Below are 46,024 nucleotides of genomic sequence, written 5' to 3'. Positions count from 1 at the left end.
GAGACGGGGCAACGACTGACGGAAAGCTGTATACGGGAGAACCGTACGTGCAGTTTGACGAGGGGTCCCAGCTGAAAGGCTGGTCCTACTCTATTACCCGGTTTTATTAAAAAAATATTTGCAGGAAAAACTTAGTTATTGCAGAAATTATTTTTAATGGGAGGTGTTATTTTGTCATATCCAAGATTAGATATATATTTAAATCGAATCAAAGAAAATTACTTAAAAATGAAAAAAATCTGTGCAGAAAAAAATATAAAATTGACAGCTGTTATCAAAGCTTTTTCTGGAGATGAAAATATCTTTAGATCACTATTAAATATAGATATTGACAGTATAGCGGATTCTCGGCTGCAGAATATAAAAAAATTTAGAGAACTCGGCTACAGTAAGGAAGCTGTGCTGCTTAGAATTCCCATGCTGTCAGAAATTGATCGGCTGGTAGAATATGTAGATCATACACTAATCAGTGAAATAGTAATCTGCCGCTATCTGTCAGAAAAAGCATTAAGAAAAGGAAAAAAAATTGGAGTTATAGTTATGATAGATCTCGGTGACAGAAGAGAAGGAATAATGCCAGATGAATTAATTGATTTTCTAAAAGAAATAAATAAACTTGAAGGTGTTTACATAGAAGGACTAGGAACAAATTTAGGCTGTTTTGCTGGAATTTTACCTGATGTGACAAACACTAAAAAATTAATTGACTTAAAAAATAAAGCAGAAAAAGAACTTAATATCAAAATCAGCAGGTTATCTGCAGGTAATACTGCCACAACTAAATTATTTGGAGAGAAAAATTTAGTTGCAGAAATAAATAATCTCCGTATTGGAGAGGGGATTTTAATTGGTACAGATATAACAAATCAGCGCACACTCAAATCTATGCACCACTACAATTTTAGACTTAAAGCTGAGATTATAGAGCTAAAAAACAAACCCTCACTTCCTGAAGGAAGCACAGGTAGAGATTTTTCTGGCAGAAAAAAGAGATTTACTGATAGAGGTCTGCGTATGAGGGCAATTGCGGCCGCAGGTAAACAGGATATAGATTATACAGGGCTATATCCTGAAATTGAAGGAATTGAGGTGCTGGGAGCAAGCAGTGATCATCTTATACTGGATTTAACAAATGCAGAAAAAGAAATTAAAATTGGAGATATAGTTTCCTTTAAGATGAACTACAGTGCTGTTCTGCAGGCAATGACTTCAAAATATGTGGAAAAAAATTATATTGAAGGGTGAATAAGTTGGATTTTTATTTGATTTTAGCTTTTCTATTGAGCGGAATATTTATCGGTTTTAAGTCCGGTGACGATAATTTTATAGTAAAAATTTCAGATAAAATTAGTAATTTTGGACTTATTGTACTTTTGATCGCTATGGGAACCAATCTGGGCAGCAAGGATGAAATTTTTCGTCAGCTCGGCAGAATAGGTTTACAGTCATTTATTTTTGCAGCTGCCAGTATAGGATTTAGCCTCATATTTTTAATATTTTTTAGTAAAAAATTAAATTTTGAAAGTTTTTTGCTGAGTGGAAAAGAAGAAACTATTGAAGAAAATAATGACAGCAGCATGACTCTAATAATATTTTTTTCAGTCATTTTAGGAATTCTGGCAGGATATTTTTGGCTGTCGGAAGCTTTTTATGTTTTGATAGAACCTGTCACAAATTATTCTCTGGCTGTTCTTCTTTTTGGAGTGGGAATTGACATTGGAGCCAGCAGGGAAGTTATTAATGATTTAAAATTAATGGGATGGCAGATTCTTTTGATACCTGTTATTATTGCTGTGGGCAGTCTTGTTGGATCTGTACTGACAGGTCTGCTGATGGGTTATCCAGGTAATCAGGCAGCAGCAGTGGGAGCAGGTTTTGGCTGGTACAGCCTGTCAGGTGTACTGCTTTCGGAATTACACAGTGCACAGCTTGGCTCTGTTGCATTTCTGTCCAATGTATTTAGGGAGCTGCTTACTGTTTTAATTCTTCCTTTTGTGGCAAAATATTTTGGGAGAATGGCAACAATTGCTCCTGGTGGGGCCACAACTATGGATGTAACTTTACCACTTGTAAAGCAGTCTGGAGGAGAAGCAGTTGTCATACCGGCTTTTATAAGTGGAGTAGTGCTTACAGCACTAGTACCGCTGCTTGTGCCCTTTCTGATAACTATATGAATCTTTCCCTTTGACTGCATATTTAAAGATAAATTTTTTATAAAGACTTTCCCCATTTTTGCAGCTCTAAAAATAATTTTGGGGAAATTCTATTTTTTTATAGTAAAAAATCAGCACTAGAAGGAGGATAATAATGAATGATAAAAGAAGAAAAAATATGGAGGAATTAAATAAAACTTTAAAATCACTGATAGGGGCTGAAGGTGACTGGCTTGCTAATCTGGCCAATAGTTCAGCACTGCTGTTTCAATTTCTGGATAATATAAACTGGGCTGGCTATTATATCTGGAAAAATGGTGAGCTTGTTTTGGGACCTTTTCAGGGTAAACCTGCCTGTGTGCGTATAAGAGCAGGTAGTGGGGTCTGTGGTACTGCCTATCAGAAAAAAGAAAGTATTGTCGTTGAAAATGTTCATAAATTTTCTGGTCATATTGCCTGTGATGCTGCCTCTCAGTCAGAAATTGTTATACCTGTAATAGTTGCAGGAGAGGTTATAGCTATTCTTGATATAGATAGTCCTATAACAGGACGCTTTAATGAAATAGATAGAGAATATCTTGAGAAATTTGTTGAAATTTTGATAGATGAGACTGATTTTTTGCCTTTAACAGCAAAAAGTTAAATAAAAAGGTTAATTCTTCTGCCGATATTTTGTATGCTGACAGAAAGGATTAACCTTTTAATTATTTGTTCTGATATTTTTATCTAAAACAGCCAAGAAAACCCCCTCTAAATTTTTTTTTTGCTTTAGGTGGAGAGGTCACACTGTAAAGAAAAAACTTTAAATATTAAAATATCTAAAATAGCCGGTAAAATTTCATTTAAGCTTGCTGGATGTGCTGCAGTGATTTACCTGTTTTTTAGAGTAATACAGCTGCTTTGTTCCACAATCCTGTCCTGTCCATAAACAGATATTTTTAAAGGCTTTCCTTTTTCAAGTTCAAATTTTATTTTTTCTTTTCCAATATGAACCTTAATCCTTCGATTTCTAAATATAATTTTAAAATTGAAAGAATGCCATTTTTCCGGCAGAAAAGGTCTAAAATACAACTTATTATTTTTTACTTCAAAACCTGCAAATCCCTTTACAATTGACATCCAGGTGCCGGCCATACTGGTTATGTGCAGGCCTTCATCAGTATCATAATTGTAGTTGTCGAGATCCAGCCTGGAAGTTCTGAGGTATAGCTGATAAGCCTTTTCCTGATTTCCTATTTCTGAAGCTATGATAGAATATATACAGGGAGAAAGGGAAGACTCGTGAACTGTTCTTGGTTCATAAAATTCAAAATGCCGTTTTATACTGTCATTATCAAATTCTTCTTTAAAATAATATATGCCCTGCAGAACATCTGCCTGTTTAATATAAGGTGAGCGGAGAATTCTATCCCAGGACCAGTTTTTATATAAAGGGATATCTTCATCTTTCAGTTCTTCTCTGGTTTTCTGTTCTTTATCCAGATATCCATCCTGCTGTGAATAAATATTGTAATCTTCAAGATAGGGATAATACATTTTATTTACAATATCCCGCCAGTGATTAAACTCATCTTCTGTAAGATCAAGTTTATCTATCCATTCACTGTATTTTTTAGGAAATTCTTTTTTTATAAAATCTTTTGCTTGAAGAGTATATTTTAAGGTCCAGACAGCTATCTTGTTTGTATACCAGTTATTATTTATATTATTTTCATATTCATTTGGACCGGTTACGCCAAGAATCATATATTTATCTTTTCTGGGATTATATGTTACCCTATCTTCCCAGAATTTTGATATCTCTGCCAGAACTGGAAACCCAAAATCTTTTAAATATTTTTTGTCACCTGTATAATCTATGTAATCTTTTACAGCATGTGCAACAGCTCCATTACGGTGAATTTCTTCAAATGTAATCTCCCATTCATTGTGGCATTCCTCTCCAGTAATAGTTACCATTGGATAAAGTGCTCCCTTAAGGCCCAGCTTATCAGCATTTTCTACAGCTTTATCCAGATGGTGATAGCGGTAAAGGAGGAGATTTCTACCAACACTGCTGCTGTGGGTTGCAAGGTAGAAAGGCAGACAGTATGCTTCTGTATCCCAGTAGGTTAATCCACCATATTTTTCTCCGGTAAACCCTTTTGGACCAATGTTTAGGCGGGGATCATGACCTGTATAAGTTTGATTTAACTGAAAAATATTAAATCTAATACCCTGCTGTGCTTCTGGATCTCCTTCAATTTTGATATCACTTTCCTGCCAGATTTCAGACCAGCCTTTTTTATGTTCTGCAAAAAGATCAGCATAACCTTTTTGAGCAGCTTCTGCCGCTAATTTTACTGCTTTTTCTCTAACTCTGTTTTTATTGTAATCACGGCTTGTACAGACGGCAATATATTTATTTAATATTATTTCTTCACCTCTGTCAGCAGTTAGATTGATTTTATTTCCTGTAAAATTTTTCTTTTCAATATTTTCAGAAGAATTTATTTCTGAATTAATTTCCCAGTTCATAGCAGTAGAAACAAGAAAAAATGATTTTTTTGTTTCCATACTCAAATAAGCGGACTTTTTTCTGCTTTTTTGTTCAATATTATTCCAGAATAAATCTCCATAATTGGCATCTTCATTTTTTACATTACCATCTAAATATGGTGTCAGCTGAATATTTATTTTTTTATCAAGAGGTTTAATTTGATATGAAACAGCAGCAAGCTCTTTTTCTATTTGATGCAGAAATCTTTTTTCCCTTATCTTTACTCTACTGCTGCCAGGCAGTATTAATGTGAATTCTCTTTTTAAAAATGCATCCTTCATATTTAGAGTTCTGCTAAAATCTATAAAATTACATTTGTTTAAATCAACCTGAAGATTATTTATTTGTACATTTATTCCAATAAAATTAGCGGCATTGGCTATTTTAGCAAAATATTCAGGATATCCATTTTTCCACCATCCGACAACAGTTTTGTCCGGATAATAGACACCTGCAATATATGTTCCCTGCAGGCTGTCACCACTGTATTTTTCTGCAAAATTCCCACGAATTCCCATATGACCGTTGGCAAGACTCATAATACTTTCAGATGTTCGATTATATTTTTTATCAAAGCCTTCCTCAATTATATTCCATTTATCAACTTTAAAATATTTTTTCAATTATATTCACCTACCTTTATAATAAAAGTATATCAGATTATTGCTGTAATGATAATATTTAAAGATATTTATTTTAATTTCCAATTAATTACCACTTCTTTAAGAAGAATTTTTACATTTAAATATAGTATTCATACAAAAGACCAGGTATTATCAGCCAATTTAAAAATTTGACATAACAGCTCTGACAATGCTATAATTCTATTATAAGTAATAACTATTATTAATAAACTATAAAAGGAGGTAATTTTTATGGTAAACAATGATATGACAGCCCAGAATCTCCGCTCCGCTTTTGGGGGAGAAAGTATGGCCTATCAGCGCTATAAAGTCTGGGGTAAAAAAGCTGCAGAAGAAGGTTTTGAAAATGTAGCACTTTTATTTGATGCAATTGCCTATGCAGAAGAAGTTCATGCAGGCAATCACTTTAAAGCACATGATAATATTGAAGGAGATTTTCTTGTTGCATCTGGTGGAGGATTTGGTCTAGGTACAACTTCAGAAAATCTTGAAGGTGCTATTGCAGGAGAAGAATTTGAAGTAGAACAGATGTATCCTACATACAGCCTTGTGGCAAAAGAGCAGGGGGAAAACGCGGCTGTTCGTTCTTTCCATTATTCATTGGAAGCAGAGCAAATTCACAGCAGACTCTTTAGAGATGCTAAAGAATCAGTAGATAATGGAGAAGATATTGATATTGAATATGTTTCTATCTGTGAAGTCTGCGGACATACAGTTGTAGATGGCACACCTGAAAAGTGTCCTATCTGTGGTGAACCGGCAGAAAAATTCCGAAAATTCACTAAGTAAATAAATTTTATAATTGATGTATTTTAACAATGTTTAAATTATGGAAAATATTTATCTTTTCCATAATTAAATATAATCTAAAAGGAGGAATTTAAAAGATGGGTTATTATGATCTTAAAAAGCTGGAAAACACTGGTGAAGACAAGACTGCACTTGAGAAAAAACATGTTCCTTATATTCAGTGTCCTGATGAAGTAAAAAAAGGTGAATATTTTGAGGTGAAAGTAACTTTTGGTAAGGAAATTACTCATCCAATGGGACCAGATCACTATATTCAGTATTTTGATCTATATGCTGATTATGTAAGCCTGGCCAGAGTGGATTTTACTCCTGATATGAAAGCAGAAGCTACATTAAATCTTAAATTAGAAGAATCATGTGATTTAAATGTATATGCATTCTGCAATCTGCACGGCCATTGGGAAGGTTCAAAAGCAATTAAAGTTGTAGAATAAATTATTTTAATAAAATATGAATATTTAACTGCCGCCCTTTTTAGGGCGGTTTTTTGTTAATAAAAAATTAAAATTTCTATTTACATATGAAATTAAATCTGCTATAATTTATCTAAATAATAATTTAATAGATTAAATAAATATTTAAATATACGGAGGTGCTGGCAATAGAAAAATTAACAGAGCGCGAAAAAGATGTTCTGGAATTGATAAAAGATGATGCTACTATAAGCAGAGAAAAAATAGCAGATAAACTGTCTATTTCTGAATCAGCTGTAGGCACTTATATTTATCACTTAAGTACAAAAGGATATATTTTGGGTAGAGGATATATAACTGCTCCAGAAAAAAAAATTGTGGTTGTTGGTGGTGCTAATCTTGATATAAAAGGATATAGCCCTAATTATATTAAAGGAAGTTCAAGTCCGGGCTGGATAAAAGAAAGCCCAGGTGGGGTGGGGAGGAATATAGCAGAAGATCTTGCTTTTTTAGGACAGGAAGTAGTCCTGCTGACAGTAGTCGGCAGTGATCATTTTGGCAAGAAAATAAAGGAAGAAACCGAATATGCTGGAGTAGATGTTTCTCATATTAAAACTATTCCCTCTCTAGAATATAAAACAGGGGTATATCTTGCTCACCTTAATCAGGATGGAGATTTGATTGGGGCGGTAAATGATATGAGAATTTTAGATATGATAGATAAAAACTATTTAAATGAAAAAAGAAAAATCATTGAAACTTCATCAATACTGATATTTGATACAAATCTGAGTCAGAGTTCTATAAAAAATTTGCTCAGTCTTTGTTCCGGAGGAAAAATGATAAAAATAGCTGATACAGTTTCAGTGGAAAAAGCACTCAAATTACAGAGCAGCATAAAAACACTTGATTATTTGCGAGGTAATTTGGATGAAATTGAAATCCTTCTGAATATTGTAAAGATAGAAGATTCAGAAAAAGCAAAAAAAATGAGTATTAATCAGAGAATGAAGCGAATTGTAAAGTATTATTCTAAAAATAAAGATCTGCCAGAGATGATTATAAGTACTGGTAAAAACGGAGCCTATCATTTAAGTAGAAATAAAGATAAAATCAGTTTAAAACATTTTAAAGCTGCAGAAATAAAAAGTGAAGAAATTGTTGAGACAACAGGAGCCGGAGATGCACTTACAGCTGGATTTGCAGCCGGGCTAATGAATAAATATCCTGTGGATAAAGCGGTAGAACTGGGAATTAAGGCTTCAGCTTTTACAGTAAAAACTGAGCTGACATGCAGTCCAGATCTGGCGAAATTAAAATAAATAATACAGTTCTATAATCAGATTAAATCTGATAGATATTAATATATTCAAACAGCAGATTAAATTTGATAGCAAACTATTAATATTTTTAAAAAAGCTATTAGATTTGACGTAATGTAATTACAAAATGGAGGTAAGAGAATGAAAAACTTAAAAAAATATCTGGAAATCAAAGATGATGTAAAAGAAGCTATGAGACATGGAAAAGCTGTAGTAGCACTGGAATCAACTATAATAGCTCATGGTATGCCCTACCCGCAAAATATAGAAACTGCCCTGGAAATAGAAGATATAATATGGGAAAATGGTGCTGTACCTGCAACAATAGGAATAATTAACGGCAAAATAAAAGTTGGCTTAACTAAAGAAGAGATTAAATTTTTAGGTGAATCCGATAAAGTAGTAAAAGTAAGCCGCCGTGATCTTCCAGTAGTTCTGGCAGAAAAAAAACATGGGGCTACCACAGTTGCTGGAACAATGATTGCAGCTGATCTGGCTGGTATCAAAATTTTTGTTACAGGAGGAATTGGTGGAGTCCACCGAGGAGCAGAGAAAAGTTTTGATATTTCTGCTGATTTAGAAGAGCTTAAGAAAACATCTGTAGCTGTTATTGCAGCAGGTGCTAAGTCTATTTTGGATCTTGGACTAACTTTGGAAAAGCTGGAAACTTTTGGAGTGCCGGTGCTGGGATATCAAACTGAAGAATTGCCTGCCTTTTACAGCCGCAGCAGTGGTTTTAAATGTGATTATATGGTAAAAAATCCTGAACATACTGCAGATATTCTCATGGCAAAATGGGATCTGGGCCTGGAAGGTGGAGTGCTTATTGCCAATCCGGTACCAAAAGAGGACGAAATTAAATACGAAGTGATTAACGATAAAATAGAGCAGGCATTAGCTGAAGCCGAGGAAAAAGAAATCAGCGGTAAAAAGCTGACTCCGTTTTTACTTGATAGAATAAAAGAAATTACAGATGGGAAAAGTTTGGAAACAAATATATCTCTGGTAAAAAATAATGCGGCAGTTGGAGCAAAAATCGCCTCTGCTTTTGCTGCTGTATTACAGGTTGAGTAAAATGTTGCAAAAAAAACTTTGAGAATATATACTTGTGTTAGGATTAAATATAAGGAGGCTGATAAAAATGACTGAAGAAATGACTGAAAACCGGATGGAAGATATGAGAATTAAACTGGATATAAACAATATGTTTTCAGACCAGGTAGGGAAAGAAGGCTTCAGCCGAGAGGAAATTGATGCCTATAGAGATAAAGCACTTAAAGCTCGAGAAAATATTCTTAAAGCAAAAGAAGAAGGGAAAATGGGTTTTATGGAACTTCCCTATAATCAAAAAGAAATTATTAAAGAATTAAAAGAAACTGCAGAAAAATTAAAAGATAGGTTCGAAAATTTTGTTGTGCTTGGAATCGGTGGATCTGCCCTGGGTAATACTGCACTGCAGACAGCCATAAATGACAGCCAGTACAACCTTTTTTCTGAAGTCAGGAATGGTTATCCAAGATTATTTATATCAGATAATGTAGATCCATCCGGTATTAGTTCTCTTTTAGAAAAATTGAATCCAGAAAAAACATTATTCAATGTAATATCTAAATCGGGAAGCACTGCAGAAACAATGAGTCAGTTTCTTTTGGCCAGAAAAATCGTTGCTGAAGCAGTTGGTGAAGATCGGGTGGGCGAATATTTTATTGCCACTACCAGCAGAGATTCCGGTTATTTAATAGAGATTGCTACCAGAGAAGGAATGAAACAATTTTATATTCCGGATAATGTTGGAGGAAGATTTTCTGTTTTAACACCAGTTGGGCTTCTTTCAGCAGCATTTACCGGAGTGGATCTAGAAAAATTATTAGCGGGAGCAGCTTATATGGATAAAATTATAAATGAGCGGGATTTTTGGGATAATCCTGTACTGCTGAATTCTGTGCTGCATTATCTAGCATTTAAACGCGGTAAAGTTATGTCAGTAATGATGCCATATTCTGATAAATTGAGAGATTTTGCAGACTGGTATAGGCAGCTCTGGGCAGAATCACTTGGTAAAGAAAATGATAGAAAAGGAAATAAAATAAATGTAGGTCCAACTCCAATAAAAGCATTAGGTGCTACAGATCAGCACTCACAGGTGCAGCTATATATGGAAGGCCCTTATGATAAAATAATTACATTTCTGGAAGTAGAGAATTTTAGTGAAGATATTGAAATACCAGCAGCATATGAGGATCTTCAGGGCCTAGGATATCTTGGCGGACACAGTTTTGCAGAACTTATCACAGCCGAGAAAAAGGCCACTGAACTGGCACTTACAAAGCGAAACAGGCTTAACCAGACAGTTAAAGTGCCTGAAGTTAATGAATTTACTTTAGGACAGCTTTTCTATTTTTATGAATATCAAACAGCTGTTACAGGAGAATTATTTAACATAAATGCTTTTAATCAGCCGGGAGTAGAGCTGGGGAAAAATTATACTTATGGAATTTTTGGTAGAAAAGGATATGAAGAAATGAGAAAAGAATTTAACCAGTCTCCGGCACATGATGAAAATCTAATTTTGTAATAGAGTTTAATTAAACTCTAAATTAAACTGTTTGAGTATACAGACAGCTGAGATGAATGATAAAATATCTATAAAAGATGAAAATGATAGATGGAAGATAAGGCAGCCTGGCTGTGTTAGCTGCTGAAAATCATCCCTGGAAGGAGTAAAATATATTGAATATTGATTATCAAATTGTGGAAAAAAATATAGTTAATTGGCTGAAAAGAAAGGTAAAAGAGGCGGGAGCAGATGGTGCAGTTGTAGGTTTAAGTGGTGGTATAGATTCTGCTGTAACTGCAGTACTGCTTCAAAAAGCTTTTGGAGATAATGTTCTTGGAATTGTTATTCCTTGTCACAGCAGCCAGCAGGATATAGAAGATGCTCACCGTCTGACATCAAAATTTTCTATTAAATATATTGAAACAGATCTTTCTAATGTATTTGACCAGTTTTATGCCGAGCTGAATGAATCAGGTATTAAAGGTGGTGAGCTTGCAGCTGCCAATATAAAACCCAGATTGAGGATGACAGCACTTTATTATTATGCTTCATCTTTAAACTATTTGGTGGTGGGAACAGACAACAGAAGTGAACTAAAAATAGGATATTTTACCAAATATGGAGATGGAGGTATTGACCTTGCTCCACTGGGGATGCTGGTTAAAACAGAGGTTAGAGAACTTGCAGAACATCTCGGGATTCCTAAAAATATTATTGAGAAAAAACCGTCTGCAGGTCTATGGCAGGGCCAGACAGATGAAGAAGAAATGGGTTTTAGTTATGAACAGCTGGATCATTATATTCTTACCGGTGAGGCTGAAGATAAAATAAAAGAAAAAATAGAAAAACTAGCGAAAAAAAATGCACATAAGCTCAAACCAGTTCCTGTACCGGTCAGAGAGGAGATTATCAGATGAGTGAAGAGGAAAATCTGCTGATTATTTCTGATGACAAAAAAATAAACTCTAGAGATATTTCATTGATTTCTCTTCCTTCAGGACAGGTTCTTGTTATAGCCTGTGATTCTTCTGGAGGTATAGGTCCACTTAAGAATGATCATATCAATGTACCTGGAGAAATTGTGGGAAGATTTTTGGCAAGAGTTCCCCTTATGGAAATAATGTCGATTGGAGCAGAGCCGATTGGACTTATTGACACACTTTCTATAGCTTATGAACCTGTTGGTCGTACAATCCTTGCAGGAATAAAAGAAGAACTCAGAGAAGCTGATTTAGAAAATGATATTTTTTTAAATGGCAGTACAGAAGAAAACATTCCCACCTCGCAAACAGGGGCCGGTCTTACTGTAATAGGTATAACTTCTAAAAATAAAATTAGAAGTGGTAATGCAAAACCGGGAGATTTAGTTGTAGCAGTAGGTCTGCCCAGAGTCGGAAATGAAGTAATGGAATCACTGGACATTATTGCAGATATAAAATCACTGCGGAGAATCAATTCCTGTACAGGAGTACATGAGGTTATAGCGGCTGGTTCAAAAGGAATAAATTATGAGAGTAGAGTATTGGCAGAGATGTCGGAACTTAAACTCAGGCAGTCTGGTTCATGTCAGATTCCCCTTGATAAAAGCTGTGGACCGGCAACTGTTCTGCTGGTAGCAGTAGCCGCACCATCAGTAGATTTATTAAAAAAGATTACATCTAAACCGATTAATATAATCGGGAGGCTGGAAAAAGATGAGTAAAAAAATATTTGCCATTTTCCTCGTCATGTTTGTAATAATATTTACTGCAGAAGCTTATACTGCTGACAAAACTGGTTTTCCAGTACAGTATGAAGATGAACTGGGGCATAAGATAATTTTGGAAAAAGAACCGGAAAGGATTATCTCACTGGCCCCAAGTATAACCGAGTTAATATATTTTTTAGGTCTGGAAGATAAACTTGTTGGTGTAACAACATATGCTAATTATCCTCCAGAAGCAGCGGAAAAAGAAAAAATCGGATCAGTTACTGAAGTGAATATAGAAAAGATTATTACATTAGAACCTGATTTAATTATTGCTGATTCTATTAATAAAAGTGAGGCTCTAAAGAGATTAAACAATCTGGGCCTTGCAGCAGTTGGGTTTAATCCACTTGATATTGAAGAAACTATTGATATGATAAAAACAATAGGTTGGCTTACAGGAAGTTCTAAAAAAGCAGAACAGATTGCAGAAAAAATGAATTTCAGGCTAAAAAAAATAGAATCATTAATTGCTGAAAAGCTTCAGAACACTAAAAGACCTGATGTTTTTTATGAAATATGGTCTGATCCCCTCTACACAGCTGGAGATAATACATTTATAAATAGTGTAATAGAGACAGCAGGTGGAAATAATATTGGAAAAAATGCAGAAGGTGCCTGGCCGAGATTTGGAATTGAGAGCCTGATACTGGCTGACCCAGATGTTTATATTTCCAGTCCCCACAGTGCAGCTGGAGGTATTACTATTAAGGATATACTTAACCGACCATTATTTAGTGAGCTTAAAGCTGTCAAAAAAGAGAGAGTTTATCTGGTTGACCAGGATAAGATAAGCAGACCTTCACCAAGAATAATAGATGGATTAAAAGAAATTGCTGCAGCTATTTTTCCAGAACTTAAAGACAAATTGGAGGGAATCTGATGTCGGTTATTTTAGTAACTGGTGGAGCAAGAAGCGGCAAAAGCAGCTTTGGTGAATTAATCGCCAAAAAATTGGGCGGAGATAGAGTAATATATATTGCCAGTGGTGTAGCTGTAGATCAGGAGATGAAAGAAAGAATTGCTGCACACAAAAAATCCAGACCGGATGGATGGAAAACTGTTGAAGCACCAATTAATATCTGCAGTGAACTGAAAAAAATTTCTAAAGGGTCTGTTGTTCTTTTTGACTGCCTGACTACCTATTTGAGCAATCTTCTTATTAGAGAAGAGGATAAAGAGTACAGAGAAATAGAAAAGATTCTATTAAAAGAAGTAAGAGATATTTTAAAAACTGCAGAAGAAAGAAAACTTGAATTTATTATCATTCAAAATGAAATAGGACAGGGTGTTGTGCCTCCTCATAAACTGGGAAGATACTTCCGTGATATATCTGGAAGAGCAGCCAGAATTTGTGCTTCTGCTGCTGAAAGGGTTTTTACCATGACAGCCGGTCTTCCGAGAGAGATAAAGGGAGAAGGCCTGGAAATAATAAAACTTTTTTCTGATAATGAGGAGGTAGATGTTCTTTGAAAAAGATCCTGAATGATTTTTTGACAGCGCTAACTTTTTTAAGCAGAGTACCGGTTAAGGTTAATGAATTTACAGAACTTTCTACTGTTTATTTTCCACCGGTTGGATTTCTACTGGGTATAATTATCTCTATTTTTGGGTTTGTTTTTAATAATTTTTTCCCACCTGAAATAGCATCTTTTCTGCTTATTATATTTTATATTTATTTAACAGGTGGGGTTCATCTTGATGGTACAGCTGATTTTTTTGATGGTTTTTTTGCAGGAAGGGATAGAAAAAAGACAGTTAAAATTATGCATGACTCTAATACAGGGGTATTTGCTGTTATAGGGCTAATATTAATTATTTATTTAAAATATCTCCTGTTTTCTGAACTGTACACAGCCGATAATCTTATTTTTTTTCTGATTTTTCCTGTGCTGAGCAGATTCATACTGGCTGTTATTACTGCTAAAAGTGAAGTTGCAGAGGGAAGTGTAATGGCAGAAAAGCTGCACAGCAGTGCGAAAGAAAGAGATGTTTTTACTGCAGGACTTTTTACAATTTTTATTTTATTAATTCTGCTGGTAGTTTTTGGATTTAATTATATGATACCGATTTTAACAGCATTTGTAACAGCTATTTTAACAGCTTTTTTTGTAGCCAGCCGGGCTTCAAAAAAGATAGGTGGTCTAACGGGGGATGTTTATGGTACAATAGTTGAAGTGAGCGAAATTGTTATATTATTAGTTTTTGTCATTTTTTAAATCCAATTAGTTATGATTTTGTCTGTGTTAATTTTATGTAATTATATGGGAGGAAATAATGGAAACAGAAATCCTTTTGATACGTCACGGAGAAACAGAATGGAACAGAAAACATATATTTCAGGGGAAAAAAGATATTGAACTAAACAGTACAGGCATCAAACAGGCCTGTAAATTATCTAAATATCTATCTAAAAAAAAATATAAATTTTTATACAGCAGTGACTTAAAAAGAGCGCTTAAAACTGCAGAAATCATAGGTAAAGAAGTAAATCTTAAACCTATAGAAAACAGCGAAATCAGAGAAATGGATTTTGGAGAATGGGAAGGATCAAATTTTTCTGCAATAAGTAAACATGATGCAGAATCACTAAAAAAATGGAGGCAGGACCCGCTTAATAATGCTCCTACTGGTGGAGAAACTCTGCGCGAATTCAGCAGCAGAATAAGCGAATTTTTTGATATATTAATAGAAAAACATCAGAAGGAAAAAATTATTGTTGTCACACATGGAGGAGTTATTAAAGTATGGCTTTCAGAACTATTTAATATGCCTGTAGATAAATTCTGGCAGATTGAAGTTCAGAATACATCTATGAGTAAAGTAAAAATTTATGATGGAGACCCAATATTTAGTCTTTTAAATGCAGTACCACATTTGGAATTGGAAGGAGCATAGTCTGGATATTTAAGAAAGGATTGGCCTATTTATTATATCGTATTATATCAGACTATATAACACAGATGCAGAAGATTAGATATCCAAATAATATTGGTTCTATGCCTAGAGCTGATATCGAATATTAAAAAAAGGATATAATCTCTTTTTGTTGAATTATTGATTTGCAGAAAAGAAATTAATGACCTTTTGAAATAAAGATATAAGAATGATAATAAGATTAAGAGGTGATATCATGGAATTGTCAGATTTTACAATTGACGAATTTACAATTATTGATGGAGAAAAATCTATTGGAAAAGCTGCACTGCTTCTTTCAATAGTTAATGATGAGTTTGATGATAAAATCATTAAGGCATTTAAAGATGAAGGTTATAAAGCAGTAATTACTAGAGCGGGAGGAAAAGGAGAAAAACTGAAAGATAAGATTCTCCGCAACTGCCTTGGAGCAGCAATAAAAGGTGATGTAATAAGTGAATCTGTACAGGATCAGCGTATTCTTACCAGATGTGTTGAAAGAGCCATGGTTGATTTTGATAATCCGCTCTCAGGTATTTCTGGAGCAGGTATAAAAATTGGTATAGTAAGTAAATCACCACATCTGGCTGTTGCACTTTATGGAAAGTTGGGAATACCAGGTCTTGATGTAGATCACGAAATATCAGGAATGGGGATTCATTATTATGGACTTAATCCGGAAAAATAATGGTTCTATAAATATACTCAAAAGAGTATTTAAGTATGTTTTACCATATAAAGGCAGGCTGGCAGGAGGAGTTTTCTCCATGATGGTTCACGCCTTTTTAACAGTTTTTTTTATAAAAGTTTTTCAGGATCTGCTGGAAACAATTATCTCAGATATTTCTGCAGGGGAAGAAGGAATTACTCAGCTAACCTTTATAGCTCTTTTTATGATTTTAATATATTTTCTCAAAGGTATAGCTTATTATGGGCAGAACTATCTGGTGTCATATGTATCACAAAAATCTATTAAAGATATGAGAGATGAACTTTATTCTCATCTTCAAAATTTGTCACTCAGTTTTTACAGCAAAAACAAAACAGGTGATATTCTTTCCAGAGTTACCAATGATGTTTCACAGCTGGAAAATTCGATGATAAATACAACTGTAGGTACAGTCGATAAAACATTTACGTTAATTGGTGGTATTGGATATTTAGTCTATCTGAATTATAGATTGACAATATTTTTGCTGCTGATTTTACCTTTAATAACTTATGTTATGACAAAATTTAATGTAAAGCTAAAGAGGGTAAGCCGCAGAGTTCAGGTTAAAATAGCAAATGTATCTGATGTTCTGCAGGAAACATTATCTGCAGTGAGAGTTGTCAAATCATTTGGAAGGGAAGAATACGAATTTGACCGCTTCAGCTCGGAAAATCAGGCTAATTTTAGAGCTAAAATGAAAAAGACTCAGTATGGAGCTATTCTTACACCACTGGTGGAATTTATAGCTGCAATTGCTTTTACAGCTATTCTGTGGTTTGGAGGCTATGAAGTTATGAAAGGTAGAATGCGGGCTTCAGAGCTTATTGCCTTTTTTACTCTTTTAATTACTATTAGTGATCCACTAAGGTCACTAACCAAATTAAGCAAAAGGCTGCAGCAGCTTTTTGCATCAGCAGAAAGAGTATTTGAAATAATGGATACAGAGAGTGTACTCAGAGAAAATGATGAAAACAAAATTGTTTTAAATAATGTAGATGGTGAAATCGTTTATGATAATGTTACATTTGCCTATAACAGAAACGAAATAGTTCTCAAAGATATTAATTTGACTGCATCTCCAGGAGAAGTAATCGCCCTTGTCGGCCACAGTGGAGCAGGAAAAACTACCATGGTAGATCTTATCCCCCGCTTTTATGATCCGGTCAAAGGACGCATGCGACTGGATGGTCATGATCTTAAGGATATTAAGATTGACAGCCTGCGCAGTTTTATCGGTATTGTACCACAGGAGACAATTCTATTCAGCGGTACTTTAAGAGACAATATTGCATATGGAGATCTTAATGCAGCCGATGAACAGATACATGAAGCGGCAAAGTCTGCCAATGCACATGATTTTATTATGAAATTTCCGGATGGATATGATACAGTGGTTGGTGAAAGAGGTGTCGGGCTTTCTGGAGGTCAAAAGCAGAGAATATCTATTGCAAGAGCTATTTTGAAGGATCCAAAAATATTAATTCTTGATGAAGCTACTTCCTCACTTGATGCAGAATCGGAAGCTTTGGTTCAGGAAGCACTGGATCACTTGATGCAGAATAGGACCACCTTTATAATTGCACATAGGCTTTCCACTATAAAAAATGCAGATAATATAGTTGTTCTGGAAAATGGAGAAATTGTTGAACAGGGCAGCCACAGAGAACTGCTGAATAAAAATGGAAAGTATGCATCATTATATCAGGGCCAGTTTATTGAGAAATAGTGAGTTAAATAGTAATAATGAGGTGAACTTTTTGCGCGAGTTAGTTAATAAGATTAGAGATAAAATAATACCTGCAGCAGCCTATTCGCTTATCTGCCTCATTAATTCCACCCTTAACATAAAGGTGGAAGGATGGGATAAAGCAGAAAAATATTTGAATAGCAGTGGTGCAGTTATTTTTTCGGCCTGGCACGGGAAAATGTGGGTACCTGTTTATTTTTTGCGCAGGAGAGGTATTTATACTCTGGCCAGCATGAGCAGAGATGGAGGCTATATGACCGGTGTTCTCAAACGATTGGGATGGAATGTCATCAGAGGCTCAAGCAGCAGAGGGGGCAGCCGTTCTCTTTTATCTCTTTTCCGCAGACTAAAAAAAGGAGAAAAAGCTGCTCTTACTCCTGATGGACCAACAGGTCCTATTCACGAAGTAAAGCCTGGCATTATTTTTCTGCAGGAAAGATCAGATGGTGTGATTATACCTATCGGAGTTGATTCTTCTCACAGGAAGAATTTTTCCAGCTGGGACAATTACATGCTTCCTTTACCTTTTTCTAAAACTGCACTGGTATTTGGAGAAGCAGTTAAATTTGATAAAAATTTAACGATTGAAGAAAAACAGCAGCTTTTAAAAGAGGAAATGCAGAAAGCAGAAAAAAGAGCTTCAGAATTATTATAACCTCTGCTTAATTGAGGAGAAATGATATGGAAGATTATCTACTGGACATAATTTATGGAAGAAAAAGGGGAGCTGCAGCTTTTTTGATAAAAATATTTCTCAAAGCAGCTTCCATTGGTTATTATATAATTGTAAAGAGCAGGCGCTTTCTTTACAAAAGTGGAATTTTAAAAAGCAAAAAGCTTAATAATAAAGTAATTAGTATTGGTAATATAACAATTGGTGGAACTGGGAAAACACCATTTACTGCTTTTCTGGTGGAAAAGTTAAAACATGATAATGATATTACAGTTATCAGCAGGGGTTATGGTGCAGAGAAAAAAATAAAAAAACCCGTACAGATAAGTAGTGGAAGAGAGCTGCTCTGTGGTCCTGAACTGTCAGGTGATGAATTATATATGCTTGCCGAAAAGATAAAAGATGTAAATTTTATCAGAGCCAGAGATAGGTATTCCGGTGGAGTAATGGCAGAAGAAAAAGGGTTTTCAGGTCTAATTGTTCTTGACGATGGATTTCAGCATTATCAGCTGGCGCGCGATTTAGATATTCTCCTGATAGATGGCAGAGACCCGTTTTCTAATAGAAAACTGCTTCCGGCAGGACTTCTGAGAGAACCTCTTTCTGAAATAAAAAGGGCAGATATAATAATAATTACACGTACAGAAAATTTGGGTGAAGATGAAGTTGACAGGATAGAAAAAAAATTGAACAGCTGTACTGATGAAAAAAAACCAGTGTTTCGGGCAGAAACAAAAAACGACAGTATTTTGATACTGGACAGCCTGCAGAAACTTTCTTTAAAGTTTTTACAGAAGCGAAAGATATTCGCCTTTTGCGGGATCGGCAGCCCGGATGCATTTAAACGATCACTTAAAGATTTAAATGCAGATATAGCAGAATTTACAGCTTTTCCTGACCACTATAGTTATAGTGAAGAGGACCTGCTGAATTTAGCAGAAAAATTTCAAAATTCAGCTGCAGAAATAATGATAACTACAGAAAAAGATTCGGTTAAAATTAAAAAATACAGAAAAATTACTGATGGACTCCCCATTTATAAGCTGGCAGTGAAGATATCTTTAAAAAGAGAGGATGAATTTATGGAGTCTGTCCAGCAGATTTTAGCTTAAATCTGTAATGTTTCTATATTTTAATTAAATTAATTAGAGGTGTAATTATGGCAGATTTAAAGGCAGCAGCAGTAATACCGGCCCGCTATGGTTCAACTCGTTTCCCCGGTAAAGCTCTTGCAGAAATTAATGGAGTTCCAATGATAGTAAGAGTGATTGAGCAGGTAAAAAAAGCTAAAAAAATAGATAGAGTTATAACAGCAACTGATGACATGCGGATTAAAGAAGCTGTAGAAGCTGCTGGAGGTGAAGCAGTGATGACATCTTCTGAACACAGATCTGGTACTGACAGAATTGCCGAGGCTGCAGAAAATCTGACAGAAGATCTGATAGTTAATGTTCAGGGAGATGAACCTTTAATAAAACCGGAAATGATTGCTTCAGCTCTAGCACCTTTTTTACAGGAAGAAGATCTGCAGATAAGTACACTTAAGATAAAAATGAATAGAGATGAAGCTGAAAATCCTGATATAGTAAAAGTTATCTGTGATAAAAATGATAATGCACTATATTTTTCGCGTTCTCCTATTCCCTATCTGCAGGCGGGAGAGGCAGATTATTTTCAGCATGTTGGATTATATGTTTACAGGCGGGATTTTCTGCTAAAATACAGCCAGATGGAAGCATCTCCACTGGAAAAAGCAGAGTCTCTTGAACAGCTGCGTGTTTTAGAAAATGGATACAGAATAAAAGTAATTGAGATAGAAGGAAAACTTATCGGTGTTGATAGAAAAGAGGATATTAAAAAAGTAGAAGCAGTGCTGAGAGATTGTGCTGAATAATTTAGCATTTTGGGGTGAGTGAAAAATAATGGAAGTTAAAAAAGTAATTCTAAATAAAGAGATAGTTTTTGGTGAAGACAGCAGTCCTTTTGTTCTTCTGGCAGGGCCGTGTGCTCTGGAAGAAAAGGAAAGGGTTTTTAGAATAGCAGAAAGAATTAAGACAATTACAGAAAAATTAGGGATACCATATGTATTTAAGGCATCTTTTGATAAAGCAAACAGATCTTCTATCAAATCATATAGAGGTCCTGGTCTGGAAAAAGGATTAAAAATACTGGAAGAGGTAAAAGAAAAATTTGATCTGGCAGTTATTTCTGACATACATCTGCCAGAACAGGCAGAAAAAGCTGCTGAAGTGCTGGATATTATACAAATACCTGCTTTTCTTTCCCGGCAGACCGATCTGCTTACAGCAGCTGGAAAAACAGGTAAAATTATTAATGTTAAAAAGGGGCAGTTTCTGGCTCCCTGGGACATAGATCAGGTTGTAAAAAAAATAGAAAGTACAGGTAATGAGAATATTATTTTGACCGAAAGAGGAGTTTCTTTCGGCTACAATAATCTGGTGGTCGATATGCGTTCACTGCCGAGGATGCGTCAGACAGGTTATCCAGTTGTTTTCGATGCTACTCACAGTGTACAGCTTCCGGGAGGAGCTGGAGATACTTCAGATGGTCAGAGAGAATATGTGCCTCATCTTATGCGGGCAGCTCTTGCTGTTGGAATAGATTCACTATTTATGGAAGTCCATGATAAGCCAGAAGAAGCTAAAAGTGATGGAGCGAATATGGTGAGGCTGAATAATTTAGAAGAACTTCTTAAAAAAGGTCTGGAAATAGATAGAACCGTTAAAAAGTGGTAATTGATAAATTAATTTGATAGTTAAATGATAATTTTCAAGGGTGGTTTGAGATGATAGAAAAGAATAATGCAAAAAAAATGGAAGAAAGTCTTAGTCAGGCTAAAAATGTTCTGCAGATAGAAGCAGAAGCCGTATTTTCATTAAAAGAAAAGGTTAATGGTCTGTTTAAAGAAGCGATGGAACTTATTATAAATTCTCCAGGCAGAGTTGTGTTTACAGGTCTGGGGAAATCCGGTCTTATTGCACAAAAGCTGGCTGCTACATTTTCCAGTACAGGAACTCCGGCTTTTTTTGTTCATGCTACCGAAGCTCTTCATGGTGATCTGGGCATGATTACAGAGGGGGATGTTGTTGCAGCAATTTCCAACAGTGGAGAAACAGATGAATTAATAAATTTAATCCCCTCTATAAGGAGAATTGGTGCCAGACTTATTGCAATTACGGGTGACCAGGAATCTACTCTGGCAGAATATGCTGATTTAATAATTGAGGCCGGTGTGCCGGCAGAAGCATGTCCGTACAATCTTGCTCCAACAGCAAGTACAACAGCGGTACTTGCACTTGGAGATGCACTTGCAATTGCACTGTCACATTTTCATGGATTTACCCCGGAAGATTTTGCTGTATTTCATCCGGGAGGTTCTCTTGGCAGAAAACTGCTGACAAAAGTAGCGGATGTAATTAAGATAAGAGAGCAGAATCCTACCGTAGGGGAAAATGCTGCTGTAAGAGAGGCACTTTTCGAAATGACTTCGAGCAGGATGGGGTCAACTTCAATAATTGATAAGAACGGTAATTTAAAAGGAATTATCACCGATGGAGATATAAGAAGACTGCTTGAAAAATCTTCTGATTTTATCGATAAACCTGTTTCAGAATATATGACCGCTGATCCAGTAACTATAGAAAAAGATAAACTTGCAGCAGAGGCTTTAAAAATAATGGAAGATAGAGAGATTAATGATCTTCCGGTCGTTGAAAACAGTAAACCTGTGGCAATGCTTAACTTTCAGGATCTGCTGCGGGCAAGAGTTTTTTAGAAAGGAATAAGATGTTGAATAGATTAACCGCTTTACTTTTTGATATATTTAAATTTATTACACAAAAGCTGCCTGTATCCAGAGCATATCTGCCCGGAAAATTTCTGGGCCAGCTTGCCTATAAATTGTCAGGCTCCAGGGGAGAAAATTCCCGACAGAACATTATGGATGCTTTTAATGCTGATAAAAATAAAGCAGATAAAATTCTGAAAAAAGTTTACAGCAATCTTGGCATGAATCTTTCGGAATTTCTGCTCCAGGAAAATATCGGAGTAGAAGATATTGATAATATTATTGAATATGAGAATATTGAATATCTGGACAAATGTCTTGATAGAGGAAAAGGTGTAATTATCTATACAGGTCACTTTGGAAACTGGGAACTTATGGGAGCTGCTTTAACTTTAAAAGGATATAAGGTAAATGCTATAGCCAGAACACAGAATAATTCTATAATGGACGAAAAAATCAATTATATCCGGGAAAATGTAGGTGTTAATATAATCCCTAAAGGTGCTTCTGTTAGAAAAGCATATAAAGCTTTAAAGCAGGGAGAAATAGTTGTTATTTTAGGTGATCAGGATGCAAGAGAAAATGGATGGAAAATGGAGTTTTTTGATAAACCCGCTTCAACATATACAGGAGCTGTACAGCTGGCAGAAAGAACAGGTGCTGCAGTTGTACCGGCATTTTTGCTTAGAGAAGGCTGGTTAAAGCACAAATTTTTATTTTATTCACCTATTTTTATTGATAGAAAAGCAGGAGAAGCTGTGCAGAGGAATATACTGCAGGATTTACTGGATATAACAGAAGAAATTATAAGGAGATATCCAGATCAGTGGATGTGGCTGCATAAGCGCTGGAAAACCTATCAATAGTTGGAGAGGATTTTATGTATTTTTTATATAATATATTTTTAAATATTATTACACTGCTTTTAATTCCATATTATGCTTATAATGGTCTCCGCAGTGGAGAAGAGCTGGGATTAAAAGAAAGGTTTGCCTTTTACAGGGATGATCTGGAACTGATTTTTCCTGCTGATAGGGTGATCTGGGTTCATGCTGCTTCAGCTGGCGAAACACTTGCAGCTAAAGAATTTACAGCAGGATTGAGAGAAAAATATCCATCTGCTCGAATTATTTTTTCCAATATGACTCCAACAGGCAGAAAAATCGCAAGAGAAAAAATTGATTCCGCTGACTGCTATATTTATATGCCTTTAGATTTGAAATGGATTGTAAAAAGGTCTGTTAAATTTTTTTCACCGGATCTGTTTGTATTAATAGAGACAGAACTCTGGCCAAATCTTATCAAAGAACTTGACAAATCAGGCTGTTCTATTATGCTTGCCAGCGGCAGGATAAGTGATGATACTTTCAATAAATATAAATATATGTCTGCTATTATGGAAGATATGCTGCACAGAATAGATATTATAAGTATGCAGAGCAGAGAAGGATATAATAAAATTATTGAACTTGGAGCTCCAGAAGACCATGTCTGCATAAATGGAAATTTAAAATATGATATAGATATTGATAATTTGAACAAAGAAAAATTAGAGAAGAAAAGGGAATTATTTAACCTCAAAAAAGACACACCGGTTTTAACTGCCGGTAGTACTCATAAGGGTGAAGAAGAAAAAATACTGGATGTTTATAAGGAATTAAAAAACGATTTCAGCAGTCTTAAGCTGTTTTTAGCCCCCAGATATGTTGAAAGAAGAGAAGAACTGCAGTCACTCTGTGGGGAATACAATTTTAATTCTGTACTGTATACAAAATTGAAAAAGGGTTTTTATGCAGAAAATAACAGAGCAGATATTGTAATTGTAGATACAATGGGAGAACTGGCAGATTTATACCACTTTGCTGATATTATTTTTGTTGGTGGAAGTTTAATTAAAAGAGGCGGCCACAATGTTATTGAGGCTGCTGCAAGATCAAAGGTGGTTCTTTTTGGCCCCAGTATGTACAATTTTAAAGAAGAAAGGGACTTTTTACTGGAAAATAATGTGGGATTTAAAGTTAAAAACAAAGAAGAGTTATATCAAAAAACATATGAACTTTTATCAAACAGAAATGAAATGGAATATATTGGTCAAAATGCCGGAGAGATTCTGGCAGAAAATAGAGGAGCAGTGGACAAACACCTTCAGCTAACTGAATTCCTTTTTAAAAAGGGAGTAGATTAAAATGGAAAATGATAATCCGGAAAAAATACTTATTACCCGCCTGAGTGCAATCGGGGATGTAATCCATGCTTTACCGGCAGCTTATGCTGTAAGGCAGAAATATTCTGATGCACAAATAGACTGGCTGGTGGAAGATAAAGCTTATCCACTTGTAACTTTAAATCCTTATATTGATAATGTTATTATTCTGCCAAGAAAAGAGTGGAAAAAGCTGCGCAGAGAAGAAGGTTATATTAAAGCTATAAAGTCTTTTGCTGCTTTTTTCAAAAAAATGCGGCAGAGAAAATATGATATATTTCTTGATTTACACGGTTTATTTAAAAGTGCATTTGCAGGTTTCTTAATAAAAGCAGATCTGCGGATTGGGCCTGCAGATGGTAGAGAACTGAGTACTTTTTTCTATCAGGCAAAAATAGATATACCGGGCAAAAAAATGCATCAGGTAGAAAGAACCCTTCATCTGGCATCAGCTGTCGGTGTGGAAACAGAAGAGATTAATTATGGTTTAGTTATTCCTGATGAGCTTAAAAATAATATTGATATAGTTTTTAATACCTATAGAATTCCAGAAAACAAAAAACTTGTAGTTATTAATCCATTTACAACCTGGGAGTCTAAAAACTGGTATCTGAACAGATATTTTGAACTGGCAGAAAAACTTATTAAAGAAGGTTATTATATTATTTTTACTGGATCAAAAAACGACAGAGAAAAAATCGAGAAATTTGATGCTATAAGTAATGATAACTATGTTAATCTTGCCGGAAAAACTTCTCTGAAAGAACTGGCAGCTGTTTATAATAGGGCTGATCTTTATATTGGTGGAGATACAGGGCCAACCCATCTTGCAGCTGCACTTGGGTTAAAGGTAATTTCTCTTATGGGGCCCACGGATCCTGATACACATGGTCCTTATGGTAAAGGTAATACAGTTATTCAGGACAACAGCCTGGAATGTATTGGCTGTTGGGAGAAAAGCTGCAGCAGAGATATGAAGTGCATGAAGCTTATTACTGTTGAACAGGTACTGCGAATTGCAAAAAAGAAATTAGATGACTGACCACTTTATTTTTAAGATATAAAGGAATGATCTTATGCATGATATAAATAGAATAATAGTTGTTGATCTGCTGTATCTTGGAGATTTAATATTTGCCTATCCTTTTTTTGAAGAACTCAGGAAAAACTATCCTGAAGCCAGGATTGATCTGGTAGCAAACAGTAAATTTGCAGAAATAGTAAGAGAAAATGACAATATAGATCATGTTTATTCTTTTAATAAAGAATGGCCTGCTGCCCGTTCTTTTTCTTTTGTCCGTAAATTAAAAAAAAATAATTATCACCTGGGCCTCAATATTCACGGAAACTGGAGAACTGCTCTACTTTTAAAATTGATTGCTCCTGATTATTCTGCCGGCTATGGTGGTAAAGGAAGAGGAGTTTTTCTTGATAAAGAACTTAAAACAGCAGATAATAAACATATGACAGAAGTTTATCTTGATTTTCTCAAAGATATAGGCTGTAATATATCAGGTCAGGAGATTGTACCTGTCATAAATTTTGCTGATAAGACTGATCAAATAGAAAAAAATCTTTATTCGAAGTTAAAAGAAAAAAACCTCAGCTTTGGTAAAGATTATATTGTTTTAAATACAGGTGGAAGCTGGCCGACCAAACAGTGGCCAGAAGAATATTTTGCTCAGCTGGCTGATATGATTATAAGTGCTGGGCGTGATGTGCTTTTTGTTGGTGGCCCGGGGGATGTAGAGAGAGTTAAAAAAATTATAGATTTAATGAAATTTAAGGCAGATAATATATGTGGCCAGACCAGCCTTTTAGAACTTGCATTTGTACTTAAGAAGTCTCAACTTTTGATAAGTGGAGATACTGGCCCGGTTCATGTTGCAGCAGCAGCAGGAACAGATACCATTACTATTTTTGGACCATCTGATGAAGTTAAATATCAGCCAAAAGGTACTGGTAAGCATTGTATAATAACTAACAATAAATTAAAATGCAGACCCTGTGGGGAACACCAGTGTCCACTCGAACACCATAAGTGTATGGTGGATATTTCACCTGAGATAATATTTAATGAGTTAAAAAACAGAGGAATGATAAAATGAACAATCTCACAGCCCTTGTTTTAACATATAATGAAGAAGATAATATTGCTGCCTGTCTTGATAGTTTAATGTGGGTGCCGAGAGTGGTTATAGTTGATTCATTAAGCAGTGATAAAACAGAGGAAATCTGTTTAAGATATAATAACGTTAAATTTTTCGAAAGACAGTTTGATGATTTTGCTTCTCAGAGGAATTATGGACTGGAACAAATTGATACAGAGTGGGTTCTGGTAGTAGATGCAGATGAAAGAATTACAAATTCTCTGCAGGAAGAGATAAAAAAAACACTTTCCAATCCAGAGGCAGAAGGATATAATATTGCCAGGAAAAATTATTTTTTAGGAAAATGGATCAAATACTGCGGCTGGTATCCTGACTACACACTGAGATTATTTAAATCAGTTTATAGATATCGCGGTCTAGTTCATGAATCACCTGAGATAAAAGGAGAAATAGGAAAACTTGATAATGACTTTATACATTATACCTACAGCAATTTAAAGGAATATGTTGATAAAATGAATCAATATACAAGCCTTGATGCGAAAAAAAAATATCAAAAGGGTAAGAAAATTGGAGTTTCATATATATTAACCAGACCCATTCTGGAGTTTATTAAGAAATTTTTTCTCAAGAAAGGATTTCTGCTTGGAGTACAGGGACTCATTTTATCTCTTCTTTCATCATATTATCAATTTTTAAAAAGCATTAAACTCTGGGAATTAAATAATATTTTTGAGGATGAAATTAAATGAAAAAGATAGTATTTCTAAACAGCTGCCCTGTGTGGGGTGGAGGAGAAAAATGGACATTTACAACTGCCAGACGTTTAAATCAGGATCCAGAGTATGATATTTATATTGCATCAGGTACTGACACAGAACTATTTAAGAGGGCAAAAAAGGCCGGTATCAAAACCGAAGCAGTAGAAATAAAGAGCGGTATATCGGTTTTAAATCCATTTAAAAGTAAAAAATTTATAGATTTTTTAAAAAATAAAAAGATAGATATAATGTTTTTAAATATGTCTCAGGACTTAAAATTTGGTGGAATAACTGGCAAAATAGCTGGACTGGACAGGATTATTTATCGACGGGGTAGTGCAATACCTATAAAAAATCGATTTTATAACAAATATCTTTTAAAAGATTGTGTTACAGATATAATAGCTAATTCTAAAGCAACAAAAGAAACTATTCTAAAAAATACTTCTCAGTGGCTCAGTGAAGATAGAATTACAGTTATTTATAATGGTATTGATCTCTCTAAGATTGATAATGCAAAAAATAATGCTATTAATCTGCATAAAGAGTTTAAAATAAGTCAGAATAAAGTTATAATAGCAAATATAGGCAGGTTGTATTATCAAAAAGGTCACGAGTTTTTATTAAAAGCAGCAGATATAATTAAAGAAAAAAGAAAAGATTTTGTTATTTTAATTATTGGTAGTGGTGAGCGAGAACAGGAGCTGAAAGAGCTAGCCCGAAAATACAATTTGTCCAATAACGTAGTTTTTACTGGTTTTAGAGATGATATTTATAATATTTTACCAGGAATTGATTTCTTATTACATACTGCCAGATGGGAAGGTTTTGGTTTTGTTATTGCAGAAGCCATGGCAGCTTCAAAACCTGTAGTTAGTACTGATGTCAGCAATATTTCTGAATTAATAACTGATGGTGAAAATGGATTTTTAGCCAAAGCAGAAGATCCAGAAGATATTGCCAGAAAAACAATCCAGATGATGGATAGTCATAGAAAAAAATTAATGGGTAGAAGAGGTCGTGAAAAAATTGAGAGTAGATTTACAAATAAAATTATGATTAAAAAAATAATATATTTTCTTGAAGAAAAATAATAGATATTATAAGAAAATATTTTTTCAAATTTTAAAAGGTGGGATTTATTTTGAATATTGTTTATGTTTTTTTTGGTGATTGGCCCTGTCAAGAAGCGGGAATAAATTTTTCCACTTTAACTAGTTATGGATTAGCTGAGTCAAATAAAAATAATATTAATCTTATTGTTTCTAAAAATAATGATAAAAATTATAATTACATCCTTAAAAATTATTTTAATTTAAATCCTTTAGATAATTTTAAAGTTGGTTTAATTGATAATAACTTTTCTATCAGTAAAAGTACATCTTTTTATATAAAAGCTTTAAAAAAAATAAAAAACATACATAAAAATAGAAAAGTAGATGCAGTTATAACAAGAACTGTCGGATTTCTACCTTATCTTTTACTTTTAAAAAAGTTTTTAAATATAAAAGTTTTTTATGAAGCTCATGACTTCTATTTAGATCTTAGTTTGGAAAGAGTAAAAAGAAAGAAGAAAAAGTTTATATTTCAAAAATGGTTTTTACCAAAATTAGATGGAATTATTTGTCATCAAAATATTTTAAAAGAATTATATAAAAAATATATACCTAACCAAAATTATTGTGTGGCTAGGACTGGTATAAGGAAGATAACTTATTCAGATGATTTATGGAATAATAAGTATATTGGTTATATAGGTTCTTTACAAAAAAGAAAAAAAATTGAAGATTTATTTTACGCTATAAAAAAAATAAAAAATAAAGAAATTAAGTTGATGATTATTGGTGGTAGGGATAAGGAAACAATAAACTATTATTTAGATTTGATAAGAGAATTAGGATTAGAAGATAAAGTCAAAATTACTGGATGGGTAGATAAAATTGAAGTAGAAAAAAATTTAAAAAAATTAAAAATAGGAATAGTTCCTCTTGCTGATACTTTCTTTAATAGGTATTTAACTTCTCCTATGAAAATATTTGATTATTTTTCTCATGGTATACCTGTTATTGCAACAGATTTACCTCCTAATAGAGAAATTATTACTGAAAAATGTGGATTGTTTTATAAGCCAGGTGATATTGATTCATTGGTAAATGCAATAAATGAATTGAATTCATCAAAAGAAATCTATGATTATTATTCAAATAATATTATTGAGAAATCGAAAGAATTATTATGGAAAAAAAGAGGAGAAATTATTACTAATTTTATTAAAAGTGTATAATTAAGTTTATGTTTACAATTATAATTAAAAACTTATTTTTATTCTAATATTAAAACAAGCTTTATTTGCTTTTTAATTAAAAGCTATGGAAAGGAACAAAAAAACAAAATGATATTATATAATAAAGACAAAGTTATTAAATTTTTAGATAAAGCAATAATTTTTAATATATATATATATGCATTAGGTTCAATGACTTCAAAAGCATTAATAAGTACAGGGATGGGTTTTTCTGTAATATTTTGGACTATAAAATTAATTATATTAAGATCGGAATATAAATTTAATAAATCAAGATTGGGATTTGCTATGTTGCTTTTTTCAATATCAATTTTATTTTCTGGAATTGATGCTTTTAGCAGAGAAATACTAAACAGTAATTTTTACTTTTCATTTTTATTTTTTGCTGTAGTGATTAACGAGCTTAAGAATAAAAAGACAATAAAAAAAATGTTTTTTACTTTATTATTTTCTTCAATTATTTCAGTTATATATGGATACTATGAATATTTTTTTGCGAATTTAAAGAGAGCAGATTCTTTCACATCATCATTAGCGCTTGGTAATTTTATGGCTGTTTATACATTTTTCTTTATAATCTATATTTTTTGGGGGAAAAATATAAAAAATTCTACAAGAGTTTTATTTTCGTTTTTTTCAATGATTTATTTTATTCTATTATTATTAACAAAAACTAGAGGAGCATGGCTTGCTTTTATTTTTGGGATAATAGTATTAGGTTTATTAAAAGATAAAAGAATAATTATTGTTTTTCTTATTTTACTTTTAACGTTTTTTATTATTTTACCAGAACAATATATAAATAGATTTAAAAGTAGCTTTAATATACAATATAATTTAAAAAACAATAGATCTAACTCAATAAGGATTGGTCTTTGGATGACTTCAATAAAGATGTTTTTAGACCATCCTATAAATGGAGTTGGTTATGATCAATATAAAAATCAATATATTAGTAATTATAAAATAGAAGGAATTAATCCATTTAGTCATGCTCATAACAACATATTACAAATAGTCGCAGAATTAGGTTTATTTGGGCTATTATCATTTGTTTATTTGATGTGGATGGTAATTAAAAATTTAATATATTATTACAAAAATACAATTGATTTAAAAAGAAAATTATTCCATTTAGGAAGCATATTAACTTTTTTAGTCTACCATATTCAAGGATTAACTCAATATAATTTTGGTGATACTGAACCACTACACTTTTTTTGGTTTATAATAGCATTAAATTTTGTTGTTTTTAATTTTGAAGATATTAATAATAATAACTTATTAGAGAAAAGTGAAAATTTAATATAAGTTGCTTAAACAAATTCTAATAATCAGAGGTATTAAACAATGAATCAAAAAAATGTTTTATTTATTAATACGGGAATAATTTGGGGTGGAGTTGAGGGCTGGCATTTTAAAACAGCAAAATCCCTAAAAAAAAGAGGATATAATGTTTTTATACTGGCAGCTAAAAACACACCATTTGAAAAAAAATGTAAAAAGGCTGAACTAAATGTTGAAACAATAAACACTATTGGAAATAGTACTTTTGTAAATTTGATTAGAGTTTATAAATTAGTTAAGTATTTAAGAAAAAACAATATAGAAGCAATGTTTTTTTGTCAGTCTTCACATTTCAAATTTGCTTCTTTATGTGGTTATCTGGCTGGTGTAAAAAAAATAATTTATAGGAGAGCTTTGGCAAAACCGATTAATAATCATCTATATAATAGGGTTGCTTTAAAAAATTTTGTAACAGATTTTATGGCAATTTCAAAAACAACATTAGCAAAAAGTGTTGAAAATTTATCAGAAGATATTTTGAAAAAAATTAAAATTCAATTAATATATAATGGTGTTAAGTTTGATAAATATGCATTTCCTGAAATAAAAACTGATTTACGAAAAGAATTTTCTATAGGCGAAGATGAAATAATTATTGCTAATATTGGAAGATTAGGAAGACAGAAAGCTCAACAGGATTTAATTAAATCTATTGAAATATTAAAAAATTACCATAATAAATTCAAAGTTTTATTTGTTGGCACTGGCAATAAAAGAAAAGAATATGAGCATTTAGTATCACAATTAGGTTTGGAAGAAGATATTATATTTACAGGATTTAGAAATGATATTCCTTCAATATTAAGTCAGGTTGATTTTGTTGCACATACTGCTATTTATGAAGGATGTCCGTGGATTGTTCTAGAAACAATGGCAGCCGGTAAACCAATTGTTTCAGTTGATATTCCAAGTGTGGAAGAATTAGTTTGTGAAGGAGTAACAGGTTATTTAGTTGAAAGAGATTATAACAAAATTGCAAATGGGATTTTAAAAATGATCAATAATAATGATAGAGATAATCTTGGATATAATGCTCAAAAAATATGTCAAAAAAATTATACTTTTAATAATATGGTTGATAAAATTGAAAGTGAATTCTTAAATTAATTATGGGGATATAAAAATGTCAAAAAATTATTCATTTATTTCATATAAAAAAGATAATATAAAATTAAAAGTTAGGGAAAACATTGATTTTAATTGGATAAATGTTTTTTTGGAGAACTTTTGCTGCAAAAAAGAGTTTGATTCAAGTCAAATACTTTATGATAAAAGAAATACAATTATAAAAATAAATGATATATTTTTGGGAAAAGAAATAACTATTAAAGAATTTCATATAAATAAAAAGTATGATGATCTTCGTTTTAGAGTTATTCCATCTAAAGCTGAAAGGTCACTAGAAATAGCGAGAGCTTTAATCAATTTAGGTTTAAAAACTCCTGCACCTATTGCAGTTATTGAAAAAAGAGGAGATTATCGCAAACTTCTTTTTAGTTATTATATCAGTGAATATATAGATTATGATTATAATATGCTTGATATTGCAAAAAATTACAATCATCCTGAAAGAAAAAAAATATTATCTTTAATGCCGCAGTTAGGAAAAGAGATTAGAAAAATGCATGATGCAGGAATTGTTCATAATGATCTGCATGCTGGCAATATACTTGTCAAAGAAAATAATGGAAAAAGTGAATTATATTATATTGATCTTAATCGTGGCAGGGTGAAGTCAAATCTTTCTGATAAGGAGCGTATTAATGATCTTAAAAGGTTGAAATTTACAGATAGAGAAAGAGAGATTTTATTTAAACACTATTCCCCTGATAGATGGAAATACTTTAAAGAAAAAGTTGCTGAAGCGAGAAGGAAGCGGAGGAAGTTTGTTGAATTAAAAAATAGAATTCGCTCAATATTTAATCAATAGTGGAGGAAAAATTATGATAAAACTAAGACAAAATTATGTTCCAGCTGTTATATTGCTTGCACTGTTAATATTTTTTGTTTATTTCTTTAATATTTGGAATTATGACCTCTGGTCTCCAGATGAACCCAGATATGCAGAGGTAGCGCGAGAAACAGCTGTAGAGGGTAACTGGGTTATCCCACATTTAAATAATAGAGTTTATTATGAAAAACCTCCAGTTTTTTATAATATTATTGCGTTAACTGGCTTGATAAATGGGGAATTTTCAGCTGCAGCAGTAAGGTTCCCGGTAATAATTACAGCTGTATTATTAATTGCTTTTTTTACATATTATACGATTACAAAAATTGATTTTTATACTGGGCTATTATCAGGGATTATATTAGCAACTACTGGGCAATTTTTCTGGCTTGCCATGCGAGTTAATCTTGACATACCTCTTGTGTTTTGCACTACAATTTCAGCACTAATATTTTTCCATCATATTGACTCTTTTTATTCATATAAATGGCGTACCTTAATAGCTTTTTTCCTTATGGGATTAGGTGCTGTTATCAAAAGCCCAATATCTTTATTACCATTACTGGTTGTTATTATTTATGCTTTTTTAAATAAAAAGACTAAAAAATTAAAAGAAATTCCATGGATTTCTGCTTTTGTAGTTATGCTCATCCCCGCAGCAGTATGGCTTTATTTAGCTTATAATAAGGCAGGATTTTCTTATATACAGATTACAGTTTTAGACCAGCTTATAGGCTATTCTACAGGTAGTCAGGGCCATCCCCAGCCATTTTACTATTATTTGTTAAATTTCCCGGTACTAGCCCTTCCCTGGTCAATATTTTTAATTCCTGCCATTTATTATTATAATAAATTTAAAATAAAAGTTCCTAATTTAGTTAGATTTTCCATGCTGTGGTTTGTTATGGTTTTCATAATTTTTTCCTTAGTTGGCAGCAAAAGAGGAGTTTATTTATTACAGCTTTATCCAGCCTTTTCAATAATTATAGCCTGGTTTTTCAAATTACATTTTGATGGAACCATTAGAAAAAAATATTCTCTTGTAATTCCAGTCCTTATTTTGGGGATATTATTTGCTGTACTGGGGGGTTATATATTTTTTAATGGAGAAATGCTTATACAGGAAGAGCTGGATTTTAATTTGAATGAAAATCCAGATTATTATAATTTATATCAGGGGTTATATTTGTTTTTTACTGTCACAGGTATATTATTTTTCTTATCAGCAGCAGTGCGAAACAAAAGATTTGTTTTTTATATAACAGTATTATTTTCATTAGTGTTAATAATATTATTAAAATCACTTTTTTTACCTGCCGTAAATGAGGTAAAGTCAGAAAGATATCTTGCAGAAGATCTGGCAGAAGCATACAATAAAAATGTTGAAGTCGGTTTATGGGGGTCATTAAACAATGACAGTGGTTTTGTATTTTATAATGGAATTTATTATGATTATATATTTGATGATCCTGAATCAGGAAAAGAATTTTTAGAACGTCCAGGTAAGCAAATACTGATAGTTAATGAAGCAGATAAATTGTTAAACAATTTATCTGAAAATGAATATAGAGATTTTGAGATAAAAAAATATCGCGTAGGAAGTGATGATATGCTGCTTCTTATAGAAAAAGAATTAATGGAGGGTTTAAATTGAAACATTTAGTAACAGGAGCTGCAGGATTTATAGGCTCAAATATTGCAAAAGAATTGATTAAAAATGAAGAAGAAGTTATAGGTGTAGATTGTTTTACAGATTATTATTCTAGAGATTTAAAGGAAAGAAATATCAAAGAACTTAAAAATAATAGTAATTTTAAATTTATCGAAGCAGATTTGCTGAAGATGAATCTTAATGAACTGCTGGATAAAGTTGATTATGTATATCATCAGGCAGCACAGGCTGGAGTAAGGTCGAGCTGGGGGAAAGATTTTGAAATTTACAGCCGTAATAATATACTTTTAACACAAAAACTTCTGGAAGCTGCTAGAAAAAGTAAAGAGTTGAAAAAATTTGTGTATGCTTCATCATCTTCAGTATATGGAGATACAGACAAATTACCAATGCAAGAAAATAATCGGCTGCAGCCTGTTTCTCCCTATGGAGTGTCAAAATTAGCTGGAGAAAATTTATGTTATCTATATTATAAAAATTTTAAAGTCCCAGCAGTTTCACTGCGTTATTTTACTGTATATGGAGAAGGACAGAGGCCAGATATGGCTTTTCACATATTTATCAGGGCATTTTTAAAAGGTGAGAAAATAAATATTTTTGGAGATGGAAAACAATCTCGCAATTTTACTTATGTAAGTGACATTGTTAGAGCAAATATTCTTGCTGCTGAAAAGGCTCCTGCAGGAGCAATAATAAATATTGGAGGTGCAGGAGAGGGAATCAAGTTAAATGAAGCAATTGAATTAATACAGGAATTAACCAATATGAAAACGGAAATTATTTACACAGATAAAGTTAAAGGTGATGTAAAACATACCTCGGCAGATATTTCTAAGGCTGAGAAATTGCTTGGTTACTCACCTGCTGTTAAATTTAAAACTGGTCTATCTAAAGAAGTAAAATGGTTAAAATCTATTTATTCTTAAAAAATAAAATATATAATTATTTTGTGAAAGGTAGTGGAATTTATGAAAGAATTTAGGTATGACCTTTCTATAGTAGTTCCAATTTTTAACGAAATAGATAATCTTGACCTTCTTACAAATCGTATAATAGAAGTTCTTTACGATAGAGAATTTAATTATCAGATTATTTATGTAGATGATGGAAGTACTGATGGAAGTAGTGAAAAGATAAATAATTTATCAAAAAAAATAGATAATTTGTTTTCTATTCATTTTATAGAAAACACTGGACAAAGTGCAGCTTTTTTTGCAGGTTTTGAAAAAGCTGAAGGTAAATATATTGTTACACTTGATGCAGATTTACAGGTTGATCCTGAGGATATGTTTAAATTAATACCCCATTTAGATAAATATGATATAGTAATTGGTATGAGAAGTGATAGAAATGATGGCTTTAAAAAGAAAATATCTTCTTTGATAGGAAATGGGGTAAGAAACTTTATCACTGGTGAAGAAGTAGCTGATACAGGCTGCCCTCTAAAAGTCTTTAAAAACGAAGTAAGTAGATGTTTTTATCCGTTTGAAGGAATGCATCGTTTTTATCCTACTCTTGCAAAAATAAACGGTTATAAGGTAAAGGAAATACCAGTCAGCCACTACCCACGAAAATATGGAAATTCTAAATATGGCATAAAAAATAGAATATGGAAAGGCCTATTAGATACTTTTGCAGTTTTATGGATGAAAAAAAGAATAATTAATTATAGGATCAGGGAGGAATAATTGATGTTATGGATCATAATAGGCTTTATAGGGCAAGCAATGTTTTTTCTCAGATTTTTAATTCAGTGGATAGCATCTGAAAGGGCTCAGAGAAGTATAATTCCCACGGCCTTTTGGTATTTCAGTATTGCAGGTAGTTTAATTTTATTGGTTTATGCAATACACCGTCAGGATCCAGTATTTATTGTCGGACAATCAACAGGTTCATTTATATATTTGCGAAATTTATATTTAATTAAAAAAGAAAGTGAAAATAAAAAATAAGCTAAAACATATATCAGAGCAGTGAACCTCTCCACCTAAAGCAAAAACAAGATTTAGATGGAGTTTTCTTGGCTGTTTTAGATAAAAGGGGTAAAAGGTAGTCCAGTAAAAGGACTTTTATCTCTGTTTTTTTAAACCAGGTGGTATACAATTCGATTGGTAGGGTGGTATATTTTTCGCTTGACAAAAGCAATTAGTGGTCTGTCCCGGAGGAGACTTAAAAAATGGATGATAAATTATTAGATTATAGAACAAAGAAAATATTAATTTTTTTGATGATCATTATTTTTGTTTTTATTTTATATTTTCCCTCATCAATTGTTAGAGAATTACATTATCGTGATGAGATGAGATATGTAGAAGTAGCGAGAGAAATGAAAGTTAACGACAGCTGGCTTATTCCTTATTTTGCAGGTGAAGTTTATACTGATAAACCACCTTTTTACTTTATTATTTTAAAGTTTATGTACAGTATTTTTAAAACTTATCAAACCTGGGTATTTACATTACCAGGAATATTTTCTTCTGCTGTTATTTCTATTATTACATTTCTTATGGCCAAAAATAAAGATTTTAAAAATGGTATAATAGCTTTTTTAATTTTAATTAGCAATATTTTATTTTGTGCTATGGCTGTTGTTGTTAGAATGGACATGATGATGGCGGCTTTAATAACCGTTTCTCTATACTGTTTCTATTTAGCATATTTTAAAAATAAAGGTATTAGATATTATTATGGATTTTTCTCTTTTTCTGCTTTTGCCGTCTGGATAAAAGGGCCAGCAGGTTTTTTAATTCCATTTGTTACAGTTTTTGCTTTTTATATGCTGGATAAAAATAATGCCAATTGGTCTAAATTCCCACTGCTTAAAGGTTCAATAACTTTTATTGTGATACTACTTTTATGGCTTTTACCTGCTTTCTGGATTGGCGGCCAGGAGTATATGTATAAACTTTTAATAGTACAGACATTTGGCAGAGCAGTAGATGCTTTTGATCATCAGCAGCCATTTCACTATTATTTTCAACTTTTCCCACTCAGCTTCTTACCCTGGACATTTGTATTATTAACAGCAGTATTTAAAGATTTACGAAATTTTAGAAAAATAAAGGGTGAAAAATTATTTTTCTATACCTGGTTGCTATCTCCACTTATTCTTTTTTCCTTTTTCAGCAGTAAATTAATTATTTATACACTACCAATAATTCCTGCTGCAGCCTTAATTTCTGCCGGTTATTTAACTGATAATATTGTTAAGGTAAATAAAATTAATACTGCTGTAATTTTGTCAATAGCTGTTTATTTACCTTTTATATTTATCCCTGGGCAAATTGAAAATTTTGATTTATCATCATTGTTATTTGGAAAAATAATAATAGTACTGGCAGTAATCATTTTATTAATTTTTTATAAAAATAAAAAATTATCTTTATCAATTTTTATAATTCCATTTTTATTTTTTATCATATTTTTAAATTTTTCTTTAGGTGTTTTGCCTTCAGTAAGTGATAATTATGCTAAAAAAGATATTGCACTAAAGATAAAAAAGTTAGTGGAAAAAGGTGAAGTAAAAGATGTTTTATCATTTCAATTTGGAGAATCACAAAGCTTTGCTATTTATACAGATTTTTTTATTGAAGACATAGATGGCAAAAAAAATATTAATAAGTATCTTGAAAGAAAAGGAAAGTTATTGCTTTTTGCTAAAAAAATTGAATGGCAGGAATTAACGACAGAAATAAAAAATAAATTCTCAGAAATATATGAGCAGAATGAGTATATTCTTTTAATTGAAAAATAAATATGGTATAAGCAGAAAATGAAAAAACAGCCTGAGTTCCTCTTTAAAAAACTCAGGCTGTTTAGATAAAATTTTAACTTCATTATTTTGTTGAAAACAGTTTGATTTCTTTTTCTCCCATTAGTCCATTAGGTTTATATATCATAACAATGATTAAAAATACTGACAGTAAAACCTGTGTCAAACCAAACATCCTCGGTATTTCAAAACCTAAGATATTCATACCTTCCTGCAGAGGCTGCAGCAGTTCTAATATCATGGTAATTACCGCTGCACCAAGAATTGATCCACTTATACTTGAAACTCCTCCGATGACAAGCATCATAATTATCTGAAAAACGACCAGCAGATCAAAAGAAGATGGACTTATTGTTAAAATAAGATGGGTCCATAATGCTCCACCTATACCGGTAAAAAAACTGCTTATCATAAAAGCATAAGCTTTATATTTTACAGTGTTTACTCCCATAGCTTTAGCCAATCCTTCATCTTTTCCTATCGCTTTTATTGCTCTGCCGAATCTTGAGCTGAGAAGAGACCACATCAGATAAATTAGAAAGATTGCTATCCCAAATATCCACCAGATATTAGTATATGGAGGTGCCCCTCTCAGTCCGGTTGCTCCATTTGTAATAGACCTAACATTTTCTGCAATATTGATCATAATTATGTTTATTCCTAGAGAAGCAAGGATAAAATAATGCCCTTTTAATCTAAATGCAGGCAGCAGTATTGTTAGTCCAACAATCATGGCAATAAATCCAGCAGTCAGCATTGATAACAAAAAAGGCAGCTGTGCCTGCTCCAGCCATAATGGCAGATCAAGAGCAGTTGATTTAAACTGAACCGGAAGAGTTAGTAAGGCGGTGGTATAACCTCCGGCCAGCATTAAACCACCGTGTCCAAGTGAAAATATACCTGCATATCCATTTGTAATATTTAAGCTCAGTGTAAGTATTACATTAATTCCAAAAAGCAGCAGAATTCTGAGATAATATCCACTTAAAGTTCTGGACAGTACAAAAAGGAGAATAAGAAAAAGAAACAGTACAATTAATGCAGATTTTTTGCGGTTTGCAAAAAAGTCATCATATATATCTAATAGTTTCATAGTTATCTACTCCCATTTAATATTGGCTCTGAAAAGTCCTGTTGGTTTATAGAAAAGAATTATAAATAGAACAATCCATACAAAAAGTGGTCTAAAGCCGGAATAAGCAGATGGCAGAAATGCTACAAAAAGCACCTGTCCTATTCCAAGTAAAAATCCACTAATAGCTGCTCCAGTAATATTGCCAACTCCGCCGAGAACAGCGGCTATAAAACCACTTATGCCTGGATGATAACCCATAGCTGGTCTGACATTTCCATATTGAAGTCCCCAGGCAACTCCAGCAACAGCAGCAAGAGCAGAGCCAATAACAAAAGTTGCTACAATAATAGAATTGCTGTTAATTCCCATTGTTTCAGCAGTTTTTTTGCTGTAGGAAACACCTCTCATAGCAATACCTAATTTTGTTTTTTTAATAAATATGCTCAAAACAATCGTAATAATAACGGTGAAAATAAAAATTATTAAATTTAGATCTGTTACCAAAATTTCTCCCCAGAAATGAATTCCCTGGAGATATTCGGGCATTGGAAATTGACGGGAACGGCTTCCCAGCAGCATAATAAAAAGACTTCTAATTCCTATGGATGCTGCCAGTGATGTAATAAATAGGGTTATATCACCAGATTCCTGAACAGGTCGATAACATAATCTTTCCAGCAGGACTCCTGTAATTACAGAAGCGCAAATTGCCAGAAGAAGTGCAGCTGCTAAGGGAAGATTTAGACCTGTAATTGCATACATAGCAGTAAAAGCTCCTATCATAAACACCTCACCATGGGCAAAATTTATCAATCCCAGTATACCATAAATCATTGTATAACCAACTGCAAGCAGGGCCAGCATGCTTCCTAAACTTAAAGCATTCAAAACCTGCTGCAAAATATAAGTTAAATCCATTCTAAATACTCCCTTCTCTTTAAGCAATACCCATATATGTTTTCTGTACATAATCATTTTCCGCCAGTAAAGATGCCTTTTCATCAAGAACAATCCTGCCTTTTTCCATAACATAAGCATGGTCAGAAAGCTGTAAAGCTAAATTTACATTCTGTTCAATCAGCAGAATTGTAGTACCCTTCTGATTTATCTCTTCCAGCCGGCTGAAAATTTCTTCAGCAATAATAGGGGCAAGTCCAAGTGAGGGTTCATCCAGAATTAAGAGATCCGGATCCTGCATTAGGGCTCTCGCAATGGCAAGCATCTGCTGTTCTCCACCAGACAATGAACCGGCTTCCTGGTTTTGTCTTTCCTGAAGTCTGGGGAAAAGATTATATACTTCCTTTAGTCTGGCCGGAAAATCATTTTTATCAACTGTGTAAGCACCAATACGTAGATTTTCAAAAACATTTAAATTACCAAAAATTTCTCTACCTTCTGGAGAATAACCTATACCCAGATCCACTATTTTATATGCAGGCAGACCACCTATATCTTTATTTTTAAATTCTATAGATCCTTTATTCGGTTTTAAGAGACCCATAATGGTTTTAATTGTTGTTGACTTGCCAACACCATTGGCACCCACAATAGTAACAATCTGTCCCTTTTTTACTCTGAGGGAAACATTATGTAATACTTTTACATGTCCATAACCAGATTCTATATTTTTTAATACTAACAAATCACTGTTGTCTTTAGAATCCTTAAACATAAAACTGCTCCCTTCTAAAAAATAAATAGCTAAAAACTAATTTAAAATTTTATTAAATCTGATAACTTTTACCGAGATATGCTTCTATAACATTTTTGTCTGACTGAACATCTTCCGGACATCCTTCTGCAATAATATTTCCCTGTTCCATAACTATTATCCTGGGACAGATATTCATTATTACCCTCATGTCATGTTCAACAAGTATGGTAGAAATTTTCAGATCCTCATTTATCCATTTTATAACGTCAGCTAACTCATCTGTTTCGGCTGGATTCATACCGGCAGTAGGTTCATCAAGTAAAATTAAATTCGGTTTTAAAAGCAGTGCTCTGGCAATATCAGCTTTGCGCTGTATACCAGGTGCAAGATCATCAACAATATCGTTTTTGTGCTGCAATATTTTAAAGTGAGCCAGTGTCTGATCAATTTCTTCTAAATACTTTTTTTCTTTTTTAAGAAATTTATTAGTTCTAAAAAATGAATCAAAGATTGTGTAATCATTCCAGATATGAAAAGCCAGCTGCATGTTTTCCAGTACCGTAAGACCTGACATAAGTCTAATATTCTGAAAAGTTCTTGCAATACCTATCTCAGCAATCTGATCAGGACGGTAATCTGTAATATCTTTTTCTTTATATATAATTCTACCTGAAGTGACAGGCAGATTTCCGCTGATTAAATTAAAAGTGGTAGTTTTTCCAGCTCCATTAGGACCAATTAAGCCCAGTAATTCTCCTTCATTTAAAGTCATAGAAAAGTCTTCAACAGCTGTTAACCCACCAAATTTTTTGCTTACTTTATCAAGTTTTAGTAAAGGTCTGTCCATTATTGCTCCTTTCTTAATTTAATAGAGAAGGTGAACAGATAAACTGCTCACCTTGAAATAACTTTTATTTTGCAAAATCTTCCGGCCACATAGTTTTTATAAAAACTCTTTCGCCATTCCTTATTTGTTTTATAACTACAGGTTTTGTTGGTGGAAGATTTGGCTGATATTTTATTGGTACTATCAGGTTATTAAACTCATTGGTATTAAGTGACTGCTGGATAGCCTTTCTCTTAGCAGCAAGATTCATGGATTTCCACTCATCTGCATCTATCTTTCTGATAGCTTCTAAAATAATCTGTGCAGAGTCAAAGCCTAAACCTTCAAAGCCACCTGGTGTGTAATCATATTTAGCTTCAAATTTTTCCACAAATTTTGAAGCAAGGTCTGTCATAGCTTCTTCAACAGCAAAATGAGAAGAAATATAAGCTCCTTCCACAGCTTCTCCACCAATTTCGATTACTTCGTCAAAGTCTCCAGCATCAGGATAGATAATGGGAACATCGATTCCAAAACGTCTTGCCTGTTTGGCAATAACTGGAGCATCCTGGGGAAGAGGTGGAATAATAAATAGAGCATCAATATCTTTGTGCTGTCTTATTCTTGTCATTTGAGCTGTATAATCCTGGTCTCCAGTTTGATAATTTTCTTCAACAGCTATAGGATTATCACTGCCGGTAAATTCTTTAAAAGCCTCAATAAAGTGCTCTGCCAGTGTTATACTGTAATCTGCATTTACATCTTTAATGATCGCAATGCTGTCAAAGCCTAAGTCTTCAGCTACATATTTTGCCAGGGCTCTTGCCTGAGCATCGTCTCCAAAGGGAGTCATAAATATGTAGTCTCCCATGGCAGCAATACTTGGAGTTGTAGCAGTAGGATCCATCAGTACAGTTTTATTGTTTTCAAATATTGGTGCTGCTGCTGAGAGGTAGTTAATATCTACAGGTCCAATACCTGCTAATACATTCTCTTCTTCAATCAATCTAATGGCAGCATTAGAAATAACAGTCTGACTGCTCTGACCATCAATATTAATATACTCGACTTTTTGACCGTGAATACCGCCATCTTCATTTGCCATATCTACAGCTAATTGTGCACCTTTCAGCACCATTTCTCCAATAGATCCTAAAATTCCAACCATACTTGATGTACCACCAATTTTAATTGTATCAGCTGCTAGTGTAAAGATAGAAAACTGTGCCAGCAATAAGATTGTTAATACCAAAATACTCAATACGCGCTTCTTCATGTTATTTTCCTCCTGATATTTTACTTTTATCTATTAAAATTTTAAATCATATTCTGACAGAACATTTTTGTCAACCCTCATGCGGGCTGTTTTTTCCGGGTCTACTACCTGACTGACCTGTAGATCACAGATTGCACTCATCAGCATTATAATTTCATTTGCTGAAAGATTCAGTCTTTCGTTTAGGAATTCAAACATATTATCACTGGCTTTTTTGGCTGCTGCACCGAGAGAAGGGCCTGATGCAACTGTATAAAAAGCATTATTATCTTCTACCATTGGATCAGTGATAGGTTTATTTTTAATAACATCAACTTTAACAGTTACTTCACCAGCTATTTCTATTCCGCTTATTGAAACTTCTCCATCTCCCATTGCAGCATGGAGATCTCCCATTGCCAGCATTGCACCGGGAACTTTTACAGGCAAGTATAAAATGGCTCCTTCGGTAATAACTTTAGTATCCATATTTCCACCATGTGAGGCAGGTGTACCACAGGGGACAGCTTCTTCATCTTTTCCGGGAGAGGTTCCTATTACACCAATCATTGGATTTAAATCTATTTTAATTTTATCATTAAATATAGCTTTATTATTTTCAATTGGTATAATCTTTGTTTCTGAAAGCTTAACAAAGTTATCGAGAAACCCCATCTCAGGAGCAACTACCATGACACCATAATCATTTAATTTTAGCTTTTGAATTTCAACTTTAAGTGTATCACCCGGTTCTGCACCTTCTATATTTAACGGTCCGGCAGCCGGATTAATTGTGTCCCAGTCAGTTGTTTCAAACAGCTCATCCTCATTCTGAATCTGATTGCTGAAGCAGTCTTTTGTTTCAAAAATTACTGTATCTCCAGCTTTACAGGAAGCAGCAGCTTTATTTTCTGCAGACATGTTGTAAATAACATTATCAGCACTTATTTTCATAATTACACCTCCTTTCAAATTGGCGTTACGTCAAATCTAATAGTTTTTAGTACTTTAAATTTTTATAAATTATAACACATAAAAAAATAATTGTAAAGACAATACAAAATTAGACTAATATTGTGAATAATATTATTTTTATTACGGATAGATTCCATATTATTACATCCACACTGGTTAAATTTATCTGTGTTCTCAATTTCTTTAGAAATAAAATTTATCCTTTAAAATATAAGAATATTGGCATAATTTCTGTATAAAAAAAGACAGCCTAAATAGCTGTCTTAATCTCAATATAATGGCACCCTCAAGGGGATTCGAACCCCTGCCGCCAGGATGAAAACCTGGTGTCCTGGACCCCTAGACGATGAGGGCACAAATTTTTAACTGCATTTAAAATAATACCACAAGATTTCTATATCGTCAAGGATAAAAATATCTGGACTTTCCCCATTTTTTATATACTGCTGCAAAAAGGGGAGATGCAGGAATATTGAAATTTTTAGTCAATGAATCTTAACGAAATGAAGGAAGAAATAGGGTTGAACTGCAGGATGGAGTGAGCTAATCATGAGTCAGGAGGACTCATTGATTAGTGTGCCCTATTTCACACCCGAATTGAGTTTTAGCTAAATCTAAAAATTTCGTTGATGACTAAAGCCCCCTTTTTGCAGCTTGAAAATAAATTTTGGGGAAACTCCTGTAAAAATATAGTTTTTTTTCTGATTTTTTCTGCAGTTTTGTAGGGTTTAAAATATATATTATTTGTATTATTTTATAAAAATACTATGTTTTTATTACTAAAGTTCTGTTTTTTTAAAATACTGATATATCAGCAATTATTAAATAAAAATTGTAAAATAATAGAATAAATACAAATAATAGCTTGATAATATATGTATTAAATGGTATAATTTTCTATAGTATGGCTGCCAGCTTTGGTAATAAAATTTATGGAGGAGATTTACTGTGAATAAAAAAGATGTACAAATTTTGCTTGATATTGAAAACTTAAAAATGCAGATGCTTGATTTGAATATAGTAAATTTTACAGATGATAATATATTAGATCTCAGCAGACAGGCAAATCACCTTGTAGTTGGTTTTTTAAAAGATAAATATCTGAATTAAAGGATCTGCAGCAGCATAAATTTGTGGGAGGAAATAACATATTAATGAAGAATAATATTAATAATTGAAAAATTCTAAATTCAAAAAATATAGAGGTGAAAATATTGCAGAAAAAATTATAAGCCTCTGCAGAAAAAATTAACTGTGTTAGCTGATCTGGAAGATAAGCTGGAATATGCTCTGGAAATATTAGATAAAATAGAATTTAAAATTTTAGATAAAGAAAAACCTGTACATGTTGAGGCAGTTGTTGAGGCAGACAATATAGTGAAAGCTTTAATTAAAGGTAAACATGATGATCTTCAGTATATTAAAACAGATAAAGAAATTTTTTATCAAAATGATGATAATAGTGAAGAAAAAGGAGAATCATCACTTATTGACCGCAGACTAAAAAAAATGAGTGTAAGTGATATGATTGATCTGATCGAAAAAGAGTTTTCGCAAAAACACTTTCAGTTACTGGAAGATGGATTTAAGTTAAACAGTCAGATAGCAGAAGCTGGGCGAAAAGGAACTGGATGTGGGATAGGAAACAGCTATCGCAGCAGTAAATTTTTTAATGAAGTCAACGAAATAGCTGCTAAAGCTGCTGATGGAACCGGAGCAAGAATGGCTGGAGTTTCATACCCTGCCCTTGCATCTTCTGGAAGCGGTAATCAGGGCATATTTATTTCTCTTGTTACCTATTATGCTGCCAAACTATTTTTTGATGGTATAAGAGATGAAGAAATATATAAAGCAACTATGCTTGCTCATATGATTGGACATTATTCTAAAATATATGTAGGAAGACTTTCAGCTCTGTGTGGACTTTTTTATGCTGCTGCCCCCGGAGTGTTGGCTGCTTTACTATATTTGGCAGGCGAAAGTGATAGAAGTTATAGTCTGCTAGCAAACCTCGTGGGCTTGCCCCGAGAAAATAGCAGACGGTTTTGAATTTCAATTATTATGTTTAGCTAATAA

At 33.1% G+C, this 46,024-nt stretch carries 45 protein-coding genes and 1 tRNA gene; 38 read left to right on the top strand and 8 right to left on the bottom strand.

Annotated elements, in window-relative coordinates:
• Positions 1-171 precede the first annotated feature (171 nt).
• The 3 genes from DFR78_RS08610 (at position 172) to DFR78_RS08600 (ending at position 2,796) form a co-directional block, all read left to right on the top strand.
• Entirely contained in the window at positions 172-1,245 is a 1,074-nt protein-coding gene (locus DFR78_RS08610) for an alanine/ornithine racemase family PLP-dependent enzyme (RefSeq protein ID WP_114458433.1), read from the top strand.
• A 5-nt stretch (positions 1,246-1,250) separates the two neighbouring features.
• Positions 1,251-2,174: a lysine exporter LysO family protein gene (locus DFR78_RS08605; RefSeq protein WP_114458432.1), complete on the top strand. Its 924-nt coding sequence runs from the start codon at positions 1,251-1,253 to the stop codon at positions 2,172-2,174.
• Positions 2,175-2,307: 133 nt separating this feature from the next.
• Complete coding sequence (locus DFR78_RS08600) at positions 2,308-2,796, top strand: GAF domain-containing protein (RefSeq protein ID WP_114458431.1); 489 nt, start codon at positions 2,308-2,310, stop codon at positions 2,794-2,796.
• A gap of 227 nt (positions 2,797-3,023) precedes the next feature.
• Here DFR78_RS08600 and DFR78_RS08595 read toward each other — a convergent pair whose 3' ends face one another.
• Positions 3,024-5,315 carry a family 65 glycosyl hydrolase domain-containing protein gene (locus DFR78_RS08595; RefSeq protein ID WP_114458430.1) on the bottom strand — a complete coding sequence of 764 codons (2,292 nt, stop codon included), beginning with the start codon at positions 5,313-5,315 and terminating at the stop codon, positions 3,024-3,026.
• 252 nt (positions 5,316-5,567) lie between these two features.
• Between DFR78_RS08595 and DFR78_RS08590 the strand changes: the two genes are divergently transcribed.
• From DFR78_RS08590 to DFR78_RS08430, 33 genes are all read left to right on the top strand, one after another.
• Complete coding sequence (locus DFR78_RS08590; protein ID WP_114458429.1) at positions 5,568-6,125, top strand: rubrerythrin family protein; 558 nt, start codon at positions 5,568-5,570, stop codon at positions 6,123-6,125.
• A gap of 98 nt (positions 6,126-6,223) precedes the next feature.
• On the top strand, positions 6,224-6,580 hold the full coding sequence (locus DFR78_RS08585; protein WP_114458428.1) for a desulfoferrodoxin family protein: 357 nt from the start codon (positions 6,224-6,226) through the stop codon (positions 6,578-6,580).
• 158 nt (positions 6,581-6,738) lie between these two features.
• The gene (locus DFR78_RS08580) at positions 6,739-7,881 is read left to right on the top strand and encodes a PfkB family carbohydrate kinase (protein WP_114458427.1); all 1,143 of its coding nucleotides are present in this window, start codon (positions 6,739-6,741) and stop codon (positions 7,879-7,881) included.
• Positions 7,882-8,022: 141 nt separating this feature from the next.
• A complete protein-coding gene (locus tag DFR78_RS08575; RefSeq protein WP_114458426.1) occupies positions 8,023-8,955 on the top strand; it encodes a pseudouridine-5'-phosphate glycosidase in 933 nt (310 codons plus the stop codon).
• Between the two features lie 67 nt (positions 8,956-9,022).
• Complete coding sequence (locus DFR78_RS08570) at positions 9,023-10,456, top strand: glucose-6-phosphate isomerase (RefSeq protein WP_199505589.1); 1,434 nt, start codon at positions 9,023-9,025, stop codon at positions 10,454-10,456.
• 152 nt (positions 10,457-10,608) lie between these two features.
• Positions 10,609-11,355 (top strand): NAD+ synthase, encoded by a 747-nt coding sequence (locus DFR78_RS08565; protein WP_114458425.1) that lies wholly within the window; start codon positions 10,609-10,611, stop codon positions 11,353-11,355.
• On the top strand, positions 11,352-12,140 hold the full coding sequence (locus DFR78_RS08560; protein WP_114458424.1) for a hypothetical protein: 789 nt from the start codon (positions 11,352-11,354) through the stop codon (positions 12,138-12,140). Before DFR78_RS08565 ends, DFR78_RS08560 begins: the two co-directional genes overlap by 4 nt.
• On the top strand, positions 12,133-13,068 hold the full coding sequence (locus tag DFR78_RS08555) for an ABC transporter substrate-binding protein (protein ID WP_114458423.1): 936 nt from the start codon (positions 12,133-12,135) through the stop codon (positions 13,066-13,068). The genes DFR78_RS08560 and DFR78_RS08555 overlap by 8 nt, the downstream gene beginning before the upstream one ends.
• Entirely contained in the window at positions 13,068-13,658 is a 591-nt protein-coding gene (gene cobU, locus DFR78_RS08550) for a bifunctional adenosylcobinamide kinase/adenosylcobinamide-phosphate guanylyltransferase (protein WP_114458422.1), read from the top strand. The genes DFR78_RS08555 and cobU overlap by 1 nt, the downstream gene beginning before the upstream one ends.
• Positions 13,655-14,404, top strand: a complete 750-nt coding sequence (cobS, locus tag DFR78_RS08545; RefSeq protein ID WP_114458421.1) for an adenosylcobinamide-GDP ribazoletransferase — start codon at positions 13,655-13,657, stop codon at positions 14,402-14,404. The genes cobU and cobS overlap by 4 nt, the downstream gene beginning before the upstream one ends.
• A gap of 58 nt (positions 14,405-14,462) precedes the next feature.
• On the top strand, positions 14,463-15,083 hold the full coding sequence (gene cobC / locus DFR78_RS08540) for an alpha-ribazole phosphatase (RefSeq protein ID WP_114458420.1): 621 nt from the start codon (positions 14,463-14,465) through the stop codon (positions 15,081-15,083).
• 235 nt (positions 15,084-15,318) lie between these two features.
• Entirely contained in the window at positions 15,319-15,789 is a 471-nt protein-coding gene (locus tag DFR78_RS08535; RefSeq protein WP_114458419.1) for a HutP family protein, read from the top strand.
• A complete protein-coding gene (locus DFR78_RS08530; RefSeq protein ID WP_114458418.1) occupies positions 15,767-17,539 on the top strand; it encodes an ABC transporter ATP-binding protein in 1,773 nt (590 codons plus the stop codon). Before DFR78_RS08535 ends, DFR78_RS08530 begins: the two co-directional genes overlap by 23 nt.
• A 22-nt stretch (positions 17,540-17,561) precedes the next feature.
• A complete protein-coding gene (locus DFR78_RS08525; protein ID WP_369834962.1) occupies positions 17,562-18,215 on the top strand; it encodes a lysophospholipid acyltransferase family protein in 654 nt (217 codons plus the stop codon).
• A 26-nt stretch (positions 18,216-18,241) separates the two neighbouring features.
• A complete protein-coding gene (gene lpxK, locus DFR78_RS08520) occupies positions 18,242-19,345 on the top strand; it encodes a tetraacyldisaccharide 4'-kinase (protein WP_114458417.1) in 1,104 nt (367 codons plus the stop codon).
• 47 nt (positions 19,346-19,392) lie between these two features.
• On the top strand, positions 19,393-20,127 hold the full coding sequence (gene kdsB, locus DFR78_RS08515) for a 3-deoxy-manno-octulosonate cytidylyltransferase (RefSeq protein ID WP_114458416.1): 735 nt from the start codon (positions 19,393-19,395) through the stop codon (positions 20,125-20,127).
• A 28-nt stretch (positions 20,128-20,155) separates the two neighbouring features.
• The gene (gene kdsA / locus DFR78_RS08510) at positions 20,156-20,989 is read left to right on the top strand and encodes a 3-deoxy-8-phosphooctulonate synthase (protein WP_114458415.1); all 834 of its coding nucleotides are present in this window, start codon (positions 20,156-20,158) and stop codon (positions 20,987-20,989) included.
• Positions 20,990-21,039: 50 nt separating this feature from the next.
• Positions 21,040-22,029, top strand: a complete 990-nt coding sequence (locus tag DFR78_RS08505; RefSeq protein WP_114458414.1) for an SIS domain-containing protein — start codon at positions 21,040-21,042, stop codon at positions 22,027-22,029.
• 11 nt (positions 22,030-22,040) lie between these two features.
• Complete coding sequence (locus DFR78_RS08500; protein ID WP_114458413.1) at positions 22,041-22,907, top strand: lysophospholipid acyltransferase family protein; 867 nt, start codon at positions 22,041-22,043, stop codon at positions 22,905-22,907.
• 14 nt (positions 22,908-22,921) lie between these two features.
• A complete protein-coding gene (locus DFR78_RS08495; RefSeq protein WP_114458412.1) occupies positions 22,922-24,226 on the top strand; it encodes a 3-deoxy-D-manno-octulosonic acid transferase in 1,305 nt (434 codons plus the stop codon).
• 1 nt (position 24,227) lies between these two features.
• Positions 24,228-25,286, top strand: a complete 1,059-nt coding sequence (locus tag DFR78_RS08490; protein ID WP_114458411.1) for a glycosyltransferase family 9 protein — start codon at positions 24,228-24,230, stop codon at positions 25,284-25,286.
• 34 nt (positions 25,287-25,320) lie between these two features.
• Positions 25,321-26,352: a glycosyltransferase family 9 protein gene (locus DFR78_RS08485; protein WP_114458410.1), complete on the top strand. Its 1,032-nt coding sequence runs from the start codon at positions 25,321-25,323 to the stop codon at positions 26,350-26,352.
• On the top strand, positions 26,349-27,107 hold the full coding sequence (locus DFR78_RS08480) for a glycosyltransferase family 2 protein (RefSeq protein ID WP_114458409.1): 759 nt from the start codon (positions 26,349-26,351) through the stop codon (positions 27,105-27,107). The genes DFR78_RS08485 and DFR78_RS08480 overlap by 4 nt, the downstream gene beginning before the upstream one ends.
• A complete protein-coding gene (locus tag DFR78_RS08475) occupies positions 27,104-28,210 on the top strand; it encodes a glycosyltransferase (RefSeq protein ID WP_114458408.1) in 1,107 nt (368 codons plus the stop codon). The genes DFR78_RS08480 and DFR78_RS08475 overlap by 4 nt, the downstream gene beginning before the upstream one ends.
• A gap of 50 nt (positions 28,211-28,260) precedes the next feature.
• Positions 28,261-29,400, top strand: coding sequence for a glycosyltransferase (locus DFR78_RS08470; RefSeq protein ID WP_158531742.1), 1,140 nt, complete (start codon positions 28,261-28,263; stop codon positions 29,398-29,400).
• Positions 29,401-29,508: 108 nt separating this feature from the next.
• Complete coding sequence (locus DFR78_RS08465; protein WP_114458406.1) at positions 29,509-30,732, top strand: O-antigen ligase; 1,224 nt, start codon at positions 29,509-29,511, stop codon at positions 30,730-30,732.
• Positions 30,733-30,771: 39 nt separating this feature from the next.
• A complete protein-coding gene (locus tag DFR78_RS08460; protein ID WP_114458405.1) occupies positions 30,772-31,875 on the top strand; it encodes a glycosyltransferase in 1,104 nt (367 codons plus the stop codon).
• A 16-nt stretch (positions 31,876-31,891) separates the two neighbouring features.
• On the top strand, positions 31,892-32,698 hold the full coding sequence (locus tag DFR78_RS08455; protein ID WP_114458404.1) for a lipopolysaccharide kinase InaA family protein: 807 nt from the start codon (positions 31,892-31,894) through the stop codon (positions 32,696-32,698).
• A gap of 13 nt (positions 32,699-32,711) precedes the next feature.
• The gene (locus tag DFR78_RS08450; RefSeq protein ID WP_114458403.1) at positions 32,712-34,373 is read left to right on the top strand and encodes a glycosyltransferase family 39 protein; all 1,662 of its coding nucleotides are present in this window, start codon (positions 32,712-32,714) and stop codon (positions 34,371-34,373) included.
• Positions 34,370-35,317 carry an NAD-dependent epimerase/dehydratase family protein gene (locus DFR78_RS08445; protein ID WP_114458402.1) on the top strand — a complete coding sequence of 316 codons (948 nt, stop codon included), beginning with the start codon at positions 34,370-34,372 and terminating at the stop codon, positions 35,315-35,317. Before DFR78_RS08450 ends, DFR78_RS08445 begins: the two co-directional genes overlap by 4 nt.
• A 42-nt stretch (positions 35,318-35,359) precedes the next feature.
• Positions 35,360-36,079: a glycosyltransferase family 2 protein gene (locus DFR78_RS08440; protein ID WP_114458401.1), complete on the top strand. Its 720-nt coding sequence runs from the start codon at positions 35,360-35,362 to the stop codon at positions 36,077-36,079.
• A 3-nt stretch (positions 36,080-36,082) separates the two neighbouring features.
• Positions 36,083-36,343: a lipid-A-disaccharide synthase N-terminal domain-containing protein gene (locus tag DFR78_RS08435; protein WP_114458400.1), complete on the top strand. Its 261-nt coding sequence runs from the start codon at positions 36,083-36,085 to the stop codon at positions 36,341-36,343.
• 224 nt (positions 36,344-36,567) lie between these two features.
• Positions 36,568-38,145 carry a glycosyltransferase family 39 protein gene (locus DFR78_RS08430; protein WP_114458399.1) on the top strand — a complete coding sequence of 526 codons (1,578 nt, stop codon included), beginning with the start codon at positions 36,568-36,570 and terminating at the stop codon, positions 38,143-38,145.
• 82 nt (positions 38,146-38,227) lie between these two features.
• On the opposite strand, the gene DFR78_RS08425 is transcribed toward DFR78_RS08430, so the two are convergent.
• The 7 genes from DFR78_RS08425 to DFR78_RS08395 all read right to left on the bottom strand — a co-directional run bounded on the left by DFR78_RS08425 (position 38,228) and on the right by DFR78_RS08395 (position 44,302).
• Positions 38,228-39,256, bottom strand: coding sequence for a branched-chain amino acid ABC transporter permease (locus tag DFR78_RS08425; protein ID WP_114458398.1), 1,029 nt, complete (start codon positions 39,254-39,256; stop codon positions 38,228-38,230).
• 6 nt (positions 39,257-39,262) lie between these two features.
• Positions 39,263-40,156: a branched-chain amino acid ABC transporter permease gene (locus tag DFR78_RS08420; RefSeq protein ID WP_158531741.1), complete on the bottom strand. Its 894-nt coding sequence runs from the start codon at positions 40,154-40,156 to the stop codon at positions 39,263-39,265.
• Positions 40,157-40,175: 19 nt separating this feature from the next.
• Positions 40,176-40,910 carry an ABC transporter ATP-binding protein gene (locus DFR78_RS08415; protein ID WP_199505588.1) on the bottom strand — a complete coding sequence of 245 codons (735 nt, stop codon included), beginning with the start codon at positions 40,908-40,910 and terminating at the stop codon, positions 40,176-40,178.
• A 52-nt stretch (positions 40,911-40,962) separates the two neighbouring features.
• Positions 40,963-41,739: an ABC transporter ATP-binding protein gene (locus tag DFR78_RS08410; RefSeq protein ID WP_114458396.1), complete on the bottom strand. Its 777-nt coding sequence runs from the start codon at positions 41,737-41,739 to the stop codon at positions 40,963-40,965.
• A 64-nt stretch (positions 41,740-41,803) separates the two neighbouring features.
• Positions 41,804-42,994, bottom strand: coding sequence for an ABC transporter substrate-binding protein (locus DFR78_RS08405; RefSeq protein ID WP_114458395.1), 1,191 nt, complete (start codon positions 42,992-42,994; stop codon positions 41,804-41,806).
• 33 nt (positions 42,995-43,027) lie between these two features.
• Complete coding sequence (locus DFR78_RS08400) at positions 43,028-43,927, bottom strand: acetamidase/formamidase family protein (RefSeq protein ID WP_114458394.1); 900 nt, start codon at positions 43,925-43,927, stop codon at positions 43,028-43,030.
• 299 nt (positions 43,928-44,226) lie between these two features.
• Positions 44,227-44,302: transfer RNA gene (locus DFR78_RS08395), tRNA-Glu, on the bottom strand.
• A gap of 594 nt (positions 44,303-44,896) precedes the next feature.
• Between DFR78_RS08395 and DFR78_RS11950 the strand changes: the two genes are divergently transcribed.
• Together DFR78_RS11950 and DFR78_RS08390 are read left to right on the top strand one after the other, a co-directional pair.
• The gene (locus DFR78_RS11950; protein WP_158531740.1) at positions 44,897-45,058 is read left to right on the top strand and encodes a hypothetical protein; all 162 of its coding nucleotides are present in this window, start codon (positions 44,897-44,899) and stop codon (positions 45,056-45,058) included.
• Positions 45,059-45,202: 144 nt separating this feature from the next.
• Positions 45,203-45,997, top strand: a complete 795-nt coding sequence (locus tag DFR78_RS08390) for an L-serine ammonia-lyase, iron-sulfur-dependent, subunit alpha (RefSeq protein ID WP_114458393.1) — start codon at positions 45,203-45,205, stop codon at positions 45,995-45,997.
• The last annotated feature ends 27 nt before the right edge of the window (positions 45,998-46,024 follow it).

It is taken from the genome of Halanaerobium sp. MA284_MarDTE_T2, from assembly GCF_003337245.1.
GTDB lineage: Bacteria > Bacillota > Halanaerobiia > Halanaerobiales > Halanaerobiaceae > QPJE01.
Note: the sequence above shows the minus strand (reverse complement) of the source record. Positions and strands in the feature narration are given on the sequence as shown.

What these genes read in the sequence shown, in the direction of transcription:
- DFR78_RS08560 (WP_114458424.1), top strand. Translation starts at nt 11,352, where the DNA reads ATGAGTGAAGAGGAAAATCTGCTGATTATTTCTGATGACAAAAAAATA.
- kdsB (WP_114458416.1), top strand. Translation starts at nt 19,393, where the DNA reads ATGGCAGATTTAAAGGCAGCAGCAGTAATACCGGCCCGCTATGGTTCA.
- DFR78_RS08425 (WP_114458398.1), bottom strand. Translation starts at nt 39,256, where the DNA reads ATGAAACTATTAGATATATATGATGACTTTTTTGCAAACCGCAAAAAA.
- DFR78_RS08420 (WP_158531741.1), bottom strand. Translation starts at nt 40,156, where the DNA reads ATGGATTTAACTTATATTTTGCAGCAGGTTTTGAATGCTTTAAGTTTA.
- DFR78_RS08465 (WP_114458406.1), top strand. Translation starts at nt 29,509, where the DNA reads ATGATATTATATAATAAAGACAAAGTTATTAAATTTTTAGATAAAGCA.
- cobC (WP_114458420.1), top strand. Translation starts at nt 14,463, where the DNA reads ATGGAAACAGAAATCCTTTTGATACGTCACGGAGAAACAGAATGGAAC.
- lpxK (WP_114458417.1), top strand. Translation starts at nt 18,242, where the DNA reads ATGGAAGATTATCTACTGGACATAATTTATGGAAGAAAAAGGGGAGCT.
- DFR78_RS08455 (WP_114458404.1), top strand. Translation starts at nt 31,892, where the DNA reads ATGTCAAAAAATTATTCATTTATTTCATATAAAAAAGATAATATAAAA.
- DFR78_RS08585 (WP_114458428.1), top strand. Translation starts at nt 6,224, where the DNA reads ATGGGTTATTATGATCTTAAAAAGCTGGAAAACACTGGTGAAGACAAG.
- DFR78_RS08530 (WP_114458418.1), top strand. Translation starts at nt 15,767, where the DNA reads ATGGACTTAATCCGGAAAAATAATGGTTCTATAAATATACTCAAAAGA.
- DFR78_RS08590 (WP_114458429.1), top strand. Translation starts at nt 5,568, where the DNA reads ATGGTAAACAATGATATGACAGCCCAGAATCTCCGCTCCGCTTTTGGG.
- DFR78_RS08575 (WP_114458426.1), top strand. Translation starts at nt 8,023, where the DNA reads ATGAAAAACTTAAAAAAATATCTGGAAATCAAAGATGATGTAAAAGAA.
- DFR78_RS08430 (WP_114458399.1), top strand. Translation starts at nt 36,568, where the DNA reads ATGGATGATAAATTATTAGATTATAGAACAAAGAAAATATTAATTTTT.
- DFR78_RS08460 (WP_114458405.1), top strand. Translation starts at nt 30,772, where the DNA reads ATGAATCAAAAAAATGTTTTATTTATTAATACGGGAATAATTTGGGGT.
- DFR78_RS08475 (WP_114458408.1), top strand. Translation starts at nt 27,104, where the DNA reads ATGAAAAAGATAGTATTTCTAAACAGCTGCCCTGTGTGGGGTGGAGGA.
- DFR78_RS08405 (WP_114458395.1), bottom strand. Translation starts at nt 42,994, where the DNA reads ATGAAGAAGCGCGTATTGAGTATTTTGGTATTAACAATCTTATTGCTG.
- DFR78_RS08490 (WP_114458411.1), top strand. Translation starts at nt 24,228, where the DNA reads ATGGAAAATGATAATCCGGAAAAAATACTTATTACCCGCCTGAGTGCA.
- DFR78_RS08485 (WP_114458410.1), top strand. Translation starts at nt 25,321, where the DNA reads ATGCATGATATAAATAGAATAATAGTTGTTGATCTGCTGTATCTTGGA.
- DFR78_RS08410 (WP_114458396.1), bottom strand. Translation starts at nt 41,739, where the DNA reads ATGGACAGACCTTTACTAAAACTTGATAAAGTAAGCAAAAAATTTGGT.
- DFR78_RS08600 (WP_114458431.1), top strand. Translation starts at nt 2,308, where the DNA reads ATGAATGATAAAAGAAGAAAAAATATGGAGGAATTAAATAAAACTTTA.
- DFR78_RS08535 (WP_114458419.1), top strand. Translation starts at nt 15,319, where the DNA reads ATGGAATTGTCAGATTTTACAATTGACGAATTTACAATTATTGATGGA.
- DFR78_RS08415 (WP_199505588.1), bottom strand. Translation starts at nt 40,910, where the DNA reads ATGTTTAAGGATTCTAAAGACAACAGTGATTTGTTAGTATTAAAAAAT.
- DFR78_RS08450 (WP_114458403.1), top strand. Translation starts at nt 32,712, where the DNA reads ATGATAAAACTAAGACAAAATTATGTTCCAGCTGTTATATTGCTTGCA.
- DFR78_RS08440 (WP_114458401.1), top strand. Translation starts at nt 35,360, where the DNA reads ATGAAAGAATTTAGGTATGACCTTTCTATAGTAGTTCCAATTTTTAAC.
- DFR78_RS08570 (WP_199505589.1), top strand. Translation starts at nt 9,023, where the DNA reads ATGACTGAAGAAATGACTGAAAACCGGATGGAAGATATGAGAATTAAA.
- DFR78_RS08555 (WP_114458423.1), top strand. Translation starts at nt 12,133, where the DNA reads ATGAGTAAAAAAATATTTGCCATTTTCCTCGTCATGTTTGTAATAATA.
- DFR78_RS08495 (WP_114458412.1), top strand. Translation starts at nt 22,922, where the DNA reads ATGTATTTTTTATATAATATATTTTTAAATATTATTACACTGCTTTTA.
- cobU (WP_114458422.1), top strand. Translation starts at nt 13,068, where the DNA reads ATGTCGGTTATTTTAGTAACTGGTGGAGCAAGAAGCGGCAAAAGCAGC.
- kdsA (WP_114458415.1), top strand. Translation starts at nt 20,156, where the DNA reads ATGGAAGTTAAAAAAGTAATTCTAAATAAAGAGATAGTTTTTGGTGAA.
- DFR78_RS08505 (WP_114458414.1), top strand. Translation starts at nt 21,040, where the DNA reads ATGATAGAAAAGAATAATGCAAAAAAAATGGAAGAAAGTCTTAGTCAG.
- DFR78_RS08435 (WP_114458400.1), top strand. Translation starts at nt 36,083, where the DNA reads ATGTTATGGATCATAATAGGCTTTATAGGGCAAGCAATGTTTTTTCTC.
- DFR78_RS08480 (WP_114458409.1), top strand. Translation starts at nt 26,349, where the DNA reads ATGAACAATCTCACAGCCCTTGTTTTAACATATAATGAAGAAGATAAT.
- DFR78_RS08400 (WP_114458394.1), bottom strand. Translation starts at nt 43,927, where the DNA reads ATGAAAATAAGTGCTGATAATGTTATTTACAACATGTCTGCAGAAAAT.
- DFR78_RS08500 (WP_114458413.1), top strand. Translation starts at nt 22,041, where the DNA reads ATGTTGAATAGATTAACCGCTTTACTTTTTGATATATTTAAATTTATT.